This is a genomic window from Streptomyces sp. NPDC054783, from assembly GCF_053611725.1.
Genome location: NZ_JBSHAY010000053.1, coordinates 1 through 45,346 on the forward strand (window position 1 = coordinate 1; position 45,346 = coordinate 45,346).

The 45,346-nt window shown below is 68.9% G+C and carries 43 protein-coding genes and 10 pseudogenes; 26 read left to right on the forward strand and 27 right to left on the reverse strand.

Going from position 1 to position 45,346, the window contains the following annotated elements; all coding sequences use genetic code 11:
• A pseudogene (locus tag ACWGJ5_RS43445) lies at window positions 1-203 on the reverse strand (hypothetical protein); the annotation flags it as partial.
• Window positions 204-580: 377 nt separating this feature from the next.
• On the opposite strand from ACWGJ5_RS43445, the pseudogene ACWGJ5_RS43450 reads away from it, so the two are divergent.
• Window positions 581-1,021: pseudogene (locus ACWGJ5_RS43450) on the forward strand (hypothetical protein); the annotation flags it as partial.
• A 167-nt stretch (window positions 1,022-1,188) separates the two neighbouring features.
• Here ACWGJ5_RS43450 and ACWGJ5_RS43455 read toward each other — a convergent pair.
• From ACWGJ5_RS43455 to ACWGJ5_RS43470, 4 genes are all read right to left on the reverse strand, one after another.
• Window positions 1,189-2,022, reverse strand: coding sequence for a PIG-L family deacetylase (locus tag ACWGJ5_RS43455; RefSeq protein ID WP_453315134.1), 834 nt, complete (start codon window positions 2,020-2,022; stop codon window positions 1,189-1,191).
• 488 nt (window positions 2,023-2,510) lie between these two features.
• Window positions 2,511-3,446: a hypothetical protein gene (locus ACWGJ5_RS43460; protein ID WP_453315135.1), complete on the reverse strand. Its 936-nt coding sequence runs from the start codon at window positions 3,444-3,446 to the stop codon at window positions 2,511-2,513.
• 115 nt (window positions 3,447-3,561) lie between these two features.
• Entirely contained in the window at window positions 3,562-4,218 is a 657-nt protein-coding gene (locus tag ACWGJ5_RS43465) for a hypothetical protein (protein WP_453315136.1), read from the reverse strand.
• 131 nt (window positions 4,219-4,349) lie between these two features.
• Window positions 4,350-4,910 carry a hypothetical protein gene (locus tag ACWGJ5_RS43470; protein WP_453315137.1) on the reverse strand — a complete coding sequence of 187 codons (561 nt, stop codon included), beginning with the start codon at window positions 4,908-4,910 and terminating at the stop codon, window positions 4,350-4,352.
• Window positions 4,911-5,088: 178 nt separating this feature from the next.
• Between ACWGJ5_RS43470 and ACWGJ5_RS43475 the strand changes: the two genes are divergently transcribed.
• Window positions 5,089-6,285 carry a PP2C family protein-serine/threonine phosphatase gene (locus ACWGJ5_RS43475; RefSeq protein WP_453315138.1) on the forward strand — a complete coding sequence of 399 codons (1,197 nt, stop codon included), beginning with the start codon at window positions 5,089-5,091 and terminating at the stop codon, window positions 6,283-6,285.
• 234 nt (window positions 6,286-6,519) lie between these two features.
• Here ACWGJ5_RS43475 and ACWGJ5_RS43480 read toward each other — a convergent pair.
• Window positions 6,520-6,765, reverse strand: a pseudogene (locus ACWGJ5_RS43480) (hypothetical protein); the annotation flags it as partial.
• A gap of 25 nt (window positions 6,766-6,790) precedes the next feature.
• Window positions 6,791-7,666: a YihY/virulence factor BrkB family protein gene (locus ACWGJ5_RS43485; RefSeq protein WP_453315139.1), complete on the reverse strand. Its 876-nt coding sequence runs from the start codon at window positions 7,664-7,666 to the stop codon at window positions 6,791-6,793.
• A gap of 461 nt (window positions 7,667-8,127) precedes the next feature.
• Here ACWGJ5_RS43485 and ACWGJ5_RS43490 point away from each other — a divergent pair.
• From ACWGJ5_RS43490 to ACWGJ5_RS43520, 7 genes and pseudogenes are all read left to right on the forward strand, one after another.
• Window positions 8,128-8,304 (forward strand): annotated as a pseudogene (locus tag ACWGJ5_RS43490) (transposase); the annotation flags it as partial.
• Window positions 8,305-9,027: 723 nt separating this feature from the next.
• Window positions 9,028-9,525 carry a hypothetical protein gene (locus ACWGJ5_RS43495; RefSeq protein ID WP_453315140.1) on the forward strand — a complete coding sequence of 166 codons (498 nt, stop codon included), beginning with the start codon at window positions 9,028-9,030 and terminating at the stop codon, window positions 9,523-9,525.
• Window positions 9,526-9,880: 355 nt separating this feature from the next.
• Window positions 9,881-11,425 (forward strand): FMN-binding glutamate synthase family protein, encoded by a 1,545-nt coding sequence (locus ACWGJ5_RS43500; protein WP_453315141.1) that lies wholly within the window; start codon window positions 9,881-9,883, stop codon window positions 11,423-11,425.
• Between the two features lie 142 nt (window positions 11,426-11,567).
• Window positions 11,568-12,338, forward strand: a complete 771-nt coding sequence (locus tag ACWGJ5_RS43505; protein ID WP_453315142.1) for an alpha/beta hydrolase family protein — start codon at window positions 11,568-11,570, stop codon at window positions 12,336-12,338.
• 462 nt (window positions 12,339-12,800) lie between these two features.
• A complete protein-coding gene (locus tag ACWGJ5_RS43510) occupies window positions 12,801-13,280 on the forward strand; it encodes a hypothetical protein (RefSeq protein ID WP_453315143.1) in 480 nt (159 codons plus the stop codon).
• Between the two features lie 346 nt (window positions 13,281-13,626).
• The gene (locus tag ACWGJ5_RS43515; protein WP_453315144.1) at window positions 13,627-14,061 is read left to right on the forward strand and encodes a MarR family winged helix-turn-helix transcriptional regulator; all 435 of its coding nucleotides are present in this window, start codon (window positions 13,627-13,629) and stop codon (window positions 14,059-14,061) included.
• Complete coding sequence (locus tag ACWGJ5_RS43520) at window positions 14,058-14,591, forward strand: hypothetical protein (RefSeq protein WP_453315145.1); 534 nt, start codon at window positions 14,058-14,060, stop codon at window positions 14,589-14,591. Before ACWGJ5_RS43515 ends, ACWGJ5_RS43520 begins: the two co-directional genes overlap by 4 nt.
• 452 nt (window positions 14,592-15,043) lie before the next feature.
• On the opposite strand, the pseudogene ACWGJ5_RS43525 reads toward ACWGJ5_RS43520, so the two are convergent.
• From ACWGJ5_RS43525 to ACWGJ5_RS43560, 8 genes and pseudogenes are all read right to left on the reverse strand, one after another.
• A pseudogene (locus ACWGJ5_RS43525) lies at window positions 15,044-15,235 on the reverse strand (IS5 family transposase); the annotation flags it as partial.
• 1,775 nt (window positions 15,236-17,010) lie between these two features.
• Entirely contained in the window at window positions 17,011-17,154 is a 144-nt protein-coding gene (locus ACWGJ5_RS43530) for a hypothetical protein (RefSeq protein ID WP_453315146.1), read from the reverse strand.
• A gap of 126 nt (window positions 17,155-17,280) precedes the next feature.
• Window positions 17,281-18,318 carry an ABC transporter permease subunit gene (locus ACWGJ5_RS43535; RefSeq protein WP_453315147.1) on the reverse strand — a complete coding sequence of 346 codons (1,038 nt, stop codon included), beginning with the start codon at window positions 18,316-18,318 and terminating at the stop codon, window positions 17,281-17,283.
• Window positions 18,315-19,238, reverse strand: coding sequence for an ABC transporter ATP-binding protein (locus tag ACWGJ5_RS43540; RefSeq protein ID WP_453315171.1), 924 nt, complete (start codon window positions 19,236-19,238; stop codon window positions 18,315-18,317). Before ACWGJ5_RS43540 ends, ACWGJ5_RS43535 begins: the two co-directional genes overlap by 4 nt.
• A 14-nt stretch (window positions 19,239-19,252) precedes the next feature.
• On the reverse strand, window positions 19,253-19,633 hold the full coding sequence (locus tag ACWGJ5_RS43545) for a GntR family transcriptional regulator (protein ID WP_453315148.1): 381 nt from the start codon (window positions 19,631-19,633) through the stop codon (window positions 19,253-19,255).
• Between the two features lie 211 nt (window positions 19,634-19,844).
• Window positions 19,845-20,636, reverse strand: a complete 792-nt coding sequence (locus ACWGJ5_RS43550; protein WP_453315149.1) for a hypothetical protein — start codon at window positions 20,634-20,636, stop codon at window positions 19,845-19,847.
• Between the two features lie 10 nt (window positions 20,637-20,646).
• The gene (locus ACWGJ5_RS43555) at window positions 20,647-21,168 is read right to left on the reverse strand and encodes an RNA polymerase sigma factor (RefSeq protein ID WP_453315150.1); all 522 of its coding nucleotides are present in this window, start codon (window positions 21,166-21,168) and stop codon (window positions 20,647-20,649) included.
• A gap of 744 nt (window positions 21,169-21,912) precedes the next feature.
• Window positions 21,913-22,212, reverse strand: a pseudogene (locus ACWGJ5_RS43560) (transposase family protein); the annotation flags it as partial.
• A 201-nt stretch (window positions 22,213-22,413) separates the two neighbouring features.
• On the opposite strand from ACWGJ5_RS43560, the gene ACWGJ5_RS43565 reads away from it, so the two are divergent.
• The gene (locus ACWGJ5_RS43565; protein ID WP_453315151.1) at window positions 22,414-23,082 is read left to right on the forward strand and encodes a hypothetical protein; all 669 of its coding nucleotides are present in this window, start codon (window positions 22,414-22,416) and stop codon (window positions 23,080-23,082) included.
• Between the two features lie 316 nt (window positions 23,083-23,398).
• Here the strand turns inward: ACWGJ5_RS43565 and ACWGJ5_RS43570 are convergent, their stop codons facing one another.
• Window positions 23,399-23,725 carry a hypothetical protein gene (locus ACWGJ5_RS43570; RefSeq protein ID WP_453315152.1) on the reverse strand — a complete coding sequence of 109 codons (327 nt, stop codon included), beginning with the start codon at window positions 23,723-23,725 and terminating at the stop codon, window positions 23,399-23,401.
• Between the two features lie 1,120 nt (window positions 23,726-24,845).
• On the opposite strand from ACWGJ5_RS43570, the gene ACWGJ5_RS43575 reads away from it, so the two are divergent.
• From ACWGJ5_RS43575 to ACWGJ5_RS43590, 4 genes are all read left to right on the forward strand, one after another.
• Window positions 24,846-25,073 (forward strand): hypothetical protein, encoded by a 228-nt coding sequence (locus ACWGJ5_RS43575; RefSeq protein ID WP_453315153.1) that lies wholly within the window; start codon window positions 24,846-24,848, stop codon window positions 25,071-25,073.
• Window positions 25,074-25,394: 321 nt separating this feature from the next.
• Window positions 25,395-25,652 carry a helix-turn-helix domain-containing protein gene (locus ACWGJ5_RS43580; protein WP_453315154.1) on the forward strand — a complete coding sequence of 86 codons (258 nt, stop codon included), beginning with the start codon at window positions 25,395-25,397 and terminating at the stop codon, window positions 25,650-25,652.
• A gap of 8 nt (window positions 25,653-25,660) precedes the next feature.
• On the forward strand, window positions 25,661-26,392 hold the full coding sequence (locus ACWGJ5_RS43585; RefSeq protein ID WP_453315155.1) for an IS3 family transposase: 732 nt from the start codon (window positions 25,661-25,663) through the stop codon (window positions 26,390-26,392).
• Window positions 26,393-26,433: 41 nt separating this feature from the next.
• The gene (locus ACWGJ5_RS43590) at window positions 26,434-26,685 is read left to right on the forward strand and encodes a hypothetical protein (RefSeq protein WP_453315156.1); all 252 of its coding nucleotides are present in this window, start codon (window positions 26,434-26,436) and stop codon (window positions 26,683-26,685) included.
• A 35-nt stretch (window positions 26,686-26,720) separates the two neighbouring features.
• Here ACWGJ5_RS43590 and ACWGJ5_RS43595 read toward each other — a convergent pair whose 3' ends face one another.
• From ACWGJ5_RS43595 to ACWGJ5_RS43615, 5 genes and pseudogenes are all read right to left on the reverse strand, one after another.
• Window positions 26,721-27,071 carry a helix-turn-helix domain-containing protein gene (locus ACWGJ5_RS43595; protein ID WP_228620898.1) on the reverse strand — a complete coding sequence of 117 codons (351 nt, stop codon included), beginning with the start codon at window positions 27,069-27,071 and terminating at the stop codon, window positions 26,721-26,723.
• Window positions 27,072-27,532: 461 nt separating this feature from the next.
• Window positions 27,533-27,918, reverse strand: a pseudogene (locus ACWGJ5_RS43600) (VOC family protein); the annotation flags it as partial.
• Window positions 27,919-28,441: 523 nt separating this feature from the next.
• Window positions 28,442-29,446, reverse strand: coding sequence for a BN159_2729 family protein (locus ACWGJ5_RS43605; protein ID WP_453315157.1), 1,005 nt, complete (start codon window positions 29,444-29,446; stop codon window positions 28,442-28,444).
• Entirely contained in the window at window positions 29,443-30,042 is a 600-nt protein-coding gene (locus ACWGJ5_RS43610) for an RNA polymerase sigma factor (protein WP_453315158.1), read from the reverse strand. Before ACWGJ5_RS43610 ends, ACWGJ5_RS43605 begins: the two co-directional genes overlap by 4 nt.
• A gap of 114 nt (window positions 30,043-30,156) precedes the next feature.
• Window positions 30,157-30,450: a helix-turn-helix domain-containing protein gene (locus ACWGJ5_RS43615; protein ID WP_228620895.1), complete on the reverse strand. Its 294-nt coding sequence runs from the start codon at window positions 30,448-30,450 to the stop codon at window positions 30,157-30,159.
• A gap of 236 nt (window positions 30,451-30,686) precedes the next feature.
• Between ACWGJ5_RS43615 and ACWGJ5_RS43620 the strand changes: the two genes are divergently transcribed.
• From ACWGJ5_RS43620 to ACWGJ5_RS43655, 8 genes and pseudogenes are all read left to right on the forward strand, one after another.
• Window positions 30,687-31,187, forward strand: a complete 501-nt coding sequence (locus ACWGJ5_RS43620; protein ID WP_453315159.1) for a transcriptional regulator — start codon at window positions 30,687-30,689, stop codon at window positions 31,185-31,187.
• A gap of 460 nt (window positions 31,188-31,647) precedes the next feature.
• Entirely contained in the window at window positions 31,648-31,887 is a 240-nt protein-coding gene (locus ACWGJ5_RS43625; protein WP_453315160.1) for a hypothetical protein, read from the forward strand.
• A 1,033-nt stretch (window positions 31,888-32,920) separates the two neighbouring features.
• Entirely contained in the window at window positions 32,921-33,133 is a 213-nt protein-coding gene (locus tag ACWGJ5_RS43630; RefSeq protein WP_228620892.1) for a hypothetical protein, read from the forward strand.
• A gap of 622 nt (window positions 33,134-33,755) precedes the next feature.
• A complete protein-coding gene (locus tag ACWGJ5_RS43635) occupies window positions 33,756-35,417 on the forward strand; it encodes a hypothetical protein (protein WP_453315161.1) in 1,662 nt (553 codons plus the stop codon).
• A gap of 36 nt (window positions 35,418-35,453) precedes the next feature.
• Window positions 35,454-36,146, forward strand: coding sequence for a hypothetical protein (locus ACWGJ5_RS43640; protein WP_453315162.1), 693 nt, complete (start codon window positions 35,454-35,456; stop codon window positions 36,144-36,146).
• 46 nt (window positions 36,147-36,192) lie between these two features.
• The gene (locus ACWGJ5_RS43645; RefSeq protein ID WP_453315172.1) at window positions 36,193-36,387 is read left to right on the forward strand and encodes a tautomerase family protein; all 195 of its coding nucleotides are present in this window, start codon (window positions 36,193-36,195) and stop codon (window positions 36,385-36,387) included.
• A gap of 60 nt (window positions 36,388-36,447) precedes the next feature.
• A pseudogene (locus ACWGJ5_RS43650) lies at window positions 36,448-36,573 on the forward strand (LysR family transcriptional regulator); the annotation flags it as partial.
• Between the two features lie 161 nt (window positions 36,574-36,734).
• Window positions 36,735-37,556: a LysR substrate-binding domain-containing protein gene (locus tag ACWGJ5_RS43655; protein WP_453315173.1), complete on the forward strand. Its 822-nt coding sequence runs from the start codon at window positions 36,735-36,737 to the stop codon at window positions 37,554-37,556.
• Window positions 37,557-37,575: 19 nt separating this feature from the next.
• On the opposite strand, the pseudogene ACWGJ5_RS43660 reads toward ACWGJ5_RS43655, so the two are convergent.
• Window positions 37,576-38,015 (reverse strand): annotated as a pseudogene (locus ACWGJ5_RS43660) (arabinofuranosidase catalytic domain-containing protein); the annotation flags it as partial.
• A gap of 212 nt (window positions 38,016-38,227) precedes the next feature.
• Between ACWGJ5_RS43660 and ACWGJ5_RS43665 the strand changes: the two are divergent.
• Window positions 38,228-38,530 (forward strand): hypothetical protein, encoded by a 303-nt coding sequence (locus ACWGJ5_RS43665; protein ID WP_453315163.1) that lies wholly within the window; start codon window positions 38,228-38,230, stop codon window positions 38,528-38,530.
• A gap of 159 nt (window positions 38,531-38,689) precedes the next feature.
• On the opposite strand, the gene ACWGJ5_RS43670 is transcribed toward ACWGJ5_RS43665, so the two are convergent.
• Both ACWGJ5_RS43670 and ACWGJ5_RS43675 read right to left on the reverse strand, forming a co-directional pair.
• Complete coding sequence (locus tag ACWGJ5_RS43670; protein ID WP_453315164.1) at window positions 38,690-38,818, reverse strand: hypothetical protein; 129 nt, start codon at window positions 38,816-38,818, stop codon at window positions 38,690-38,692.
• 252 nt (window positions 38,819-39,070) lie between these two features.
• Window positions 39,071-39,703 carry an RICIN domain-containing protein gene (locus ACWGJ5_RS43675; protein WP_453315165.1) on the reverse strand — a complete coding sequence of 211 codons (633 nt, stop codon included), beginning with the start codon at window positions 39,701-39,703 and terminating at the stop codon, window positions 39,071-39,073.
• Window positions 39,704-39,937: 234 nt separating this feature from the next.
• On the opposite strand from ACWGJ5_RS43675, the gene ACWGJ5_RS43680 reads away from it, so the two are divergent.
• Window positions 39,938-41,467 carry a helix-turn-helix domain-containing protein gene (locus ACWGJ5_RS43680; RefSeq protein ID WP_453315166.1) on the forward strand — a complete coding sequence of 510 codons (1,530 nt, stop codon included), beginning with the start codon at window positions 39,938-39,940 and terminating at the stop codon, window positions 41,465-41,467.
• Window positions 41,468-41,508: 41 nt separating this feature from the next.
• A pseudogene (locus ACWGJ5_RS43685) lies at window positions 41,509-42,047 on the forward strand (transposase family protein); the annotation flags it as partial.
• Between the two features lie 106 nt (window positions 42,048-42,153).
• Here the strand turns inward: ACWGJ5_RS43685 and ACWGJ5_RS43690 are convergent.
• Entirely contained in the window at window positions 42,154-42,591 is a 438-nt protein-coding gene (locus tag ACWGJ5_RS43690; RefSeq protein ID WP_453315167.1) for a nuclear transport factor 2 family protein, read from the reverse strand.
• 115 nt (window positions 42,592-42,706) lie between these two features.
• Between ACWGJ5_RS43690 and ACWGJ5_RS43695 the strand changes: the two genes are divergently transcribed.
• Window positions 42,707-43,258 (forward strand): TetR/AcrR family transcriptional regulator, encoded by a 552-nt coding sequence (locus ACWGJ5_RS43695; protein ID WP_453315168.1) that lies wholly within the window; start codon window positions 42,707-42,709, stop codon window positions 43,256-43,258.
• A gap of 450 nt (window positions 43,259-43,708) precedes the next feature.
• Here the strand turns inward: ACWGJ5_RS43695 and ACWGJ5_RS43700 are convergent, their stop codons facing one another.
• Together ACWGJ5_RS43700 and ACWGJ5_RS43705 are read right to left on the reverse strand one after the other, a co-directional pair.
• Window positions 43,709-44,584: a hypothetical protein gene (locus ACWGJ5_RS43700; RefSeq protein ID WP_453315169.1), complete on the reverse strand. Its 876-nt coding sequence runs from the start codon at window positions 44,582-44,584 to the stop codon at window positions 43,709-43,711.
• Window positions 44,581-44,949 (reverse strand): hypothetical protein, encoded by a 369-nt coding sequence (locus tag ACWGJ5_RS43705; protein WP_453315170.1) that lies wholly within the window; start codon window positions 44,947-44,949, stop codon window positions 44,581-44,583. Before ACWGJ5_RS43705 ends, ACWGJ5_RS43700 begins: the two co-directional genes overlap by 4 nt.
• Window positions 44,950-45,346: the final 397 nt, after the last annotated feature.

Below are 45,346 nucleotides of genomic sequence, written 5' to 3' on the forward strand. Positions count from 1 at the left end.
GAGTGGAAGGTCTGCCGCTGGGGGTCGGTCAGCGCCTTGGCGTTCTGCGTGACCTTGGAGGGGTGCGGGTGGGACGCCGCGGGCTGGGCACCGGCCGTGGGGGCCGCGACGAGTCCGGCGACGGTGAGGGCAAGGGCTGGGAAGGCGACGGCGACGAGTCTTCGCAGACTCCGTCTCCGCCCGCTCGGGCGTGACTCACGCATGGGGTACTGCCTCCGGTTGACGTGGGGATTCGCACTGGATGGGCAGGCCCGTGATTGCGCGTAGCGGCGGCCGAACCGCGCATTCATGAGCATGACATTCACCCCACAAGGGGGGTGAACGTGACATGACAGGGTGCGGGAGGAATGTACGTCCGGATCGCGCGCACCGGCAGCGCCGCAGGGATTTCTTTGCCCCTCCATAGGATGGGGTTGGTCACTCCATTGGAGAGAAGCGAGGCGGGCTTCACGCAGCTCACAGGAAGATCCGCAAGCGCTCCTCCCACCGAGGCATCAGCGCCTGCGCCAATCTCGGCGAGCCGGATGACGTCCGCCGCCTGAGGGCATCCCGCCTATGGCGACGGGGCGAGGGAGACGGCATGGGAGCCGCTGACCGGCAGAGCGCCGGAGACCGGAACCGGGTCGGCGACCCGCCCCGCCCCAGGGGCGGTCATGCGAGCGGGTACGGCCATGACTACGAGTACGGGAATCCTCCCGAGTCGATACCTCACCCCGGTTACGGACCCGATGCCGGCGCGGGCCACATCCCCTCTCCGGCCATGGGCCACGGTTACACCCCCGCGACGGGCGACGGGCGCGCCACAGTGAATGGCACCGGACATGGCCCGAGCACGGTCCCGGAGCGGGCGCCGGTGGTCAGGACACACGCACACGCACACCCACGGCCACAGCCACAGCCACAGGCCCGCCGCACCGGTCTCCCGACACCTGCGCAAGGTCATCGCGGCCGTCCTGATCCCCTTCACCGCCGCATCGTGGTGGGCCTGGTGGTGCTGGTGGTGCTGTGGCCGGGCGGAGCCCAACTCGGCGCAGCAGGAGGCGAACGGCATTACCGAGCAGGGCAGGCCACCTTGATGATCAAGGGACGTGGGAGCTGACCCACGTGAACAAGCCTCCAGGTGCGCGAGCACGCTCGATCGAGCCGCACCGACCATGCGTTTCCTCAAGCCCCCGGAAAGTGGGCGGGTCAGCGCAGTCCGGCGAATAGGTCGTTCTCGGGCACGGCCGTGCCGGTGGTGTCCTGGACACGTACGAAGGTCTCGACGCCCATCAATTCGGTGAACCTTTTCTCACCCATCTTGAGGAAGAAGATGTTCTCGCCCTGACTGGCGTGCGCGGCCAGCGCATCGAACTTCTGACCGCCGAACGCGGTGGTGTCCACCCAGGTGGTGATCTCCTCGTCGGGGAGTCCGATCTCGGCCATCGCGGCGGCCTCGGCCGGATCCGGCTCCTGCCAGTCCGCACCGAACTCGCGCATGGTCTCCCCGAATCGCCGCATCATCGACCGGGGCGCCGTCGTCCAGTACACCTTCGGCGTCAACTCGGTCATCGCCAGCGCCGTCATCGTGATGCGGTTTGCCTGGATGTGGTCGGGGTGGCCGTAGAAGCCGTTCTCGTCGTAGGTCACGACCACATCGGGTTGGTAGCGGCGAAAGAGTTCCGCGAGTCGGGCAGCGCCCTCCTCCACGGGGGTCTGCCAGAAGGACCCGGGGACGTCGTTGGCCGGCCAGCCCATCATCCCGGAGTCGGCGTAGCCGAGCATCTCGAGGTGACTGACCTTCAGAATGTCGCAACTTGACTCAAGTTCCTGACGTCGCATCAAGGCGACGGCTGCCGGATCGTGCCCGGGATCGCCCGGCTTGACACCCCCCGGTCCGTCACCGCAGCTGCCGTCGGTGCACGTCACGAGGACCGTGCGGATGCCCTCCGCCGCGTACCGCGCGAGGACACCTCCCGTTCCAGTGGCCTCATCGTCGGGGTGGGCGTGCACCGCCATGAGCGTCAAGGGCCTGTCATGCATGAAATATCCTCCTGTGTGAAAAAGCCTCGGTCCGAGTCCGCGGCAGGCGTACAAGCGGTCGCGACACCAGTTCCTCGGCTGGTGCAACAGTGCCGGCCGCATCGGCTGTTCCCGCCCTGCAGGGGAACTCCTGGGCCTCGGCACTCGCTCCCGCGCACTTCGATTCCGCTCCAAGAGCACTTCGCGGGTGACGCGCTCCCGACGCTCACCGAGGTGCGACAGATATTTGACGACAGATCCGAATTTGTCCGTGTGGAGCGCTGTCGCTGGCAGTTCGGCCGCGACGCTGGACCGTGGAGAGGCGAATGTCGGGCTGGGTAATTGACCGCTTTCGGGGCTCCATGAAGGCTCAGACCTGCCGATTCCTTGGCACTCATGATGTCCCTGCCGAAGCCCTGGCGGGGTGGGCCCCTCCGGTGGCCTGCCACAGCGGTCGGGTCGTTCGGTTTCCCGTGGACGCCGACACTTGGCGGTTCAGCTCGACGAGGTCACAGGTCGCTCGTTCGCGCCGCGGCCTTGAGCCGGTCGAGGCTCGTGTAGCGCTGGCTCAGGGTCCAGGCCCATGGGCGTCCCGACGCGGTAACCGTGTCGTTGACGACCGGACCGTTGAGTGTCACAGTCTCGGGGTCCTCCCGGCCGGACAGAAGCACGACGCCCTTGGGCTCCCCCTCGGAACGGTAGCCCTGCTCGATGAGCACCTGGATGAGATCCGCAAGCGCCTCGTGCCCATCGGCGCGGTGACGCTGCCCTTCCTCGTGTGTGAGCAGCACGGTGCCGTAGTGTGCGCGGATACGGGCAACGACGGGCTGCACGACGCCCTCGGCGTAGAACCCGAAGTGCGTCAGGCCATCTCGGAAGGAGCGCTCCGGCTGGCAGACGTACGCAGCGAGGGTCTGGTACTCCGGCCAGGCCGAACGAGCTGCCACGATCACGGTGTCGTCGTTGGTCAGCAGGCCCTCGGCTTCGTACAGGGCAACGAGCTCGGACAGCAAGTAGCGCGCCTGCTCACCCAGCAGCCGCCGCGCGTCGCCGACCACGGCTTCGACCGCGGTCGCCAGGTCTCGGAAGGAAAGCCACAAGACCCGGTCGTGGGCCTGGGGGGCAACACCGTCGAGCTCGGCAAACCACGCCGGTCGAGTCGGATCCGGGGTCAGGACGAACAACCGGGCGGTCGGGTCGCTCTCCAACTGCTTGGCGTGGGCGCGGACTTGGCTGCGACCGTGACCTTCACTCGCGTACGCGCCGCGGACGGTCTTGGTCTCGAACCACCACGTGAACCGCGCCGATATCCGTGCGTCCGGGACTGCCTCGCTCATGGTGACCTGGTTCTGGAACGAGACCGTGGGCAGCTCCCCGGCGCCGGCCGTGGCCGTCTCGAGGAGCTCCTGCACGAGGCCGAGATCGATGCGCTCGAACACGGCCATCGTGGAGGATGTGACGCGGTTCTCGCCGGTCCGGTACGTGGAGAAGAGGGGATTCCGTGGCATGGCCGGGAGCGTACAAGCCGCCGCTGACATCCGTCTGGGGAAGCCGGTGGAACTACTTCGCTCCGGCCTTGGACCCCCACACGGCGTGTTCCAGAGCGCCGGGCTCGTGCCCCAGCAGGTGAGCTGTCTCCTCGTAGACACAACGGAGTTCCTGGTAGGAAAGGTTCGGCAGGCCGGCGTCCGCAGCGAAGGCCCGAAGGTGCACATCCACCGCGACCTGGGATCGGCCGACCAGGTTCCCGATGTAGTCAACAGTCTTCGGCCCCACGTCCTTCACGCGGCGCAAGGTGTCCCGGTTCTCCTGGTGGTCGAGCCACGCACGAAGGTCGTCGCGGGTGTCGACCCCGCCGGCCACCAGGACTTCGGTGATGGCACGCGCCTTGGCAACTCTCCTCGGACTGCTGAAGTCCATGGCCACAGCGAGGTCTTCTGTTCGAAGTCGAGCCTGGAAGCCCCGAACGGTCCCAGCGTCGGGCCATGCTGCTTGAAGCCGAAGCAGCCGCGGGCGGATCTGCAATTCGTACTTTCTTTGGGCCTGGAAGCTGGCATCACAGATCACGGCACCCATGTGGGTCCAGCCCTTGGGCGCAGAGAACGGCCCGTCACCGAGGATCACCCCGATGTGCGTACCAAGAAGCTCCGTGAGAGCACAGAGGCCCACGCCTGACGCCTGATCACGGGTGTCAGTGGTCGCGCCGTAGTCCGACATGCACGCCCCCCCCTGCCTCATCGCCTCAACGCGCCGAGCGTAGCGGCAGAGACTCGACAGCACACCGGCCCAGAGGCTCTGGGCCGGGCCCGGCCGTGGAAGTCACGGGCAACTTTGGCCGTCAGGGTCTTCTACGCATGCCCGCTGGACGAGTCCGATTCCCGGCGGTGTGCCGAGGCTTCCGCGACCTGCTTCAGCGCCGATGCCGTGGCGGAGTCACCAACCTTGGCGGGTTGCTCGTGCGGGTGGCTCTCGTGGTGAAAGTGGGAGGGCGCGAGCCTGTCGCCGGGGCCGTAGTGCTGCGACGAGGTGCCGGTGGAGTCCGTGAGGGCAAGATCGGCGTCGGCCGCGGCGGGCCGGCTACCGCCCTGCGTGTCGGTCTGGGCGGTTCCGGCCCTGTCGGCCTGGGCCGCCTCCTCCTGTGGGCCTCGTCGGTGGCCCGGCTGGGTCAGCCACGCCACGGCCGCGCCGGTGAGAGCCACGGGCCATTCCACCACCCCGGCGACGCCTAGCACCCCGACTCCGGTGTAGACCACCATCCGCCGACCGCGTGGAGAGATCGCTCCGATCCACTCCAGCGCGCTGTCGCCGACCTTGCTCACCCGCTCGGCTCCGGGCAGACGGCGCAGCCCGGAGCCGACCGCCCGAAACGGCTGCGGAAGATCCGACGAACCTGTCCTGACCTGGATCATGTCCTGCTCCCTCCGCGCGTCCTCAAAGGGTCCGAGCCCCGAGTTTCCCGATGTCACACCGCATATGCCCCCGTGCAGGCGTTATCAGGTTCGGGGGCCCTGGTGCGTCCGGTCTCTGATGGCGCGTTCTAGGGCAGGCTGGGGGAACTCGGACCGGATGGACCGGGGAGGTGGTTCGGTGGCTGGTGAGCGTCTGGGCCTGGACGAGGTGCTGCGGGCGGCGGAGGATGCCGCGCCGGTGGAGTCAGTGGATGTGGTCGCCCGGAACCTGGAGAAACGGTTTTCGGCGACAGAGGTGTCGTTCCTGTTCGTCGACCTGATCGGGCAGGAAGCCGTACGCCTGCCCAGAGCCGGTACGGCGGGGCAGGCGCGCGGCGAGGCGGAGAGACTCGAGCTGGCGAGCAGCGTCTATGACCGGGTCCTGCGCAGCCAGCGCCTGCACCAGGAGGACGACGGGGAGGGCGGGTGCCGGATTCTGGCGCCGGTGACGAACCGCGGCGACTGCATCGGCGTGCTGGACCTGGTCGTGCCGCACGCGGACGAAACGGTCCGCGAGGCGGTCGCGCACGCGGCGCACGCGCTCGCATACATCGTGGTCACCGACCGCCGCTTCACCGATCTCTACCACTGGGGGCGGCGCACCACTGCTGTGAGTCTTGCCGCGGAGATCCAGCACCAGCTACTGCCCTCGGCCTCCTGCTGCGAGGCAGCCCAGTTCACCCTGGCCTGCGGTCTGGTCCCGGCCGACGACATCGGCGGTGACACCTACGACTACGCCCTCAACCCGGACAGGCTGTATCTGTCGATCACTGACGCGATGGGGCATGACACCGCTTCCGCCATGCTGGCCACGCTCACGGTCAATGCCCTGCGCGGAGCCCGCCGCGCCGCTGAAGGTGTCCTCGGCCAGGCGCATGCCGCCCACGAGGCGATCACCGAGCACGCCCGCGGCATGACCACCGGCCAGCTGCTCTGCGTCACTCTGGGGACGGGCGAATGCGAGCTGGTCAATGCCGGCCACCCCTGGCCGCTGCGGCTGCGCGGGGCGCGGCTGGAGGAGCTTGCCGTCATGGTCAACCTGCCGTTCGGGGTCCCCGTTCCGGTCACCTACGAGGTGCAGCCGTTCGACCTCGAGCCGGGCGACCGCCTGGTGCTGCTCACCGACGGCATGACCGAGCGCTGCTCGACCGCCGTCGACCTGTCCGCCCTCATCCATGACACCCGCGACGAACACCCCCGCGAAGTGGTCCGCGCTCTGACCGGTGCGGTCCACGACGCGTGCGGCGGCTCTCTGCCGGACGACGCCACCACCATGGTCCTGGACTGGCACGGCGGCTCCGGCCGACGCCACAGCGACGCCGGCGCCGACAGCTGACACGCCTGGGCCTGCACGGATGGGCCGTCCACCCGCGGGCCGTGCGTGTGGGCCTCTCCCCGTGGGGGACTTCGGTGTACGGGCTGGGTCGGCGACGCTCGCCGGGGGGCGGACGGGCTCAGGCACCCCCCGGTTCAGCGGCCGCGCCGGGGATCCGCCCCATCCTGGTCGGGACGGACTGCCCTTTTCGCACACCTGGCGGGCGACCTCGCGCAGCTTGACGTTGTTCTCCTGGGAGCAGCGGCGCAGGACGTCGAACGCCTGGTCCTCTCGGCATCCTGTCCAAGCGGGAGATCGCCGGGCCCGGATCCGGGTACGTGCCGCGATGACCGTGCACGGGTACGTGCCGCGATGACCGTGCAGACCTGTGACCAGGGCCGTTACATTGCCTGGACAGCGCCGAGGACAACGGTGCCAGGCCTGGACGAGCTGAGTCGTAGGGCCGATCGGTCCGCGGCACACCGATCCTCGCTCACGCACGCCTCAAGCCGGGCGGCACCGGCCATCAGGGTCGTCGATGTCCGCGCGCCTGAGCGTTGACGGCCTGCCGCGCGAGCTCGACGTTGAACTGGGCACCTGCCAGGAGTGCCAGGTTGGACAGCCACAGCCAGATGAGGAAGACCACGACCCCGGCCAGGGAACCGTACAGGCGGTGGTAGGTGCTCACATGAGAGGCATAGACGGTGAAACCGAGGGAGGTCGACAGCAGGAGCACGATCGCCAGGCCCCCACCCGGCGCCATCTTGCGCAGCGGACGCGACGGTGCGGGACCAGAGCGGTAGAGCACCAGGACCAGGGCGATGGCCACCACTGCCAGAACGGGCCAGCGCAAGGTGTCCCACGCAACCCGGGGAAGGCTGCCCATCTCCAGCGCTCGGCCCAGACGTCGTACCAGGCTGCCGCTCAGCAGCAGAGCGAGCGTCGTGGTCAGGAGAAGGACGATCAGCACGATGGCCGTGCCGATGATGCGTGGGGCCGTCCGCCACACCGGCCGGTGCGAGCTGACGTGATACATGGCGTGCAGGGCCCGGCGAAAGACACTCAAATAGCTGGAGCCCGACCACAGGGCCCCGGCCGCGCCGAAGAAGACCAGCAGCCAGGCTGCCGAGGACTGGCCGGCCATCTGCTCCAGGGCGCTGCGCAGCAAGTCGCGGGATGCGGCGGGCGCCACACGGGTGAGCCGGTCGATCACTTCCGGTTTCGCCGTGGGCACGGTGAGCCCCAGCACCGAGAGAAGCACCAGCAGCACGGGGAACAGGGCCAGGACCGCGTAGTAGGTCAAAGCGGCGGCCCAGTCCGTTACGTCGTCGTTCCAGATCGCCACAGGTGTCCGGCGCAGCGCAGCCCACCACTGGCCCATCCGGCGGCCGGTCTCGCGCATCGCGCGGATGCTCCCGCTACCCACTGTCCACGCCTCCCTCCACCAGCGGCCGACGCCGACCGCCCCGTCGTCGCAACCCGGCATCCGCCACCGGATGCGGTGCCTTGATGGCCGACGTCCACAGAGCGGCGGCCGGATGTCCGGCTGCCTGCCGCCCGCCTTCGTCCGGATCCCGCTCGGGGAACTCCATCCTCGTCGAGGATGTCCCGGACGGCGTCCCCGGTCTTTTCTCCGGCAGGTTTGACGTCTTTTTCGATCTGGTCAGGCCCCGCCCTCCGTTTCGAGACGCTCGTAGCCGACTGCCGTGCCGACTCTCTCTTTCGTCTTGCCCTCGATCTTGCGGCCCATGTTGGAGGCCTTGCCCGACATACTCATGGACCCGTCGTTCCAGATCTGTGATTGTCGCGCGTGCGGTCCGCCCTGCCCCGTAGGCCGCTTACCCGCCCTGCCACGCAGGCCGCGATCTGAATCCGAAGATCCCCAAGGTGCGGACCGGGTCCTTGTTTCCCTCCCTGCCGGAGCGGCGCCGGCGGATCGACCGGTCCCTGTCGGCTTTGGTCGGGGATGCATACGTGAGCGGGGTCTCGACGCGCTCGGTCGATGACCAGGTCAAGGCGTTCGGGGCGAGCAGCAGGATCCGCCTCACCGTGCCCCTGGGCATGGCCCTGATCGGCGCGCCGATGGATCGCCTTCGCCCGGGGCCCGTCGGTTGGCCTGTGGCTGATCCTCGTCGGCGTGTTCGTCGCAGGCGTCGTCGCGGCCGAACGCCGGTGGGCCGAACTGGTCACGGCCCTGCGGGCGTCCGGGTCGCGCAGACGATGACCACTCCGGTGGTCACCGGTCCGGACTGGCTGACCGTCGGCCGTTTCCTCAGCGAGGTGGCGCCCCGGGCACGGCACCCAGTGCTGCCGCTGCCGGACTTCGAGGGCCGGCCCAGTGGCGTCGTACAGCTGGGCCGGCCGGCCGCCGTGCCGTCCCGGGAACGCGCCTGGCTGCGGGCACGCGACGTGGCGACGCCGCTGTCACGGTGTGCGCTCGCCGCACCGGACGAACTGCTGACCTCCACCCGGCAGCGCGTCCGCACCGAGGGCCGCCTCCTGCCCGTCCCGCTCGTGGACGCATGTGGCGCGCTCAGGCCCCGGCCCTGCCGTCAGGTGGACGGGCAGGACCGGAGGCTGGGCCACCTGGAAGGCACCAGGGTTTATCGCTCCCGTGTATTCCGGGCTATTCAGGTGATTTGGTTCACGCATCAAGTTTATTGTTCAACTATGTGTGGGCGCGTAGCTTTGCCAGGGCCAAGACAACGGGGGCGTCGGCCGTCAGCAGGCACGGAGCGGCCGGCAGTGCAAGGAGGAAAGATCATGAAGAAGCTCATGCGGCGTATCGCGACCGTAAGCGTTTCCGCGGCACTCGCCGGAGTCACTCTCCTCGCCACCGGCGGCTCCGCGACTGCGGCCACTTCGCGGGACAGCGGACCCACCCCCGCCCAGACCGTCCTGACCGCGGACGCGAAGGCCATCCACCTCCATGGCATACATCACGACCGTGGCGCCCCCGCGTACGGTCACCGGCTCCACGACCGCGGTGAGCAGGACTACGGCAGCCTGTATGACGACGGCCACGGTCACACTGGCACGTACCGGATGCCGAGTGGCCACTTCGACCCCTGGGCGGAAGACCAACTGCTGGCATTCGACCCCTGGATCGAAGACCAACTGCTGGCATTCGACCCCTGGATCGAAGACCAGTTGGCAATGTTCGTCCACTCCGGCGAGCTCGGCCACCGGCACTTCGTGAACGACTGGCGCCACAGCATCCACACACACTCGTACCGCACGGGGGAGGACACCCCCCGCTGAGTGCCCGCCCGGAGCACACTCAGGCACGTCGCCCCTGCGCCGGCAACCGGCGGCTTGCGCCTGGCGCCTGGTGCGGATCGCGGACCCGCGGGGCCCACCTGCGCTCAACAACTCACCGCCGACACCAACGCGAGCGTGTCCGCACCCGCTTTCCTGTCCCGTCCCCTGCCGCCGACGCGAAGCCGAACCCGGACCAGCCCCCTGGCCACAGGCATGTCCGTGCGGCCCCATAACATCATTTCGCATTCTTCGGCGGACGCTGATGCCCGCTTGACCGTGCCCGCCGCCCAACGCCCCACACGACACAACGACTCCACCACATCACCATGGAGTCGCGCATCGAGGAGGAACGTTCATGCACGCCCGGAGGATCGGCGCGGCCGCCGCAACAGCGTTGGCGGTCCTGGCTGCCCGCGACCTCATCCAGAAGAAACACGCACTGCTCCGGAACTTCCCGGTCATCGGGCACGCCCGGTACCTGCTGGAGAAGATCGGGCCGGAGCTGCGGCAGTACATCGTGACGTCCAACGAGGAGGAGCGCCCCTTCAGCCGGGACCAGCGCACCTGGATCTATGCGTCGGCGAAGGAGGAGAACAACTACTTCGGGTTCGGAACCGAAGTCGACGTCGAGCACGTGCAGGGCCACGCCTACCTGAAGCAGCGCACGTTCGCCGGCACGATGCCCGACGCGCACGACCCGCAGGCGCCGCTGCCCTCGGCCAAGGTACTGGGCGGGCCGCGCGGGCGGGCCAAGGCGTTCCGGCCGGCGAGCGTGGTGAACATCTCGGCGATGAGCTTCGGATCGCTCTCCGGCGCGGCCATCACGGCGCTCAACAAGGGGGCGGCGCTGGCGGGCACGATGCACAACACGGGCGAGGGCGGCCTCTCGCCGTACCACCGCAACGGCGGCGACCTCGTCCTTCAGATCGGGACGGCGTACTTCGGCTGCCGCAACGAGGACGGCAGCTTCAACCTCGACAAGCTCAAGGACGTGGTCGCCGGCGCCCCGGTCAGGGCGATAGAGATCAAGCTCTCCCAGGGCGCCAAGCCAGGGCTGGGCGGGATGCTGCCGGGCGCGAAGGTGACCGAGGAGATCGCCGCGATCCGCGGCATCCCGGTCGGCAAGGACTGCGCCTCCCCGTCGCGGCACACCGCGTTCAGCGACGTCGACTCGATGCTCGACTTCGTCGAGCTGATCGCCACCGAGACCGGTCTGCCGGTCGGGGTCAAGAGCGCGGTGGGAGAGATGGGCTTCTGGCAGGAGCTGGCCACGCTGATGGCGCGGGGGGATCGTGGTGTCGACTTCGTGACCGTCGACGGCGGTGAGGGCGGCACCGGGGCGGCACCGCGGATCTTCGCCGACTCGGTGTCACTGCCGTACCGGATGGGCTTCTCCCGGGTCTACGGCACCTTCGCCGAGCTGGGGCTGACCGACGAGCTGACCTTCATCGGCTCCGGCAAGCTCGGCCTGCCCGAGAACGCCGCGGTCGCCTTCGCTCTGGGTGCCGACATGATCAACGTGGCCCGTGAGGCGATGCTGTCCATCGGCTGCATCCAGGCGCAGAAGTGCCACACCGACACGTGTCCCACCGGCATCGCCACCCAGAACCCGTGGCTGGCCCGCGGCCTCGACCCGACCTCGAAGGCCACCCGGACCGCTGTCTACCTGCGCACCCTGCGCAAGGAACTGCTCAAGGTCTCGGCGGCCGTCGGCGTCGCCCACCCGGCACTCATCACGGCCAACGACATCGAGATCATGAACGGCGACTACGAGGCCCGCACCCTGGCCGGTGTCTACGGCTACAAGGACGGCTGGGGCGAGCTCGGCCCGCACCTCGCCGATGAGATCACGGCATTGCTCACCACCGAGCCGACCGCCGTCCACAAGCCGGCCCTCTGACGCGCCGACAGCGACAAGCACCGCGCTCAAGGCCCCCTGCGCGGAGCACGAGCGTGGCACCAGCCGGTGTCGCCCTCACTCACCCATCTGCCCCTACCCCACGACCAGTCCGTGCCGAGGCGATCACAACATGACTGAAAAAGTGAGATTCAAGAGCGTCGTCGGCCCCGAACTGGCCGGGTCGATCGACCTGCCGGAAGGCGAGATCCGGGGCTGGGGAATCTTCGTCCACGGATTCACACTCGGCAAGGACTCCCCGGCCGCCTCGCGTGTCAGCAAGCAGCTGGCACGCGAGGGGATCGGGATGCTGCGCTACGACAACCTCGGCATCGGAGACTCCGACGGCGACTGGGGGGACGGTTCCTTCACCGTCAAGGTCCAGGACACCGTCCGTGCGGCAACTTTGATGGCAGAACGAGGAACTCCGGCAGACCTGCTGGTGGGGCACTCCTGGGGAGGCGCCGCCGTCATCGCCGCAGCGGCCGAGGCAACCGGCGTCCGCGCGGTCGCCACGATCGGGGCGCCGGCCGACCCCAGCCACGTCGAGAGACAGTACGACGCGGTCATGCAACGCGTTCTCACTGAAGGATCGCACGAGTGGTTCGTCGGCGGGAGGACCCTCGTCCTCAAGCGTGCCTTCGTCGACGACGTCCACCAAGCTCGCCTGCGCAACCGAATACGCGAGCTGCGCCTGCCGCTACTCGTCATGCATTCGCCTACCGACAACACCGTCGACATCGCCAACGCCGGGGAGATCTTCCGCGAGGCACGACACCCACGAAGCTTCGTCTCGCTCGAAGGAGCAGACCATCTCCTGACCGCACGAGGACAAGCGCAGCGCGCCGCTCACATCATCAGCGCCTGGGCCGACCAGTACATCCACAGGCCACGGGCCGGAGGAAAAAACATGTGAGGCGGCTATTGAGCTTCAATTCGTGATGGGTGAGTCATGAGCCGCTGAGGCATCCGGAGGAGGTTGCGTTTCCGACCGTGAAACTCATCGTTGCTGCGCGGAGTATGTCTGGCGCGCCGCGATGGCCTCCTGGGCCCCTGGACCACTGGCGGGATGTCCGTCTCACCGGTGCACCAGGTGGCCCGGAAGCCGCTGTCGGTCCCGGCGGTACTGGTGCGCCGGCGAGCGGCCAAGGACGCCGAGTTGCTTGGTGCTGCAGCATGAGAACGCGGTGCTGTGCAGGCAGCTCACGGGCCCCGGTGCGGTATGAGCCGGCGGACCGACTGTGGTTCGCGGCGCTGTCCGGGCCGATCCCGCGAAGCCGGTGGTCGCGCGCGAAGACTCATCGCATGCAAGTGGTTCTACAGCAAGCGCCGGAGCAGGCCGGGCAGGCCACCGACAACGAGCGCGGTAAGGGCGTTGGTGGTGCGGCTCGCCCGGGAGAATCCGCGTTGGGGCTGCCGTCGGACCCAGGGCGAAATCGTTCGTCTGGGGCATCCGATCGGCGCCACGACGGTCTGGGAGATCCTGACGGCTTCCGGCATCGATCCGGCCCCCCGTCGCAGCGGACCGACGTGGCGTGAATTCCTGACCGCGCAGGCCGATGGCATCACCGCCTGCGACTTCGTGCACATCGATCTGATCGGCCTGCGTCGCGTGTACGCGTGGGTCTTCCCCGAGCACGGCCCGCGCCGACTGCACATTGCGGGGGTTGCTGCGCATCCGACCGGGCCGTGGACGGTGCAGCAGGCGAGAAACCCCGCCCTCCAGTTGGGTGTCCGGGTCGACTCTCTCCCCTTCATGATCCGCGACCGGACGCGAAGTTCACCGAGTCCTTCGACGCGGTCTTCGCAGCCGACCACATCGAGACCCTGCGGACCGCACCGCAAGCTCCTCGGATGAACGCGCACTGCGAACGGGCCACCGGAACCCTGCGGCGCGAAGCCCTCGACCAGCGCCCACATCAGGGCCGGGGACAGCTTGCTGCCCTCACCCAGGTGCACCCCGCGACCGCACCCGACCTGACCGCGCGCCGACTCAACCGTGGTTGGGCCCTCCGGCCCGGCACCCCCACCAGCGCACCATCCCGGCTCTGCGCGCGGAACACCGGCCGACAGCACGAAGGGTGGCTTCGGTGGCTTCGGTGGCTTCGGTGGCTTCGATGGACCGATCTTCGGGGTGCCGCGCGGCAGCGTGATGGCGAGGGAGCCTTGCAGAGCAATGCTACGATCTCGTAATATCCGAAAACATGAAGTCCGAATTCGTTCCACCCGCGCGGTCGGCGCTGCTGGCCTTGCAGCGTGCGACCCACGCCACCCTGCAGCTGATCTCCGCCGAACTCGTCGACCTTGACCTGACCGCCTCCGAGATCAACGCACTGGCCAACCTCGCCGACGGTCAGGGCCGCACCGTGTCCCAACTGGGTGCAGCAGTCGGCACCCGGCCCACAACACTGACCAGCGTGCTGGACCGGCTGGAGCGACGGGGCCACATCACCCGAGGCACGCGCGCCGGCGATCGGCGGTCCGTGCTGATCGAGCTCACCGACTCCGGGCGCGCGGCGGCCGCCGTGATCGCGCAGACGCTGGCCGCTCTCGAGAACCGCGCGCTCGAGGGCCTGCCCGCCGGGGCGGTCGCCGGTTTCCACGCCGTCCTGGACGCCCTGGTCAAGGAGGGGTCATGACTGCGCACGGCCACGGCCCGCACACCGGTCACGCGGTGCATCTGCACGGGCTGCTCAAGGCACTGACCGCCCCGACCGAACGACTCCTGCGTCAGCTGCGCGGTGGCCACAGCGCGCACGAGGAGCCCTCACCGTTCGCGGAGCTCATGGCAGAGGTGATGGCCAGCGCCGAGCGGTTCGGGCACCGCCAGCACGTTCACCTGACCTGGCTGGCCGTACGGCGTCACGGAACCGCCGCGGCGGTGGAACTGGTCAGCGACGGCATCCAGCGCACCGCTCGTTACGCAGGCGCCCCACAGAAATACAACGCCACCGTCAGCCGGGCCTGGGTCGAACTCGTGGGCCACCACGCAGGCCAGGCAAACACCTACGACTTTGACGCCTTCGCCGACCAGCACCCCGCGCTACTCGACAAGAAGCTGCTCACTCGCCACTACCGGCCCTCGACACTGGCAGGCACCCCAGCGAGGACCGGCTGGGTCGAGCCCGACCTCGCACCCTTCCCCTGGCAGCACGCCGAAGGGCACTGATCGGCAACGGCCCTCCCGTCTGGTTCGACACCCACGCCGGGAGGGCCGTTCAGCGCGCGGAGGCGCTCGTGACGACGGTGGGGGCGCGCACCGCCGGTTGTCGAACGGCAGCTTGCAGCAGTCGAGTTGGCCTGCCCCGAACTGCGGCGGAGTTCTGGGCCGGCGAGGCTGCGGCCGGCCGCGACGGTTGCGGGCCCCGGTCGGGGTGGTGGAAGTGCGTACGCGTCGAGCCAGGTATCGCTCCTGCGGCGAGACACACGTACTGCTCCCAGTGTCCTAGCCGGCCAGGAGGGCTGGCCCTTGCCGATTTCTGCGCTGGTGCATGGGCACCGGCCGAATACTCCGCCTTGCTCTTCGCCCCAAGCCATCGGCCGGGATCAGGCGCCCCTGCATCAGCACCGTCGACTTGCCATGCTTCGGCTGGTCCTTGGAGGTCGTTTTCTCCCGTTGTTTTATCCCGTGATGTGGATTTGATCCGTTGATGTCGAGTTGCGCCAGGAGATGGTGTTCTCACCGGTCAGGCGACGGGCCATGAGGTCGGTAATGGCGAGGTGGATCAAGGCTTCGTCGCGGGCGGGAAGTGTTTCGTAGCCGCGCGCCAGGCGGCGGTGCAGCATGAGCCAGCCGTAGGTCCGCTCGACCGCGCATCCTGCAGCCACGGCCTGCCCAGCAGCTGTGCGACGGCGGGCGTCGCCGCCTGTAGCTCGTCCCAGCCCTCGTCGCTCCTCCAGACGACCACCGTGGGGTGCTGGTCGTCCGGCAGCGGCAGGGCTCGCGTCGACGACGGCGGTTCGGTTGGCGTCCCGGAGACGGTGATCTCCACATCCTCGGCGTGTACGACGCGGAGTGCGCGGAGCCGTTCGAGCGCGGCACGGACACCACGCCCACTACGGCGCACAAAGCCCCGGACTTGAGTTCCATGGCGAGCGCGACCACGGTGACCAGCCACTCTCTCCCCCTGATGAACACCGCCGCCCGACCCGACGGCGTGATGGGGGCACCGTCACGATGACGTACCTGCACGTGGGTGGCCGATGTGCGCTGCACCCTCAACCCCTTCGCCTCGGCCAGACGGAGGACGGCGTCGCCGGACTCCGCCGGGGCGACGAGGACGGGATGCCCCGCCGGCTCGATGAGCGCTTCCTTCAAGGGGTCCGCCTCGTCGCAGACGATGACCGGCGCTTCGTCGGCAGACGGGCTGAAAGTGCCGAGCACATTGGTCCGGCTGACCACAAGACGGACCTCCTCACCCGGCGCCCAGGGCCACCGGCCGGTCCTCGCGACGTTCGACCACGCCCGCTCGTACTGCCGTTTGAAGGAGGCACTGGGATACTCGGGCACCTCGCGCGTGTCGAGCACGTCAGCGAGCTGTTTCACCACCGTCCCGGCATGCTGCGGATCGTCCCACCTGCGGAGGCCGAGCCGGAGCATCCACTCGACGACACCCCTGTCGGTAAGCAGGCGGCGTGTCGACAAGGGCAACGCGATGATGAAGGCCGGGAGTTCACCGTCGGTGCTGAACCAGGCCTGCCGGGGGGCGACGAAGGACGGGCCGTCCGGGCCTTCCACGGGAAGCCGAGCCAGGCTGCGGAGGTAGGAGGCCAGAGGAGTGGGCCAGACATGCGCATCCTTGAAGGGGTAAGTGAGCCTGTGCACCGTGACGGTGAGAACATCCTCGCCCCAGGTACGGAGCCCGTTCCTCAGCAGTTCCGCGAACTCGCGTCGGGCGACGGGGCCCAGCCCGGCGACCTCGGTCGCTCCCGCCAGGTGGGCCGGCGCCTTCGTGAACTCGTACCGCGTGTACGGGCGTGCGAACTTGCTCCACCCGCTCCTGACGTCGGCGGACCAGGCGCCGGCCAGAGTGTCCTCCAGTCCGAGGCGCACGGCGAGGCCCGAGGGCCGCAGTTCGTATCCCTGGCAGGCCCCGAGACGTTCTCCTACAGCTCCCGTCCTCAAGCCGTCACACACCCCGAGAGCCTCCGGGAACTCGGCGTAGGCCGCCCGGTCCCGCACCGGAGCGGGCCAGTCGTCGGGGCCGCTGATCCACTGGTCGCGCTGAGCGGCCAGGGCGGCAATCCGGGATCCCCCTCGATGAGGAACCGCTCCAGCCGCTGCGCCCTCTGTGCCCCAGGTCGACGAGAAGGAACAGCGTGCGGCTCTGCCCCACCGGCCGGAGTCGGCCAGCGGCAGCCGGAAGGGGATGCGGGCCGGCCGTCGACGCTGCGACCTTCTGTGGAGCGGTGACGCTCAGTGTTGTTGAAGACCGCCGTGCATGGTGATGTGACCACGGTCTGACGTCGGTGTCGGTGGGACGGTCGACCATGCCGGTCATGGCAGATCGCGGTCCGGTCCTCCGGATCGTCACCCGATGAAGCGTTGGGCGGGACGTCCGGGCCCGCAGCGCCGACCGGCATGTCCTCTACCGCTGGCGCTGACGTTTGACCACGCGGATGACGGCGATGGCGGCTGCGACGACGATGAGGGCGCCTACGACGAGCAGCACGGGCGGGATCCGCTGCTCTTGCATGGCGAGAAGGAACGGGGCGGGCGGAAGGGTGTTCACGGTGAACTCCTTGCTGTGAGGGGAGCCGGCCTTGCCGGACTGCGTCTTTGATGTCTCAGGGGTGGTTGTTCGGGAGTTCCGGCAGCCCGGCACCGTCAAGCGCCGGGGGTATGGGGAGCGTCGTGGTCACACCAGGGGGCGGCGGGAGACTCGCCAGACCATCCAGGCCGCCAGCGCGGCGGCCGCCGCAAGGCACACTCCGGCTTCGGCCCAGTTGAGCGACCACATCTGACCGGCCGGATGGAAGCGGACGAACTGTCCGGTGATGTCGTGTGCCCGATAACAGCCGGTCGGCGCCTTTTCGCCCTGGAACGAGCAGGTGCTGTCGGGCAGGGAGGCTCCGGAACTCGTGACGTAGCCGCTTTGGGTCACCCACGCACTGGCGCTGGTTTCGGGCGTGACCAGCGGGTTTCGGGATACGGCCATGGAGGTCGGCCCGAGGTGGGGCCGGAGTTGACTGATGGCGAATTCCAGAAGGCCGGTGGTGACGAACGTGCCGAGCATGGCGGTCACGGTGCGGCGCAGAAGCAGGCCGAGCGCGGCCCCCACTGCCAGCGCCAGGAGGGAGAGCGCGACGGGTGCCGCTCCGATGAGGTCGAAGGGGACGCCGTCCTGCCAGCGGACCGTGTTGAACAAGGAGCCCTCGGCACGCCACCACCAGTCCCACAGGAAGCTGAGGATGGCCGTGGCGACCGCGATCAAGGTCATGGGGAAGCAGAGCTTGGCCAGTACCCAGCGGGTGCGAGTGACCGACTGCGTCCAGATGAGGCGGTAGGTGCCGCTCTCCAACTCGCGAGCGAGCAGGGGAGCACCGAAGAAGACGCCGATGACCAGCGGAATCTGCCCGGCGAGGACCGAGGCGTGGTTGAAGTTGCTCTCGTAGAGCCCGCTGAACTCCCTGATCTTGGCGGCCACCGCGGCACAGTGCGCGGAGCCGGCGGAGGCCGTACAGCCGGCCAGGTGGTGGGTCCGGATGAAGGTGACCATCCCCGAGTGCTGCTCGGCCACGGCGGCTGCGACGGCCACGAGAAGCGCGGCGCCGGCGATGATCGGGATTCGGTGCTGACGCCACACCAACCATGTGACGCCGTGCAGGATGCCCCGCTGCCGTGCCCCGCCGGCGGCCGCGGTGTGCTTCGGAGAGGCAGCGGTGGTGGCGCTCACGAGGCCACCGCCTCAGGACCGTAACAGGCGTCCGCGGTCAGCAGCGGTGGCGCTTCGGGACAGCGCAGATACGACAAGATCATCTCTTCCAGGGTGGGCCGGCGCACGTTCCAATGCGGCGGCAGCGGGCCCTCGGGGCGTATGAGCGCGGTGAGTTGACGACCGCCGGTGCGTGCCTCCACCACCGTGTGCGCGGCGAGTTCGCCGGGCAGGCCGTCACCGGCGTGAGCGGCGATGACGTAGGAGTGGGCGGCGATGAGTTCGTCCGCCTCACCTGCCAGGCGTACCCGCCCGCCGGTGATGGTCAGGACCCAGTCGCAGACGCCTTCCATCTCGGCGACCATGTGCGAGGACATGAGCACGGTGGTGCCGCGCTCGGCTGCCTCGGCCGACAGCATCCGCATCATCTCGTGGCGCACCAGGGGGTCGAGATCGGACATCGGCTCGTCCAGGAGCAGCAGATCGGGCCGTTTGCCGAAGGCCATGGCGAGCGCGACCCGGGTGCGCTGGCCTCCGGAGAGACTGTTGACGCGCGCGGACAGGGGAATGTCACCGGCCACGACGATCTGCTCGGCGCCGGTCTGGTCCCAGCCCGGATTCAGCTCGCGCCCCATGCGCAGCATCTCCGCGACCGTGAAGCGCGGGTAGAGGGGCTTGTCCTGGGCGAGGAAAGCGACGCGTCCTTCGGCGGCGGCTTGCCGTGGTGTCCGCCCGGAGACAGCAACCTGGCCAGTGGTGGGGGACAGCAGGTCCGCGACCATGGACATCAAGGTCGTCTTCCCGGCACCGTTGGGTCCCACCAGGGCGCACACGGTGCCCGCGGGGATGCGGAAGGTGCAGTCCCGCAGCGCCCAGCCGCGCCGGTACTTGCGGCCGAGCCCGGTGGCGAGGAGGGCGGGAGGTCCCGCGTCCTGCGGCATGTCGATGACCTGGTTCAACTGATCTCCTTGTGGTTCATGGCATGTGCGTCGACGGCCACCCGCGAGAGGCGTGCGTGAACCGGCGTGGCGACCAGCGCGCTGACCTCCTCGTGTTCGAGGCCCGCTGCGGCCGCCCGGTCCATCCATGTGTCTGGATCGCGGACGAGCACGGCGCTCGGGGTGACATGCGCGCGGGTGAGGGCCGAAGGCTGGACGAATGCGCCCCGCCCGGGCTCCGGCGTGACCAGTCCTTCACGCTTCAAGTCCCGGTATGCCTGGAGCACTGTGTTCGCGTTGACCGCACTGACGGAGACGACCCCTCGGGCCGTCGGCAACTGGTCCCTGGGCATCAGTGGCCCGAGCCGCAGATCATGTCCTGCGGACGGGTCGGACACTGGCGGCCGCGGCGCCCACGGATCTCCATCACGGTGCGGGGTGTGACCCTGGCCACCGTGAAGAACGTGGCAGTGCGGTGCCGGGCGTCCTGCATCCGGATGACGCGCGGAGGGCGGAGGACTGGGCGAAGCGGGTGAGGGAGCAGTAGATGTCCGGGGCTCGGCCGGGCGGCCGCTTCATGAGGTTGGAGCGGCCGACTGTGTCGGCTCCTCAGTCCTTCGGGAAGATGGAGTCGCCGGTCACGGTCCGGGTGGAGCCGTTCTTGAGGGTGATGTCGACCTTGCCGGCGCTGCCGGACGGGTCGGCGGACGGCCACCAGGCGGTGAACCGGTTGTTCTGGACGGTGGCCTCGATGGTGCGGCCGCCGTCGTGCAGGGTCACGGCCCTGACATCGGATCCCACCGAGCCCTCCATGTAGTTGAGGCCGGTGCTCCCTTCGCCGTGACCGCCGGCCGAGTCCACCTCAACCGCGTTGCTCGCGAGCTCCTTCACCGGGTCGATCACCTCGGCCATGCCGTGGCCGGCCTTGTCGGTGAGGCAGTAGGAGACGGTCTTCCCGTCGGTGACGACCACAGAGGTGATCGAACCGCGCACGTCCAGGTTGGCGTATGAGACGGACTTGCCCGAGTAGTCGCTGCCCAGCGCCTTCACACACCACTTCTCGGCGGCGGTGGCCTCCGGTGAGGTGGCCGACGGACGACTCGGGGTGCCGGTCCAACTGGCGAGTTCCGCCGCGGGCAGGGGACCCGAGCCGGACGCGCTGTGCGGGGCCTGGGCGACGACGGCCACCGCCGCGGTCGCGGTGACGGCGCCTGCTGCCACCCAGAGCCACGGGCGGCGACGGTGAGGCGGAGAGGCCGGCTGCGAGACGGACGCGGCGTCGCTCATCACGGTGCGCAACAGATGTTCCTTACGGTTGCTTTCGGCTTCGGTCAGTTCGCGGACGGGAGCAGCGTCCAGAGCGGCCAGCAACCGGGGGAGGTTCTTCTCGTGATCGTTCACGTCTCTTCCTTCAGTGCGCCGGAGCCGGAGCGGGGGTGGTCCGACCGGTCGGGCCGAACAGCTTGGCCAGGCGGCGTTTGGAGCGGGACAGCCGCATCGTGTAGGCCGCGCGTGAGCAGCCGAGCACGGTGGCGGCGTCCCGGTCCGTCAGGCCCTCCCAGACATGGAGCGCCAGTACTTCCTGGTCGGCGGCCGGCAGCTGCCGCCATGCGGCTACCAGGTCCATCCGCTCCTCGGCCTGGGTCAGACCGTCGTAGCTGTCGTCGCCGCCGTTCTCCATGACACGCACCGCGACAGCCGTCTGGCGGCGCTGCCCGCGGTGGGCGTTGAGCATCGCGTTGCGTGCGGTGCCGAAGAGCCACGGGCGTGGGTCCTCCGGCAGCTCGCCGCGACGACGCCACGCGGCGAGGAACGTCTCACCGACGATGTCGTCCACGTTCATGGGGTGAGCACGCCGGCGGACGAAACGCAGCACGTCCTCGTAATGAGCGCGGTAGACATCGGTGAACTCGTCCTCGCTGTCGATGGCCATGGCTCCCTCTCGCTGCTTCCGCCCCTACGTGTCCACCACCCGTGAAGGTGCAACGCGAGAGTTCGAAGAATTTTTGTGCCGGCCCCCAGCAGCTCGGACAGGGTACGCGGCAGTGGTGAACGACAGAGGTCGTCGCAGGTCGGTCACCTGAGCTTCCCGACTCCAGGGCTCAGTGGGAAGGAATCAAGGATGCAACCCTGGGGCTGTCGGCAAGGCGCTGGACGTGTTCCTGGACAAGATCAGCGACTGAGGCCACCGCCGGGCCGATGCGCGGTTACGCCTCGCCGGACCAGCACACCGTCCCGGTGAACCGGCTTCCGGGCGAGGACAGCACCATGCCACTCAGCGATCGCCTCGGCGACGACGCGCCCTGCCGGGTGCCAGGCGGCACCCGGCAGGGCGAGCAGTCCCATGCCCATGATCAGGCCGGCTCGTAGTGTCTTCCCGTCCGACCTTCGCCGACCCTGCCCGCCTCGATGGCATTCCGGGACACAAAGGCGATCCGAGCCGGGCGTCGCTCGCCCTCGACAGCATCGACAATCCCCAGCTCCGCCTGCCGCACGGACGCGTCGCACAGACCCTGCTCAATGCCGTCATCATCGTCGTGGCGAACCTCAGAGCCGTCCGACGTTGAAGGGGTCGTAGGAGACGTGGCGGGCCGTCCACCGCCACGGTGTCCGTCCCGGGAGGGTCGGCACCCGTCAGCTCGGCCGGCCCACCCGGACAGGCCAACGTCAGCATATGGCGGATCGTCGCCTTGCTCGGCGCCACGCGCACCCCAAGGGCTCCGACGGTCCGGGCGCCGAGCCGGGCCGGCGTGTGCTGCGGGGCAGACGCGGCGCACTGTCCGATCGCCGCGTACGAGCGGGCACCGGCCAGGACTGCCGACGCGGCGATCAGCACGACGCTCACGAACGGGTGACGCCTTCCGCGCCGCCGCCGCGGATCGGCCAGGCTTCGCAACCGCTGCGCCAGTCCGATCGCCGTGCCGTGCTGACGAACGGGCAGCTCGACGAGGCAAATGGTGGGTGGCTGACGGCACATCGAGGCTCCGGTGCAGGGCGACTTGGCAAGGTCACCCCTTCAACCGGGGCCTCGTTGCGTCAGCAACGGGCCGGCCAACCGCCCTGACCGATACATACCGCCCTTCGCCCGCCGTGACGGGCAGTCGATCAGTAGGCTGAGCTGCTGAAGCTCTGATCGTGCCATCACGACGAGGCTTGGGGGGCGTTCGTGTCGGGTGCAGTGCTGAACATCGTGATCGGGCTTGTCACGAGCATTGTCAGCGGCGGATCCGTATGGGTTTGGAAACGGGCGAGCAGTGCCCGCCTCCTGCATCAGAAACAGGCGTTCCTCGGCCTGCGTCCTGGCGTGCCGTGCGTCATCATCTTGAACAGTCACTGGCAGATGCCCGCTGTCACCGACCACAGCGACGTGTACGCGATCATCGAGCTTGCGATGCTCGCCGAGGAGGCTGGGTGCCCGTTCTCCCTTGTCGCGGCTGACGCGCGTGAACTCAACGGGGATCGCACCGAGCTCAGCATCGGCGGACTGGGATCGAACCAGCGAAACGTCGAGTACGTGGCCTCGCACCTGCCGGGTGTGAAGGTCGACCCGGACGGTGACTTCACCGTGGGCGAGCAGCGGTTCCTGCACGACTACGGGCGGAGAGACCATGCTCTGGTCGCGAAGTTCACCCCTCCTCAGTCCACACAGCCAGTCCTGGTCGTCATGGGGCAGTCGTCAATCGCGAACCAGGCGGCGGTGTACCTGATCAAGCGCGACTACCGTCGTCTGTCGAAGACAGTCGCATCGCTCGATCGGTTCTGTCTCATGCTGCGGGTCGACTCGGCAGACACCTATGGCTACCAGGCGGTCGAACTGGCTGCTGACCTGTCTGCAGTTGCCTTCTAGAGACGCCGGCGCCGACAAGACACTCGCTGCCTCGTCAGGAACCCGCAGCCCTCGGCAGCATCGCGGCCAGCAGGTGGCAGGCGGGCATCTTCGCGCGCTCTGCACCCTCCGCCCGTCTGTTGAGCGCCGCCAACCTCCAAGATCACCTGGACTTTGAAACGCCCCTGCCGGAAGGGGCGACCGGCCCGAGGGCGTGAGGTGAAGGCATGCCCCCGGCCGGACCGCGCGGGCGTGCTCCTCCCCTGTCGCAACGCCGGCCGCCCGCGGTCAGGGTTCCTGACAGCGGGCGGCGCGGATGTCGTCCAGGCTGACGACGTCAGTAGCGGTCCCAGTAGGGGGCACGGTAGTGGTTGCCGTACCTCCACTGGTCCCAGCTGTAGTAGCTGTAGTAGCGGTCGTCGCGGCAGTGGTTGCGGTGACGCCAGCGGTCGTAGCGGTCGTCGTAGCGGTCGTCGTCGCGGTCCCGTCGCCAGTCACCGGCGTGGCGGTGCCCGTAGGCGTGGTGGTTGCCCGTGTGGAACGAGGGCGCCACTGCCGTCACAGAGGCAGCCGCCGGGGCAGCGGCTGCCTCCATCGAGAGAGGCGCCATGACAGCGGCGGCCGCCAAAAGCGTGCCCGCTACTGCCTTAGCAATGGTCTTCACCTGATCTCCTTTCAAACATCAGGGCCGGTTTCGCCCTAGTGCTGAGCCTGACGCTACATGAAATAACTCGGAATTCGTTGCGGCCGATTCCCCGTCAATCCGCCGACCGTCCGGGCGAGATATCGAAAACGGCAGCTCAGCGGTATTTTCGTGCCCTTTGCGGAAATGTGTGCCACCCCCTGGAAAAGGCACCCACCCAGGTGAACTTCCGGGCTCGCCAGGCCGGTTCGCAAGCGGGCGACAATTTGAGTCCGTCGTTGTGAATACGCCGCTTGAATTGCCCTGCGTTTTCCGGAGTCCTGCGTTGATAAAGTGCGCGGCGATCTGATGCCGAAGCCGATCAGGCGAGTTTCGGTGCCGCCCCGACTTTCATGGAGTGCATTTCTCGCTGAAAGATGCCTGCCGACCATCCGCGGGCGGCAGGCCACGCCGGGCTCCTGCGTGTCGCCTTCCCCCGGGTGCACGACGGCCGCGCAGGGGCGAGGGTCGCCGGGGCACCTCCCGGGCGGTGCGGCGCGCTTTCCGGCACAGGGGGGATGAGGGTCCAGGGCCGCCAGCCGGGGCTCCCGAAGGGGAACTTCGGCGGCGGTGTGCATCGGCGCGCCCTCCAGTGGAGGGCAACCGGGGCCCACCGGGGCCCACCGCTGCCCTCATGGCACTGCCCGCGGCCGGCTGCGGCCGCTGATTCCCGGACGGGACCGTTCTCGACGCCTCGGCGCGGGCAAGCGGTCGGGGCAAGGAGCCGGCCGGCCCGCCGGCGCCGCCCTCGCATCTGTGCCCACCGTCGACCCGGCGGAGCAGCGGCGGCCGCAACACGCAGCATGGGGCGCACAGTTGAGCCCAGAGTCAAGAAATGGAACAGACACGCACTTCTGAACGAATGTCGGAAATAGACGGTTTGCACTGACCGTGCACTTTCGGCTAGCGTCCACGCCCTCTGGACGAATCGTCCAGAAACTCCGGACGGCGGGGTTGGCGCATGCCTGCGTGTGCCCCATGGCCCGGCCGCCCAGGGTGACAGCGTCCGTCCGGGATCCGTGCGACGCCGTCGCGCCCGGCCTACGGCTCCTGCGATGGCGCCGCCTGGCCCGGCTCCTGTTTCGCATACATCCCTTCATTCATGAAAGGCTTCCTGATGAACAACGACTGGCTTGACGCCGAGACCGCCGAGCTACTGCCCAGCCGCGAGGCGCTGGGCAAGTTCTCGTTCAACTTCGCCAGGACGACGACCGTCTCGAAGAAGATCACGCACGTGGACGCCCACAACGAGTCGATGGCGGTGAACCAGTACTCGCCGTTCGCGGTCGCCCAGTCCCAGGCCTCCCAGACCATCAGCGTTCGGCAGTAGCACGACCCCTGGCGCAGGGGCAGGCCCCCGGGCGTGCCCCTGCGTCGCCGCAGGGATCGAGGCTCACACAGCATGCCGGGTGATGAACACGGCCGACGGCTGGTGTCCGTGCAGGTACCGGACGGTCAAGGCCTGCCGCCGGTACCAGGGTCCTTACGACGCCTGGCAGTCGGGGGGAGACACACCTTGGCGAGCCGATCCTCGAACGCCGGGCGGACGGCGGACCCGGCGACATCCACCAGCAGACGCCAGGCAGTGAACCGGCCCCCGCACAGGCCCTTTCCCCCAGCTTCCGGCAGCGGCATGAACAGGTGGGATCCAGTGAGCAGTCCTCACCCCGCAGCACTGCGCGCCCGCGCAGAGCAACTGGTCTCCGAAGGGCACCCGGCGAAGGAGGTGGCACGGCAACTGGGCATCTCCCCGCAGACCGTCTACCGCTGGCGGCGCTCCCGTGTGTCCGGGTCGGACCTGGCACAGGCCCGCACCCGCATCGACGAACTGGAGCAGGAAGTCCTCCTGTGCCGCGAAGTCATCGCCACGATGCGGCAGATGATGCCCCCAAAAGACGTTACGAGGTGATCCACCGCATGGCGTCACAGGTTTTCCCGGCACGCAGGATCGTTGCACTCCTCGACGTCTCGGAGTCCGGATACTACGCCTGGCGCGCACGCGCCCCCTCCCCACGAGCACTGCGCCGGGCCTGGCTGACCCGCCTGATCCTCGACATCCACCACGAGTCCGGTTCCACCTACGGATACCGCAGGGTGAGGCAGGAACTCGGCCACCGCTACGGCATCGACGTCAGCCACAACACTGTGGAGCTCATCATGAAGGGGGCCGGAATCCGCGGCAGAGCAGGACGGCTGCACGAACAGGCCCCGTGGGAAGGCGCCCGCACACCCAGCCGGCGCTGGACCGTCGACGTGCTCGCCTTCACCACACTCCTGGGCCCCCTGTACACGGCCGTCGTCCTCGACACCGCATCTCGCTGCCTGATCGGCTGGAGCACCGCCGAGACAGCACACCGCGGCCTCGTCCACCACGCCCTCATGGCCGCCATCACCCGTGCCGCCCATGCCGAACCGGCCGCCGGGACCGCGCACGACAGCCTGCTGGCCTGCTCCTTCACCGAGCGGGCCGGCTCGCTCAAATGCGCGCCCCTCTTCGGAACAGTGGGGGACTGGTACGACCACGCGGTCGTCGGGTCCTTCTGGGACACCATCCACCGCGAACTGCACGGCCCGTCCCCCTGGCCGGACACTCACTCCCTCGAGAACCGGCTCGGCGAGACCTTCGACCGCTTCACCCGGCAGGCCTGAGCCGCCGGCCCAGCCAGCCCACCCACACCAAGGCGGATCAATTGGAAACGACACCACCTCTGCCGGCCATCGGCGGCGTCAGACCCGACACTCACGCAGGGCAGGACTCCTCGACCGCCCACACCCACCGACTGCGCCTGTACGGCGCCCTGGACAAGGTATGCGTTCCCCTCGCTGCCGCTGACGTCCAGGCCGTCTTCCAACTGGCCGAACTCGACTGCGTCACCGTGCACACCGTCATCGACTGGCTCAACACGGCACGAACGCTTCCACCGCTTCCGCGCTCGAAGTGACGGGACCCGACGCGCGACCGGAACGTTCGCCTTCCCTACCCGGTGCCGTTCGCCTGTAGCAACGACTCGACGAGGACGGCCACATGCCGACGGTCGGTCGGGCTCAGTTTGTGCACGCTCGCGATGAGGATCGCCACCTCGGGATCCGCGGCCTCGGGCGCGTCCTCGAGGTACAGGTTGACGCCCGCGGCCTCGGCGGCGGCTCTCTGCACTGGCGCCACCGGGATGCCCAATCCCTTGGCCAAGCCCTCCAGAGTGGTCTGCTGAGGCATCTGCGCCAGCCGCGCCGATGTCGCCAGATGGTGGACCGTCGAGCGGGAGATGCCACCGCGGCGCGCTACTTCGCTGTAGGACCACCCGTTCTGGTCCAACTTGTGCTTGATCATTTCCTGCAGTGTGTTGGGCACGCCGGTTCTTCCTGTGGAGAGGGAGTGACCGCCTGTCGATGAGTCTAACGGCCCTACCGCCGGGGCGTTCTGCACCTTCTTTTTCACCGGCGCCCTTCGCTACGGTGCCCCGCGACTGCAAGCCGTGGTCGACACCCGTGGACCAGCTCAGCCTGCACCGTGAACGAAGAGCACATCCGCCAGGGCGAGTCCCGTACCGCGAGCCGCGCCTCCGCCCGTGCCATGGCCTCGAGCACACGGCCGGTCGGCGCCCTCACATGCGTGCCGCCCGCCCCACCCACGGCCAGCTCCACGCAAAAGACCCGCCGCCGCGGCATCCGCGGCCGCTCGTCGATCGACACGGCGCAACTCGAGCCCGGGCTCGGGCGCTGACCGACGAGCACATCCCCGGCCGCACGCGAACGGCCCAGCGGCTTGGCGCCACCACGCACGCGATCACAGGGGCCCAGCCGGGCGTGCAGGAGACAGAATTCGTTGCCGTCCGGGTCGGCCAGGGCCTGCCAGTTCTCGGTGCCACTCCGGCCGACGTCGGCGGGCCCGGCGCCGAGCGCGAGCCGCCGCTCCGACTCGGCGTCCTGGTCACGGTCGGTGGCGTTGACGTCGATGGGCAGGCCGAGCTGCCCGGGCCGTGGGTCGCTGCCTGGGTGGAGGACGAGCGTGAGCTGCGGCCGCCGAAACCGGCGTCGGGCGGCCCGATCTCGATGCCTGCGTCGCCCTTGCGGCCGAGTTCGACGTAACCGAGGACCTCGCTCCGGAACGCGGAGGGCCGCTCGGCGTCGGCGGCTTGGAGGACCAGCTCACCGAGGCGGGACGCCCTGTGCGTCAGTGTGCCTGGCCGACCCTGGAGTTGATCGCTGCTGCCCGCGGGAGGCCGACGTGCCGCTCGATCGCATTTCCGGCTGGAGGAGTTCACCTACGACGTCGGCACCATCAGGCTCCACCCGTGCTGGGCCGCATGGGCGGCGAGGCGCTGGACGGCGGAGGTGTCCTCGGCGTGGAATGCCAGGCGTTCGGCCCCGGGCGAGGCAGTCGTGCCGCTCGGCGAGGACCCCGGCCGCCCCGAGCACCGCGCACCGCCCCTGCGGTGGGCCCGTGCCCCCGTCCTCTGCGACGCGCCGCCGTAGGCCGCATGCACGGCGAGCCGGAGCCGTTGAAGTGATGTGCCGGCTGAAGTCGGCAGTTTGCCCCGCCCTTGCGGTGGCGAGCCCGATGCGGCCCGAGCGCGCCCGACGACTGCACTCCCCGCAGCCGGGGTGGCCTCTTGCGGCCTCGGCAGCCATCGTCTTCCGTGCAGCGGTCTCGCGTGAGGACCCGGGGCTGCAGGGGGCGACCGGCGGTGCGACGCGTGCTCAGCAGGATTCGGGGTTGTCGGGGTTCGCGGCGGCGGGGGTGAGGGGCCCGTTGGCCGTAACGATGGAGGTGAGCGGGTAGAGCATGCCGCTGGTACCGCCCAGGGTGAAAAGAGGGGTGTCGTCCTCTTGGCGCTGACCGTGGTAGTGCCAGGTCTGACCAAGGCGGTCGGTGTGGCCGAGGGCGAGGTCGTAGATGCGGCCCCCCAGGCAGAAGGGTTCGGTGGTCCTCTGCGCCGCCTCCTCCAGGAGGCGGGGCACGGCGTCCGCGGTGAGACGGACCTCCACACCGTCGAGGTGCCCGGTGGCGGTCTGGGCCCATCCGCTGCGGTGGGTCGGCGCGTTCAGGGGTGCACCGATCGCGGTCAGCCAGTACTCCCAGTCGCCCAGCGACATGGCGTGGATGTGGACGGTGACACGTTCATGATCCGAGGTGATCTGCGTGACCTCGAGCCGGCCCGCGTTCTCGGCCCGCAGCCTGGCCGCTGTGGCGGCGGCCGGGGGCTGCGCCTGCTCCCCTTCGGCCGTGCGCGATTCCTGGGCGCCGGTGCCGTGTCCGGTGACCGGTCCGAACTCGGGGGCCCGCTGGGCGGGGGCCGGGTCGGCCGGGGCGGGTCTGCCGACCGGGGCGTCGCACGAGTCGGGCACGTGCGCGCTCGTGGGGGCAGTCTCGGACACGCAGAGGATGTGCAGCGGGCGGGGTGTCTCGGGTGCGCCGGGTGTGCCCTCCCCGGCGCGGGGCGCGGTGATCGCCTCCCACAGGACCGGGGCGCCCGGTGCCGGATGCGCAGCGGTCTCGGTGACCGCGGCGTCGCCGGGTTCCGCCTCCGGCAGACTGTGCTGCGTCCGGTTCTGTTCCCGGAGTCGTGTGAGGGTGTCGGCCCCGCCGGGCTCCACCAGGCGGCCCTGTGCGTTCAGTTCGGCGATGAAGGCGTGGACGAGTTGGCTGAGTCGCGCGGTGAGTTCCTGCTCGACGTCCGTGCCCTTGCCGTAGGCGATGGTCATGCCACAGCTCCCACGTAGGCCTTGCGGAGGGAGTCGAGCGCGCGCCATTGGAGCGTTTTGACGGCAGCGTCGGTGGTGCCCATGGTGCGGGCGGTCTCGCGGACGGACATCTCACCCAGGAACCGCAGCCGGATGACGACCTGCTGACGGGGGGTGATCTCGGACAGGGCGTGATGCAGGTCGTCGAGCGCGAGCCAGGAAAGAACGGTGTCCTCGGGGTTGCTCACCGAAGGGGCCCAGGCGTCTCCCACCTGGGTGATCTGGTCGACGAAGGTGAGGCGGCGTGTCGTGGCGGTCTTGAAGTGGTCGACGACCACATTGCGTGCGATGGTGCACAGCCAGGCGCGGATCGACGTACCGTTCCATGTGAAGGTGGTGATCTTGGCCCATGCCTTCACGAAGACGTCTGCGGTGAGGTCCTCGGCCAGGGCGGCATTCGATCTGACGCGCTGGCCGATGAGCGCGGCGATAACGCCGTGGTGCATCCGGTACAGCTCGGCGAACGCCTCGCGATCGCCCTGCTGGGCACGGGTGATGAGGGCCGGTTCCCCCGTGGCGCTGCCGTCGAAGGCAGCGGCGTGAGCCTGAGTGGTCAAGGTTGCTCCCGATCGTGCGTGGACAGAAGTCAGGTGGGGCTCGTGGCAGAACTGAGGTGGTGGTGCGAAGACCGCCTCCGGGCCGCGGACCCGGGGCCAGGACCGGGCCGGTTCTCAGCCGGCCGCGTGCCGGTCCCGGTCCCCGTGCCGCAAGCGGCGCCGGTCCTGGGCAAGCACACGCTGCCGTTGCGGAAGGCTGCTGCGCTGCATGGTCTGCGGGTCGTCGTAGACGAGCGCGTCGAGCCGGACACTGTAGGCGTCGCGCAGCGTCCAGAGTGTGGCCAGGCTCGGCTGTTTCGTTCCGGTCGCGAGCCGGTGGAGCGTCGACCTGCTGATACCGGTGCGCTGCGCCATGTCGGCGACACTTTCGTCACCGAGCTCCCTGGCCTTTACCAGGAGCGTGGCCATGTGGAGGCGAAGCATGGTCAAAAGACCCCCTCAGCAACGTGCAGCCGTGTGGCTAACCCACACGAGCGCAACATATGCAAGTTGCCAGGCATGAGTGACGCAAGAGTATTTTGATTCGCACACAGATACGAGATTTGGGATGTGGCCTGCAGAAATGCCGATCTAGGTTTTGACCTGCAAAAGTGCACGCGTGCAACTAGCGTGTGCCGACTTGCCTGCGCGCTACCCTCCGAGGCATGCGGAGTGCGAAAGATTCCCCCCACGAAAGCCGGGCCAAGCGGCAGGCTCAGGCTCAGCGGGTCGCCGCGTATCTCACAAGATCTGCGACGGCAGCCGGATACGACGTCCGCCGACGGCAGGGCGGCCGGGCGCAACTGGCGGCTGCGACCGGTCTGAGCCTGACGACCATCAGCCGGACTCTGGACGGCAAAACCTTGCCGCTGCCCTCGCAATTGACGACGTGGGCGACGGTCCTCAACCTTGATCATCGGAGGATTCTGGTGGAGAGCGGTCTCATTCCTGAGCAGCGAGGGTCTCAATCACCACGACGGGCACCGAACTCGACGACGCTCTCGCCGGACGAGGCCATGACCGCGTGGAGAATCACCGATCCCATCATCCGCAGGACACTGAACGGGAGCATCGTTCACGCGATCGAACTCCAAGCGGAGATCGATGCGGCCCAGGATCCAGGGCCGTTGCAGGAAAACAAGCGCACCTGGCGCACACGCAGATGACACCGCTCCCGCCAGGATCCCTTTCCGTGGATCACCGTATGCCGGTCGTCCCGGCATGAGCCGACTGCCCGAGGAGGGATGTCACCGGCCGGCCTGGCATCGCGGCACGAGCGGGCCGGTGGGCGTCATCCGCTCCAGCCTCTGCCGCCGGCCAACGCTGCGGCCGGGCCGGCGCGGCGACCCGTCCGGACCATGGCCAGGTCGCCGCGCACCGCATTCACCGACAGCACCACCGGACCTGCGGCCGCGGGAAATCGAGCACATGCACGCCCGCCAGGTCCGTCCACTCGGCAATGCCTCTCCCGCTAAGCTCGGCGGCACCTTCCCGAAATCCAGTGCCTGCACCACGGCTCACGGTCGCGGGAAGTGCGAGGGATATCGTCCTGCAGTGCCGGCATCCAGCGGGTCGAAAAGGTCACGCCGAGAGGGGTAGCAGGTGCTTGTCGTACAAGGAGCCCCCATGACTGCTGTCGTGCGCAGCAGCACCGGCGAGGCGGTGGTTCTGCTTTCCGGCGACTCGCTCCCGCAGGTACCGGAGACGACGTTCACCGACATGATCAAGGCTGCTGCCGCCGTTCTCAGCGCCGCAGAACTCCAGAACCTCAACAACGCCGTTCCCACGCTCGGCACAGGCCCGCCGGATTTCCATGTCCGCGTCGACGGAAAGGAGTTGACGGTCTACAGACTGGCTGTCAGCTGAGTTCCGCCTGCAGGTGACAAACGCGATTCATCTCCCCGTTGTCGAGCGGTAACCGGTCCTGCGCGGCGAAGCTCGCCCTGGGCGACCGGGCCGTATCCACCCAACGCAGGTCCCCCGGGGCTTGGTGCCGGGGCTTGGTGCCGTGGAACGCCCTTTGCGGGCCGCAGAGTGGCGAAACCGCCCACGCCCGGGGCCCGCTGAACAAGACCGGATCAACCGGCGCAGGACACTGCGCCGATGCGCCGGCCCGGCGGCGGCCGCTTGCGCGCAGGCCGCCCACGGACGCGCGCGAACACCACCCGGTCAATGGGCAGAAGCCGCCGGACATCCGTTGGCGAGGACGACGCCGTTCCTGCCGTCATGTGGCACACGCCCGCACGCCCGCACGCCCGCACTCCCGCACGCCCGCACGCCCGCACGCCCGCACGCCCGCACGCCCGCACGCCCGCACGCCCGCACGCCGGTTGATGCATGCCCATGTGACCGTGCCCGGTGCGCCGCCCGCCCCCACCCGGGTCCAGGACTGCGCCGTGCCGCGCCCGGCCGTCCCGATCGCCGGCTGCACGCCCCCGCCCCGCGTCCGACCGGCACGGCGGCCGGTGGCCCGATGCGCGCAGCAGCGCCGCGCCGTCGCAGTCGGCCCTGGTGATGCCGCGCAAGTGAACGGCAGTGCGACTTTGAACGAATGTCGGATTTGAAGTGTTTGCACTTTTCCTTCGGTTTCGGCTACTGTCCGGGATCTCCGGACGAATTGTTCGGAGACTTTGGACGGCGGGCGGCTGTCTCACAGTTCCGCCGCGCCCCGACTCCGCAGCCGGGTTTCCGCATGACCCGGCTGCGAAGGAAGGGACCTCTCGCCGTCCACCGATCCTGCGGCGCGGCCGTGCAGACAACCTGCTGCTCGCTCACCGTCAGCCGGAACGCACCGGCAGGCCGAAACGAGGCCGGACAGCGGCCCAACGGCATGTTGGGCCGTAACGCACCCGAACTCGTTTTGTTCACACACCACTTGAAGGATGAAAGGAGTCTTTTCATGAACATGGACCAGCTCGAGGCCGAGACCGCACAACTGCTGCCGGGTCGTGAGGCGCTCGGCAAGTTCTCGTTCAACTTCGCCAAGATGACCACCGTCACGAAGAAGGTGGCGCACGTGGACGCGCACAACGAATCGGCCGCGCTGAACCAGTGCTCGCCGTACGCGGTCGCCCAGTCCGAGGCCACGCAGAGCATCAGCGTGCAGCAGTAACGCGGACCGGGCAGGGCCGGGTCGGCAACGGACCTGGCCCTGCCCGGGTCACCTGGCAGCTCCCCACCGCGCCAGGCCCGCTTCTTCCTCATGGTGCATCAAGAGACGTCGCTGCCAACGCAGTTGGCACATGGACGCCGCGAGTATGCTTCCGGCCCGCTCGGCCTCGGTGGCCGAGCCGTCTGCGTCGGGACCGTTCTCCTCGCACCACACCTCACCTCACCGCGCACCCGCCGCCCGTGACCGCCCCCATGCGGTCGTGCCCTCTTGGGCGGCTGCCGGGATGCAACGACACCCCCACCGGCATCCGCTGCACACCGCGCACATGTGTCGAACCGTCAGATGCGCCCAGGAGAAGACCATGCCGGCGTCCGAAGACAACAGAAGCCTCACCACGCTGCAGGCCCACGCTCCACACCCCGGACATTCCCCCGGGCAGACGGCCGCCACGCTCGCGTCCGGTCCCCTCGCACACCCGGCACCCGCCATGACGGCCGGCACCCCGGCGTCCCCGAGCGCCGCGCCCGTCCCGCAAACGAGCCACGGTCTACAGGCCCTTGGTGAATACAAGGGGTCGGGCTTCACCGAGCGCCGATACATCGTCCGTCGCGGCGACGGACAAGTGATCCAGCTGTCGCGCCTGCTGTACCTCGTCGTCAGCAGCGTCGACGGCGTCCGGGACGCCGAGGCGATCTCCCACCGGGTCAGTGGCCGCTACGGGGCCGAAGTCACCACGGAGAACATCATCTACCTGGTGGAGCACAAGCTCACCCCGCTCGGGATCACCGTCCCCTTCGGAGACCACCCCGGCGAGGTCTTTGCTCCCCGCTCCGATCTGCTGCTTGCCCTGCGCGGCCACAAAGTGATCTTCCATGAGGGGCACGTGGCCCGCATCGCCGCCGCGCTCGCATGGCTGCACCGGCCTCTGGTGGTGGTGCTGACGCTGGCGGGCGCCGTCGTCATGGACGCCTGGCTCTTCGCCGTCCACGGAGCCATGACGCCCGTGCTGCAGGTGCTCGAACAGCCGCTGTGGATGCTCATCATCTTCGCGCTGACCGTGGCCTCCCTCCTCTTCCACGAGTTCGGGCACGCCTCGGCCTGCCGGTACGGCGGAGCAGTGCCCGGGAAGATCGGATGCGGCATCTTCCTGATCTGGCCATCCATGTACACGGACGTCACCGACGTGTACCGGATCGGGAAAGCCGGCCGCCTGCGCACCGGGCTGGGCGGCGTCTACTTCAACGTCATCTTCATGCTGGCCCTCACCGCAGCCTCCCTGCTCACCGGCCAGTCCTTCCTTCTCGCCGCGGTGTACCTCGCGCACTTCGAAGTCCTCGAGCAGCTCGTACCGGCGGTGCGGCTGGACGGCTACTACATCCTGGGCGACCTGGCCGGCGTCCCGGACCTGTACGGCAAGGTCAAGCCGATCCTGCTGAGCTTGCTGCCCGGGCACCACCGGGCCGCCGCGCAGGTGGCGGACCTCAAACGCTCCGCACGAACCATCGTGACAGTGTGGGTGCTGACCATGGTCCCACTGCTGCTCGCCGAAGCGGCGTACGCCCTGTGGAACCTGCCGCGCCTGCTGGCCACTGCGGCGCGCGGCCTGCACGACCAATGCCTGGGAACGATCGCGGCGTTCGCCGACGGGCACATGGCGGCCGGGCTGGTCGGAGTGATCGGCACACTCATGCTGCTGTGCCCGATGGCGGGAGGCGCCTACCTCGCCGCCCGGCTGACAGCCCGCCTTTGGCGTGCTGCCGCGAGGGCGAGTGCAGGAAGGCCGGTAGTGCGTCTGGCGCTGGCCGCCGCGGCCGCCGCGGGCTGCGCCGTCCTCGCCACGGCCTGGGTGCAGGGCCTGACCCCCCAACCGCTTCCGGAAGCGGCCCCGGTCACCCCCGTCCTGCAACCGGGCAAACCCGCACCGCACACCCCGTACCCCACCCCCACACACCCCACTGCGACGCACCCGGCCGCCCGCCACTCCGTCGGCGCCACGCCCGGGCAGATTCGCCCTGCGCAAGTCCCCCACCCCACCGCAAGCGGCCGGCACACCCCCGCGGCCACACCGTCCGCCGCATCCCCGGCGGCCCCGCCGCCCGGCACCGGCTCACCGGGCCCCACGCCGTCGGCCGGCACCACGCCCACCAGCCCCGCTCCCAGCGTGTCCACGAGTCAGACCCCCACCGAATCCCCCTCCCACTCCCCCTCGCCATCGCCCTCGCAGCCGCCCCCCACCTCGCCCTCGCCCTCGGCGACCGCGCCATCGATCCCGAACCATTCCTGACACCACGCACCACCGCACCCTTTGCAGGAGAAGACCATGCACCATCGCAAGCCACGCACTCCCAGGGCCACCCAGACGGCCGTCCGTCTCGGCGTCGCCGTCACGGCCGGCCTGGCCATGACGGCCGTCACCACCGCGGCGCGCGCCACCCCCGGCCATTCCGGCATCTCCCACGACGTCGCCATCGCTGTCGACGCCGCGCTCAGCCACGCAGACAGGACTCACGTGAACCAGTTCGACCAATCCTTCGTCATCCACGAATACGGCCCCTCCGTCGCCGTGACGGCCAACAACCGGGCCACCGCGGTCTCGGCAGGATGCTCCCTGGACGCCCCCTGCCGTTCCGTCGCGCTCTCCTACCAGATCGTCACCACGGCCGGCCGGAACGCACGCCTGATCAACGCCACCAACATCAGCAGGTCCGTCAACGAACACTGCCCGGCGTGCCAAACTGTCTCCGCCGCCTACCAATTCGTCGTGGCCACACCCCGGCAGTTCAGCCTGAGCCGCCAGGCGCACAGCGAACTGAGCAGCATCAACCGCCAGGTGGACGCCCTGAGGGCGTCCCGCCTGCCGATCGACCAGATCACGCGTCAGGCCGACGCGCTCGCCCGGCAGGTCAAAGCCGTCCTCGACCGTGAGGCGGCACGCGCACCGCGCACCAGTGGCGGCAACGACCCCTTGGCCGACTTCATGCCGACCGTGACGATGCACCGCTACGTCCGCTGACCTGCTCCCCGGGCCCGGCCCCGCGGCCGGGGCCGGGCTGATCCAGATCTTCACCCAGTCGGGACGCACCACCGAGGTCAAGCAACGCGTCTTCCAGGCCATCGCCGAGTGGCTGGAGCCCCTCGGCATCGGCGGTGCGGACATCTTCATCGGCATTGTGGAAAACGGCCCCCAGGACTGGTCGTTCGGCTTCGGGCGCGCCCAGTACACCGAGGGCGCCCTGCCCGTTCCGGGCCGCTGACACCATCCGCCCGGTACCGGCCGCAGGCATGTTCCTGGCCCCAGCCCTGTGGGGGCCGCCGTGGAACTTTCCGACCTGCGGATCTTCCAGGCCGTCGCGCGCACGCACGGCATCACCAGGGCCGCTCAGGAACTGCACACCGTGCAGTCGAACGTCAGCGCACGCATCCACGCGCTGGAGAAGCAGCTGGGGGCCGAGCTGTTCCGCCGGCACGCCCGGGGCGTGGCGCTGACCAACGCGGGCGAGCAACTGCTTCCGTATGCCGGGCGCATCAGCGGGCTCGTCGACGAGGCTCAGCACGTGTTCGGCACGAGGCCGATCCGTGCGGTCCGCTGCGGATCGGGTCCATGGAGACCACGGCGGGCCTGCGCCTTCCCACGGTGCCGGCGGCCTTCGCCGAGGACCGTCCCCGCGTCGACTTCTCGCTGCTCACCGGGCCGACCGAACAACTGGTCCGCGACGTCCTCGAGTATCGGCTCGACGGCGCGCTGGTCAACGGCCCGCTGCGGCAGCCCGAACGCGCCGTCCTGCCCGGTCTTCTGGATCGCCCACTTGGCCGGAGGGCTCCCGCCGGGCAAGGACCATGTCCACCAAGCGGTGTTCATCGTTCTGTCGCTCGCCGGGCTGCTGCTGCCCGTCCGCGCCTTCTTCCCCCGCGCGACGACCGCCGCCCGACCTGGGCATTGCGCTTGTTCGGTGATCGCGACAGGACGAGCACTCGTATTGCTTCTTCTCGCCTACCCGGCCAGCACCGACACGTTCGTCGCGCTGCGACTGCCACCGATGAGCGACCGCGACAAGCACGTGGAGATTCACGTCCTGCGCCACCAGATCATGATCCTCGAGCAGCAGCTCGGAGCAGACCGGGTGAAGTTCGCCGCCTGCCGCCACGAACTCCTGGACCGCACCGACATCCAACGAGCGCCACCGGCACGCCCTCCGCCAGTTCGAGGCACACCACAACGCCCACCGGCCCCGTCGAGCGAGGAACCAGGCAGCACCACTACGCTCGGTCCCCGAACCAATCACCGATCCCGGGCGCATCTCCCACCTGGACAAAGCGGGAGCCCAGCGTGCGCCCTGGGCCGTGCAGCCGCCGATGTGGGCACCTGCGTCGCTGTCGAGGCAGGCGGTCGTGGCCTGGAGTGAGATCCTCGCCCCCGGGGTGAACGGCGTGGTGGTCGTGGCGTAGCCGGCTGCGGCGATGTCGGCCTGGACCGCTGCGCCGGTCGTGTCGGAGGAGTAGCCCTCGACCATGGCGCCCTCGTAGAAGGTGCCCGCGCTCGCGTTCGTGTTGGTCTGGCAGCAGTCGCCACCGCTGCCGAGGATGATGGCGCCCTGCTTGTGCATCGGGTCGTATCCGCCGGGCAGTGAGCCGCTGTAGAGCCTGGTCAGGCTCCCGGACTGGGCGTTGGCGGCGTTGAGCGCCATCTGGGTGGTGCCGTTGTTCTTGAGCATGGCGGTGACGAAGTGGCTGGTCTGGGGGACCTGGTTCGCGTTCCACGTCTTGCTGCCGCCGGAGAACAGGCCGTTCTCCAGGTCCGCCTGCACCCAGGGCCCGGTTCCGCTGAACCACCGAGCCAGCGCTCCGTGCCGAAGTTGATCGCGTCTATGGCGCCGTTGCCGTCGGGCGGACCACGGTGGTTCGGTGGGCTGGCCGTCGGCGTGCGCAGGCGGATCGACCCGCGAGTAGGCGGGAAACTCCCGCCACAGGGAGCGGGCGTGGCCGATCTGCACCACCTTGACGATGCCGAACTCGACCACCCGCAGGGCCCCGGGGTACTTCTGGGCGCCGGCGGGGTCCCAGTCGATTCCGGCCCTGTCCGGTCAGCTGCAACGCGTGACCGTCTTCCCAGGCCAGGAAAAGCAGACCGGCCGCCGGATCGAGATGCATGTTGCCGAGCGTCATATAGAACTGATTACCGGTGTAGTCCGGCCAGACGATTTTGCGCGGGCTGACAACCGTGACGGATCCCGGCATGCCGCCGCGGTGCGAGGAGTCGACGCCGTGCCCGGGCGGAAAATGGCGATGCAGAACGTGTCGGCGCCATCGATCCACCGCTGCTGGTCTTCACCTAGCTCTTCATCGGTCACGGCCGGTCCGGCGCCGCCGGGTACGGTCTCCTTGACGGTGCGTGTCTGAAGGTACTTCGGGCAGTTGCCCAGCACCTGCCCGGTCCGCATGACGAGGCGGTTCCCGCCGCGCCTGACGACTCCGTTCATCCGGATCCGACGTCTTGTCTGCGGCTGGAGGGCGAGCACACCGATGTCCCGTTCGGTGCGGAAGGCCTCGCTGAGCGGATCACCGGGCGCGGGCAACGCGTCGAATGACGACGGTCCGTTCGTCCACCGCTTCGGCGAAACCGGTCGGCCCGTCGACGATGGTCGACCAGATCGCACCCTCATCGTCGGCCCCGGCGATGACGAGCATGCGATGACGAGCATGCGCTGGTCCCGGATGAACGGGACGAACCCCTGGGATTGCACGCCTCCGACGTGGTGACGGTGCACGTCCGCTGATCCACCAGCCCGGCCGCGGACAGTCGGTACAACCACTGTCCGCGGCCGCGAAGTTCCGTGCCTCGTTGCGAAGTGATCCTCCGGCATGTGCATGAGGGCTGCTCTACTGGTTCATGGAGTCGCCCGAATCGTGGTCAGTGCACTGATCCGCGGGTGGTCGTGGTCAGGTCCAGTTCCAGTTCTGGGGCGCGTCCCCGTGTCGTCCGTCCGGGGAGGTCGGGGAGTAGTAGTCCCAGACCAGCACGGGGTCCCCGTTCTGCGACGGGTCGGTGCCGCCGTAGTTCTTGGCGTCCATGAAGTCGAAGCTGCCGCCGGAGTCGGAACCGCTCTGCAGGCGCGCCCACCCATCGTAGTCACCGGAGAGCTGGTACCAGACCTGGTTCGCCTCAGGCTGCCCGTTGTTGGTGATGCAGTGCCACAGCTGGACCAGGTGTCCCTTGTAGTCGTTGGGGATGTTGTGGTACGTGCCACCGCTGATGTCCATGTCCAGGCACAGACCGCTGCGCTGGTTGGTGATGGTGAACGCGGGTACGCCACTGGGCGTACTGACAGGGTGGAAGATCCACCCCTGCTGCGCCTGGCCGTTGCAGACCCACATCTGCACCTTGTCACCGTCCTTCCACGGATCCTGGTGCGGGTCGCCGGGCGCGTACGCGGCGTCCAGGCACATGTTGCCGGCGAAGGGTGTGTGAAGCTGCCAGTTCCCCGGGCTCGCGTGGGCCGTCCCCATGCCCACGTCGACCATGACCAGCGCTGCCATCGCCGCCACGGCACTGAGCTTGACGGACTTCTTCATGGTTTCCCCCTGTTTCGGACAAGATCCCGTGATGCAAGTAAGGCGAGTGGTCGTTCGCCCGGCATCGGATGGACACGGCAGAACCTACGGCGGACGAAGAGGGTGCGAAGGACGCCGTTGCACAGTGAGGCGGTCCCTCCGGTGCCAGACCGCACAGTGAGCCCCTTTGTCCGCCTGGCAGAGCCCCGGATACGCTCCGGCCGAACGGATTCGGCTGTCTCTCGAGGGAGTGACATGCACGGACATGATCTGCGTTCGGACACGGCGGCAACTGGACGGGCCCGACGGGCCGAGGACGTGCTGGACATGCAGCGCGCAGCCCGGAAGGGCGGGACCGCGCTGCTGCTCCGCTGGCTGGCCGGCCGTACCGGGGCCGTCGTCCTCCTGGTGAACCGCTCGGGCGCCGCCGCCTCCCCGCCCCCGCTGCCCCTCGGCAGGGCCGAGCACGATCTCGTACTGCACGGGATCCGGGAGGCCACCGCGCGAGGGCTCAGGTCCGTGACCATCGACGAGCAAGACCTCACGTGCGTCGTCCTTCCCCTCGACGGCCCACCAGGCGTCCGCGCGCCCTTTCTCGCGGCCGTGGTGCCACGGCCGATGCCACCCGGTCTGCCGGTCCTGCTTGCGGATGCCGCATCCGGCCTGAGCCTGTGCTGGCAGCTGGAGTACACCCGGCAGCAGCAGCGCCGGGTCCGGGACGCCGATGCGCGGATCCGGGAAGCCGTCGTGCACCTGCTGATGAACGGTCAGGTGACCACCGCACGCCAGGTCGCGGGGGCACTGCGGCCCGCACTGCCCGACGTGGTGCGGATGTACGTCATCGAGGGACCGCACAAGATACGCAGGGCGGTCGCGGACACGTGGGCCAAGGCGGTCGACCGCGCGTGGATCGTGCAGTGCCCCGTGTACGCCAACCACCTGGTGGTGCTCGCCCCGGCCGACCGCGAGACCCACGCCGGCATGCCTGCCGAGCCGGTCTGGCCTCGCTCCGTGGCGGAGACCTGCTGCATCGGAGTGAGTGACCCGGTGCCCTTACGCGACACCGCCATCAGCTACGCCCAGGCCTTCCACGCCCTGGCCGCGGCACGCCACCGCGCCGAAGGACGTGCCTCGTTCGCGGCCCACCCCGACCTGGCACTCATCATCGGGCCGGCCGCGGAAGCCTGGGCCGCGGTCTTCCTCGCGCCGCTGCGCGCCCACTGCGCACGTCGTTCGCAGGACCCGGACAGCAGGGAACTGCTGGCCACCGCCGCGTCATGGCTCAGTTTCTCCTCCCACGCGACGGCCCATCTGAAGATTCACCGCAACACCCTGACCGCACGTCTCTCACTCATACAGAAGCTGCTGGGCCTTGACCTGAACCGGCTCGCCGACCAGGCTGCACTGGCTCTCGCACTGCGTACGATCACGTCAGGCATCCCGCCCCGCCCGGAGCATCGCACGTCAGACGCCGGGGGGACGGCGCCCTCCTTCGACGAACTCCTCGCGCCACTCCACGTCGTGGCGTGGGCACAACGACAGTTCCGTCCCCTACGGACGCCGGGCGTCCCGATCTCCATCGCGCAAACGCTCACTACCTGGCTTCACCTCGATGCACGTATCGGCGCGACGGCCGCTGCACTGTCCGTCTCGACATCCGCGGTACGCAAACGGCTGGCACGGAGTGAAGCTCTGCTCCAACGCTCCCTGCTGCGTTCCCCGAGCGCCGTCCACGACCAGTGGCTCGCACAACGCGCCCTCGACCTGGCCGAGGGGAGTACCTAAAAGGGTGTTGCACAGGGCTCTGAGCTGGGCATCTCTTTGGTATGGCCGGGGTCTTACGTGCTGAGCGGGTGTGGGTGGAGACGTTCACGGCGCTGCGGATGACGCAGTTCTCGGGTCTGTTGAAGCTGGTGCGGGAGCGGGGTGGCAACGGCACGCTGCGGGGCCGGCCTTGGTCTTTGCCGTTGGGCGAGCGGTGCTGATGGTCGCGGTGTACTAGCGCACGAACCTGACCATGCGGCAGCTGGGCCCGCTGTTCGGTGTCTCCTCCTCCACGGTGTGCCGGGTCATCCAGCGGTGGGGACCGTTGTTCGCGCTCGAGCCCGTCTCCCGCTCGGCGGGTACCCCGGAACGGATGTGGATCGTGGACGGCACGCTCATCCCGGTCCGCGACCGAAGTACCGCGGCCTCCGGCCGTAACTACCGGTTCTCGGCGAACGTGCAGGTCATCGTGGACGCGGACACCAGGCTGGTGGTCACGGCAGCCCGACCGGTGCCGGGAACCACCGCGGACGCGCATGCCTGGCGCGCTTCCGGGCTCAGCCGGCACTGCCAGGGCGTGACCGTCCTCGGTGACGGCGCGGTCCAGGCCGTCGCCCACATGCACAACCTCGCCCTCGCCTCATGAGCAGACAACCCCACTCACGGGCCCAGACCTGCCCGGGCACGGCCTTGTTGTGCAACACCCTTTAGGCGTTTGTCAGCTGCGCGCAGAGGGCGTCGACCGTGTTGGTGGCACGAGCGAGCCCGAGGTGGTCGATGTAGTCCCGCGACTCGACGATCAGCCCGTCGCGGATTCGGAAGACGATGATGCCCGGCACGGCCCAGCCGGCGTCGCCACGGTAAGTGAACTCGCCGATGACCACCTCGGGGTCGGCAGTGCGGTGGACGCGTACGTCCTCGACGCGGAAGCCCGCCAAGCCGGTCAGCCCGGCCGCGGCGAAGTGCTGCCGGAGTGCTTCGCGGCTGAGCAGCGGGGTGTCGCCGAGCGGGGCCATCGGGTGTCGCACGTCGGTTTCTTCGGCGTAGAACTCGGCCAGCTTGTCGACCTGACCGCGGTCACCGTTCTGCAGCCGGCAGGCGCCGTCGAGCATGGCGCGGAACGTCTCTTCGGGGGTTCGCATCATGACCGCCCTTCTAACCGGAGTCTTCACTCCGACTATACGGAGTCGGCACTCCGGATCGCAAGGGTGGATCACGGGGCCTGCGGGAGCGAGGGATCCGGGGAGGGAAAATGGCTGGATGAGAAGCGACGCGCAGGCGAATCGGGACCGGGTGCTGGCCGCAGCCGAAGAGGTCTTCGGCGAGTGCGGCAAAGCCGGTTCGACCGAGGAGGTCGCGCGCCGGGCCGGCGTCGGGATCGGCACCGTGTTCCGGCACTTCCCGACCAAGCAGGTGCTGGTCGAGGCCACGATCGTGCGGCACCTCACCCTGCTCACCGACACAGCGCGGGCGCGAGGCGAGGGTGGCGAGGCCGGGATGGCTTTCCGGATGACGTTCCGGGAGATGGTCTCAGGCGCACCGGCGAAGCTCGCGCTCATCGGGCTGCTGGAGGAGTCCGCTGGTCCGGCGGGCGCCACTGATGAGGTGGAGGCTGCGGCCTCTGCGTTGCGGAACGCCGTCGAGGTGTTGCTGTCCCGGGGCCAGGAAGCCGGTGAGGTGCGCGCGGACGCAACGGTGGACGAGGTCTACGTGCTGATCAGGGCGCTGGCCAACGCTGGGGGTGACCGGGCTGTCGTGGACAGGGCGGTCGACATGGTGCTGGACGGACTGTCGCCGCGGCGTTCCGAGTAGCCACCCTGCGGCCTACGGATCACAGGGTTGGTACTGCGACGCCACTCCCCTGCCGAAACGGTTTCGTGATCGGGCCGGTGGTTGTTGTGTGGCGGATGTCGGTGTTGCCGTGTGATCGGCGGAGCAGGATCGGTTCCATGCCCGGTTCGCGAGTCGCTTTACGAGGTCGGAACCGCGTCGTCGGGCTCGGAGCACATGTCCGGGCTCGTTGCCGGGCTGGACCGTCTCCAGCTGACCCAGCGCTGTTCACGCCACCCCAGCCGGAGCCAGCGCAGCCGGAAACCGGAGCCACTTCTCCGCCGCCCCTGGCAATACCTTCCTGGGCACCCACTACAAGCGCATTGTCAAACGCCGCTGCCACAGACGGGCCCTGGTCGCCGTCGCCCGCTCGATCCTCGTCATCACCCGGCACCTGATCAACGATCCCGACACCGAGTTCCAGTGATCGTGTTACGAGCTCGATGGGAGAAGCCGCCGGTACGTCGTCCGAACCAGTCTGCTGGACGAGTCGAGCGTGTACGCGGGAACTTTGGGGGCCGCACCGGACAGGAAGCCCGGCCCGCCATTGTTCAGGATCGTCTTGCCGGATTTTCCCGCGGCGACCCAGTCGATCTCGACGGCGAAGGCACAAAAGCAGGTGGTGTTCTCCAGGGTGAGCTTGAACACCTCGGGATCGTTCGACGAGATCTTGTAGGGGAAGGTAACCGGTGGGTGCGCGCCCGCCTCCGCGATGATGGATGGATCGGTCTTGTCCAGATCGGTCGAGAATGGCCTGACGTCCACTCCCGACCCGCACCCCCCGTCCCCAACGGCGATTCCGGTGGTGGGAGGCGCCTTCCGCTGCACATCCAGCACCCGCATGCCCACCAGCAGCACTGCCTCTTTGGATGACGTCTGACTGGTGATGTCGACGGCTACCGGCCCCAGACGCCTCTGCCCCCTGTGCTGTCCCCTCTGGTAGTCGTCCGCCGTCTCCGCGTAGTAGTTGACGCTGGAGGCACACTGCTCCTCCGCCTGAATGTGCACGTCCGACGGGAGCTTCGCATTACCGGGATTCACCAGCCGCGGCACAGGGATCCCCTCCGGTTTGGCGGACGATCCCAGCGCGTACACCGTGTACGCGCCTCCCGCAGCCAAAACCAGCGCCAGTGCCGCGAACGCCCCCGTCGTCCGCCGCCGCCACCACTTGCGTGGCTGAGGCGTGGTCGGGGGCGCGCCGTAGTAGTGGATGTGCTGGACGCCCTCAGTCTGGAAGGGGCCTTGGAAAGTGTTGTCGCGGAACTCGAATTCGTCCTGCGCGCCGTACTGTCTGTTGCCGTCAGTCATGATGCGGCGCCGCGGTGGATGTGCTGGACGCCCTTGGCCTGGACCGGACCGCCGAAGGTGTTCTGGTGGAACTCGATGTGGTCCCCGCCGGGCTGACTGCCGGGTGCCGGGGCAAGGGATTGCAAGTGCGCCACCGCCTGCTCGAGATCGGCGGCGAAGCCAGCATCGGTCTCGTCGGCTTCCTCCAGCGCGAGCAGAACCCGCTGCCGGGTCCGGTCGCTGGGCAACTCGCGCCCGCTCGCCGCCTCCTCAGTCAGCCGGTGCAGCCCGGGGTCGTTGCCGAGTTTCCGGCTCACCAACTCGTGCAGGCGGTCCATCCCGGCGTCCAGCGCCCGGTCGACCTCCCCGTCAACCCGCCCGGCCATGCGCTGAGCCTTCCGGACAGCCCACGCGAACAGGTACCCGATCGCGATCTCGATACCCGTCACCACACCCCCACGGCTAGTGCTGACCCCACGTCAGACCGTACCGTCCAATGGGCGGCAAATCAGCCCGATCGGCCCGGAAACGCGCCCTGCAACGGGGTACGTTCGTCCGTACGCAACGGAGGAGAGAGGGCCGTACGCCGTGCAGGGTCCAGGATCCGATGCTCAATGTCGGCTGAGATTGCGCAGCGAATGCGCAAATCCGGGGTTCGGTTAGCAATGACCACGGTGCGTACGGTCGACCGGCTCACGGCAGCGTGATGAGGGCGATGCTCTCCGCCTGCGCGACGGCCAGCCGAGTGCCGTCGGGATGGAGGGCTGCAACGGGAGTGGGCAC

Bases quoted from the DNA above. Each gene is read 5' to 3' on its own strand.
- ACWGJ5_RS43680 (WP_453315166.1), top strand. From the start codon at position 39,938: ATGCACGGACATGATCTGCGTTCGGACACGGCGGCAACTGGACGGGCC.
- ACWGJ5_RS43640 (WP_453315162.1), top strand. From the start codon at position 35,454: ATGCACCATCGCAAGCCACGCACTCCCAGGGCCACCCAGACGGCCGTC.
- ACWGJ5_RS43605 (WP_453315157.1), bottom strand. From the start codon at position 29,446: ATGACCATCGCCTACGGCAAGGGCACGGACGTCGAGCAGGAACTCACC.
- ACWGJ5_RS43585 (WP_453315155.1), top strand. From the start codon at position 25,661: ATGGCGTCACAGGTTTTCCCGGCACGCAGGATCGTTGCACTCCTCGAC.
- ACWGJ5_RS43695 (WP_453315168.1), top strand. From the start codon at position 42,707: ATGAGAAGCGACGCGCAGGCGAATCGGGACCGGGTGCTGGCCGCAGCC.
- ACWGJ5_RS43705 (WP_453315170.1), bottom strand. From the start codon at position 44,949: ATGGCCGGGCGGGTTGACGGGGAGGTCGACCGGGCGCTGGACGCCGGG.
- ACWGJ5_RS43700 (WP_453315169.1), bottom strand. From the start codon at position 44,584: ATGACTGACGGCAACAGACAGTACGGCGCGCAGGACGAATTCGAGTTC.
- ACWGJ5_RS43655 (WP_453315173.1), top strand. From the start codon at position 36,735: ATGGAGACCACGGCGGGCCTGCGCCTTCCCACGGTGCCGGCGGCCTTC.
- ACWGJ5_RS43540 (WP_453315171.1), bottom strand. From the start codon at position 19,238: ATGCCGCAGGACGCGGGACCTCCCGCCCTCCTCGCCACCGGGCTCGGC.
- ACWGJ5_RS43670 (WP_453315164.1), bottom strand. From the start codon at position 38,818: ATGCTCGTCATCGCCGGGGCCGACGATGAGGGTGCGATCTGGTCGACC.
- ACWGJ5_RS43615 (WP_228620895.1), bottom strand. From the start codon at position 30,450: ATGGCCACGCTCCTGGTAAAGGCCAGGGAGCTCGGTGACGAAAGTGTC.
- ACWGJ5_RS43495 (WP_453315140.1), top strand. From the start codon at position 9,028: ATGAAGAAGCTCATGCGGCGTATCGCGACCGTAAGCGTTTCCGCGGCA.
- ACWGJ5_RS43690 (WP_453315167.1), bottom strand. From the start codon at position 42,591: ATGATGCGAACCCCCGAAGAGACGTTCCGCGCCATGCTCGACGGCGCC.
- ACWGJ5_RS43620 (WP_453315159.1), top strand. From the start codon at position 30,687: ATGCGGAGTGCGAAAGATTCCCCCCACGAAAGCCGGGCCAAGCGGCAG.
- ACWGJ5_RS43465 (WP_453315136.1), bottom strand. From the start codon at position 4,218: ATGTCGGACTACGGCGCGACCACTGACACCCGTGATCAGGCGTCAGGC.
- ACWGJ5_RS43455 (WP_453315134.1), bottom strand. From the start codon at position 2,022: ATGCATGACAGGCCCTTGACGCTCATGGCGGTGCACGCCCACCCCGAC.
- ACWGJ5_RS43515 (WP_453315144.1), top strand. From the start codon at position 13,627: ATGAAGTCCGAATTCGTTCCACCCGCGCGGTCGGCGCTGCTGGCCTTG.
- ACWGJ5_RS43555 (WP_453315150.1), bottom strand. From the start codon at position 21,168: ATGGCCATCGACAGCGAGGACGAGTTCACCGATGTCTACCGCGCTCAT.
- ACWGJ5_RS43500 (WP_453315141.1), top strand. From the start codon at position 9,881: ATGCACGCCCGGAGGATCGGCGCGGCCGCCGCAACAGCGTTGGCGGTC.
- ACWGJ5_RS43630 (WP_228620892.1), top strand. From the start codon at position 32,921: ATGAACATGGACCAGCTCGAGGCCGAGACCGCACAACTGCTGCCGGGT.
- ACWGJ5_RS43675 (WP_453315165.1), bottom strand. From the start codon at position 39,703: ATGAAGAAGTCCGTCAAGCTCAGTGCCGTGGCGGCGATGGCAGCGCTG.
- ACWGJ5_RS43460 (WP_453315135.1), bottom strand. From the start codon at position 3,446: ATGGCCGTGTTCGAGCGCATCGATCTCGGCCTCGTGCAGGAGCTCCTC.
- ACWGJ5_RS43470 (WP_453315137.1), bottom strand. From the start codon at position 4,910: ATGATCCAGGTCAGGACAGGTTCGTCGGATCTTCCGCAGCCGTTTCGG.
- ACWGJ5_RS43595 (WP_228620898.1), bottom strand. From the start codon at position 27,071: ATGATCAAGCACAAGTTGGACCAGAACGGGTGGTCCTACAGCGAAGTA.
- ACWGJ5_RS43485 (WP_453315139.1), bottom strand. From the start codon at position 7,666: ATGCGCGAGACCGGCCGCCGGATGGGCCAGTGGTGGGCTGCGCTGCGC.
- ACWGJ5_RS43520 (WP_453315145.1), top strand. From the start codon at position 14,058: ATGACTGCGCACGGCCACGGCCCGCACACCGGTCACGCGGTGCATCTG.
- ACWGJ5_RS43575 (WP_453315153.1), top strand. From the start codon at position 24,846: ATGAAAGGCTTCCTGATGAACAACGACTGGCTTGACGCCGAGACCGCC.
- ACWGJ5_RS43625 (WP_453315160.1), top strand. From the start codon at position 31,648: ATGACTGCTGTCGTGCGCAGCAGCACCGGCGAGGCGGTGGTTCTGCTT.